This is a genomic window from Desulforhopalus glucosivorans, from assembly GCF_054397165.1.
Map to the genome: position 1 here is coordinate 5,504,385 of NZ_AP044854.1, position 57,671 is coordinate 5,562,055.

A 57,671-nucleotide genomic window follows, 5' to 3' on the forward strand; every position below is an offset into this window, starting at 1 on the left:
AGTTTTGTTATGTTTGAGAAGAAAAACTGTTGGTTCAGCGCATGGGTTGTTCTCATAAAAAACACTGAATCTGCCTTCTGTTACTTCTTCGTAGTTTTGTTGCCACAATTCAAGAAGAACATTTTTGTGGACTCGGAGGTCTGCTTTTTCAATTGAATAGGGCATACTTTTTGGATTTTATTTTTAGTTAAATTCTTAAATCACTACGAAGTAACTGAGTTATCAATCTGAAAATAACGAATTTTTTCGAAATCAAAATCCCTCCTGATTTCAAAAACTCCCAGGTTGTAATCCTCTGCATCTTGGAGGTAATCGGGATCTTTTGTAGGCAAATCATGACGATCTCTTTCGTTTAGCAGGTAAGAATATAAAACTGATTCGGTCGCTACCGGATCCTGACCCATGTAAATTGATTGGGGAAACTTTGAAGAGTCAAATGTCTTCCACTCTTTTTTAACCTTCATTCCTGGTTGATAATCGTATGCACCAAAGATTGAGTCTACGATATGTAATCTCGTTATTTTCTGTATGAGAGGATGTCTATTGAGATCTACTGTGCATTTGAAAACTTTATTGTCATGCATCATTACGGGGTAATGAGACAGGTTGCTGAAACGAACGGTGCCATAATGATTCTTCAGCAGACCAGACAATAAACCAAATTGATGGTATTTAAATACAGATAAGTTAATAAGATGATCCGCCTGGGTTAATACCTTTGGTAAATAGCAGGTCAACTGGTTTCCATTGTCGTCGACAACGTTTTCTCTCATCTCAATGGGGTAATTAAAGTCCGGTGCAGCAAGACCGATTCTCAGTTTATTTTTTACCTTGTCGACAAATGATGAACTTGGTTTTTCTACATAAATTACAGGAAATTCTATATATTTTCGTATTAAATTTTCTGGGATGGGGCGAGTCAGCTCATAGATGATAATATCATTGTATGGTACTTTTACATAGCTATGCAAGCTGTTAATTACACTGTTTATTATTTGGGGGGAGACGATAATGTCATTGAAAAAAGTCTCTTCGCTTTTGTCAGCAGGATTGAAATTAGTACGAAGAACTATTTTTTGTCCGATTCTGTAGCTGCTGAGTAGATTGTTCCAGGCTTCGTATATATTGTCGCTGCCTGTGAGTAAGCAGACTGCTCGTTCCATACAGTGTTCGACCTTTTCATTATCGATTATTTTAAAGTAGTTCCCCTCGGTTGATTGGCCATTAATCAGTTTTTTATCCCAAACTCTTACTACTGTAGGTTTCTCGGCCGAGCCTAGTTTTTGTAGCCCTTTATTCGTATTCTTTGTAACTACAGTCTTGTCTGCACTAGAGATGTTCGCTGAAAATGGAAGTTTCAGGAGTGACCAGAATACAGCAAAGAGGATAATAAGTTGTCTTCTTGTAAATTGTATCATTTTGGCAATTTGAGTAAAAAGTTATAGCCGTATTGCAACATGCCGAATAATTATTAGATCTATAATAGTTTACCCTTCCTCTGGCCAATGTTGGGGGAGTAATTCCATTACCTCTTGAACAAAATTAGCCAGCTTGTCCTTTGTAGAAGGAATTTCTTTTTTATTTGCAAGAGAATTTACCTGTATATATGCTCCGTCATTTCGGTTGTGTACAACTCTCCCTATAAAGCGCTGAAAATTTTGCTCCAGGCCGGTAGCGAGTATTTTGGTGCCAGCTGATTGGTACCAATGGAGCATAATGTTGTTTGTCTCACCTTTTCCGGCGACAACAAAATTGACATCGACACCAGCTGGTTTGTAACTGGGAAAAACCCGTACTGTTCCTGTATCTAAAATACCCCAACCTGCGCCGGGGAGGCATGCATAGGGATTGTGTCCAGTGCGTCCACCTTTTATGGTGCCATAATATCCAATGTACAGGCTTAACGGCGTTTCATCGCCAATTGTATAATGACGATAAATGTGCAGGTCAGCGTCAAGCGTATCGTAGACTGACTCTGAGAAACTGTCCTGCTCTCCCTGGTATCCCGCGATTTGCATGGGAAGATTTTCCAAGTTGGTCTTGAGTACAATTGGCTCTCCCCGGCGAGTAATTGTGAGTACAAGGGCTGCACAAAGAAACAGGAGAGTGGCTAGAATTATGAAATTTTTATTATTGGTCACGAGTGTATCTCTATGTAACTGATATATGTGTAATAATCTAATATGATTGTGAAATCCAGCAACCTGGAGTTGGCTTTTTGTTATTTCCCTATTCGTTTCAACTGTGCATAAAGAGCGAAAAGCATAATAAGGCCAAAGATAAAAACTGCAAAACCGGAAAAATCATGAAGAAAGCCACGGGCTACTTTATCGCCATAAAAATGAGCCAGAATTCCGGTGCCAGTTATGCGCAGAATGTTTGCAATGAACGCTATAGGGATCGCTGCGAGAACAATAACAACACGCCGCCAGGTAGCACCTGGTGTAATATGTGCAAAAATTGCGCTGAGCATGGTTAAAGACATAATTGATCTGATGCCGCTGCATGCCTCGGCGACTTCAAGTTGTGTATTTATAAAAAACAACATGTTGCCTTCGCGATATACTGGAATAGTGCAGTAACCGATTAGATTGGCAGATATCTTGGTGGCCAGCAGTTGGAGCGGAAATGATACCAGATTGAGTAATGTGTCGGGTATTGGGATCATGAAAAACAGGAACCCCAGGGGAAAGGCCAAAAGACGCAACATTTGAGGTCCCAGGCTACTCCATACGATAGCAATCAGAGAACTTACCATCATCAGACGGCAGAAGAAGGCGATGCCTCCAATAAAGCTGACAACATAAAAAATAAGACAAATAGCCAGAAGCCAAAGGCCTGCGTTAGAATCAGATATTGAAATACTTCGAATCTGTTCTCTTTTTTCCCAGAGGAAATAAAGAGATACCAGCGGCACCAAGAGCGCATGGGAATTATCACTATGGTTAAACCAGGTGTCAACCATATTCGGCACAATTGGAGAAAAAGCCCCTGCCCACAAAATCATTAAAATAATGAATTTGCCTCTATTTATTTTATTTGTATTCATATATTTCAAACGTAGTGATTGATAATCGTAGAACTCTAATCAGAAGTGGTTCATCTAACGTGGATGAACATAACTTGTATAATCGTATTTTATTTAGTTTTTTTTTACCAGCGTTTTCAATTTAACTGAGGGGCTTCCGTTTTTGAACTGACTGCTGGCTCATTGAGCAATCAATAGATCAAGTTGCAAACATTTAATAGAATAGTCAACGTTGCCAGGTGGCTGGAGTAACTCTGAAAGAGGACGACTCCCAAAGAGGTTGCGTTGTAGTTGGTGTATCAACGGTTTAACTGAATGGTCATTTTTATAGGTACGAATTAATGGTTGACTGTCTAATATATTCTACACTTTGTGATTTGCTTTTATAAATTCAGAGCAGCTTAAAAAAGAAATCTTCGATTGTGATGCTATAAAGTGTGTTAATTTTTTCTTTGTGTTGCTTAAGTTTATATAATGTCGAAACCGAAAAGCAGCTTTTGCACTCTTAACCCTTGGTTGACCTGGGTCGATCTCCCAAGGATGCATGTAGAATGTATAGCAACCATTCTCCTTTAAAATATGACTCACACCAGCACGGTGCAGATAGGATGGCAGTAACCTGAAGTATCCTCCCCCACCCCAAGGAATAATCTTACCCTTTAAAGTCAGATTACTTACAGGGATTTCGTAAAATGATGGTGAGACTTTGTGTATTGGTTGGTTCTGCTTTTCTGCATGCGGTAAAGTCAGAGTGCCGTATCGGCCATGCTTGTCATAAGAGTTGTAGCTTGAGTCATATGTATAGCCAACTTTCTGAACGATGGTGAGAGCTTCATCAGTTATTGAAAAACTCGGAGCTCTGTAGCCCAATACCTCTTGTCCTGTTATATCCTCCAAAAGTTTTTTACTCCGGTCTAAATCACTATACAATTCGTCAGCAGTTTGCTGGTAGCACAGTTTATGGTTATACCCGTGTGATGCAACCTCATGGCCTCGTTTTGTGATTTCTGAAACCAGATCGGGGTGTCGTTCTGCGACCCAGCCTAATATAAAAAATGTGGCTTCCACTTTTGTAGGTGCATCATCGAGAAGATCGAGCAATGTGAATGTATTCGAATTAACCCTCTGTTCAAGTGAAGGCCAGGAACTAAATGGAATATATTCTTTGAAGTTTTCGACTTGAAACCAGTCCTCTACGTCAAAGGTAAGTAAAATTTTTTGCATATCTGAATTTGAGCCACCAGCTTTTTGCTGCGATTACTAAAACCATTATGGTTGTATAAAAAAATTAGCAAAAGGATGTTATTTTTTCATCTTATTATCATATACATTAATCTACATAGAATATTGATCAAGCAGAAAAAATGTAAGCATAGCTTGGTAATTCGATTAAGAGTATGATACTTTTACTTTATTGTTTTTGTTGTAAAATAAATGATAATTAGAGAACGAGTTGTGTTGTGCATAAAACGTGCGGTCATCAACCTTATCATCTAACTCACTTACCGATTATGCCATATTTCATTAACAAACATTATCCATTACGAGACATCTTGTTTTTCCTTGGAGAAGGGACGATGATATTCTCTTCGTTTTTGTTTTCCTGTTTGATGTTTGTTGGCATAGATCAATTTTTATCTCTGATTGGACTGTATTGCATCCAAGCGATTCTGGTAACTGCTGTATTCCAGTTGTGTCTCTACTTTTTTGACATGTATGAAATGCGGCAGGATCTCAGTATGCCTGATATCGCTATTCGGTTGACGCAGGCATTTGGGGTTGGTTGTATTGTGCTTGGTATCTTGTATTATCTTCTACCACCAATGTTGATACATACCTATATTTTTTGGACGGGCTATGTACTTGTTAGTTTTTCGTTGCTGTTTTACAGGTATTTTTACCACCGAATTTTACGCAGAAGGATGTTTGTGCAGGATCTTGTGCTCATTGGTACAGGAGATCTGGCGGGTGAAATTGCAAAAGAGATTGAGGGTAGGCATAATTCTGTCTATCGAATAATAGCTTTTGTTGGTGATAGTTCTCCTATATATAACCCTTATAATGTTCCTGTTTTTAAGGATATTGAAGATGTTGAGAGCGTTTTGCCTTTAACAGAAATTCAGAGAATTGTTGTGGCGCCTGACGACAAAAGGGGGGGGACACCTATCCGCACTTTGTTGAAGTGCAAGTTAGCTGGCACGGTGGTAGAGCAGGGTGTAACCTTTTACGAGCGTATAACCGGTAAGATAATGGTAGAGAAGGTAAATCCCAGTTGGATTGTTTTTTCAGATGGTTTTACAGTCACTAGTCGGTGGCGTTATTTGGTAAAGCGATTAGTGGATGTAGTGTTTAGTGGAGGATTACTTTTTTTAAGTGCACCTGTAATGCTTGTCTCAGCATTTATTATCAAATTCGAAAGCCCGGGACCTGTATTTTATCTTCAAGAAAGGGTCGGTGAGGGGAATGTTCCTTTTAAGGTTATAAAATTTCGGTCAATGGGGTCAGGATGCTGAAAAAGATGGAGCTGTATGGGCACAAAAAAATGATAACAGGGTTACAAGATTTGGTGCTTTTATACGTAAAGTCCGTATAGATGAGTTACCTCAACTGTGGAATGTATTAAAGGGTGAGATGAGCCTTGTTGGGCCGAGACCTGAACGACAGGTGTTTGTAGAGCAGTTGGTGGAAGAAATCCCTTATTATGGTATTCGTCATGTGGTTAGGCCTGGAGTTACTGGCTGGGCTCAGGTGAGTTATCCTTATGGTGCGTCTAAAGAAGATGCGCTCAGGAAATTAGAGTATGATCTTTTCTACATTAAAAACAATTCGATTGCTTTGGATCTGTTGGTAATTTTCTATACCGTAAAGACCGTTTTGTTTGGCAAAGGGGGAAGGTGATGTATGAGCTCTGGGTGAATTAGTGCATCCTGTTCAGTTAAGAGCCAATACGGAGATTTACCAACGAAATAGCTCTTTTGAAGCACTGAGGGTCAGGTATACTCTATGCTCATCATAGTCGAGATCATTTTCTGACCGATAATCTGCGTATCGGTAAGATGCTGACACAGTATACCAGCGCAGGAAATTGTAACTGAGCGATAGCCCAGCATCGTATGTCTCCTCAGTATATTCTGTAATATCCTCTTCCGCTGTATCCTCACCCTCAAGGTCAAGTAAAACAGTTGTTGCTAAAGGCTCTTCGTTATCACTTCTTTCATAGGCTGTGGAGAAGAAGAGTGAGAGTCGCGGTGAAAACTGATAAGAGTAGCCAATTTCTGATCGCCATGTTTGACTTAAACCAGTTCTGTCTCCGTCAAAGTTGTTGAAATCATATTCGTACGAACTGTTCGCTGTCAGTGATGCATGTTGGTGGAAATTCCAAATCAAGCCTGCATATGCATTATAGCCGGTATTTGTTTCTCGTTCTTCGTAGGTCGCAAAGCTAGGGCCACCGGAGAGTGTCATTTGCAGAGCTCTGCTGAAGTCATGGCTCCAGCCCACAGTGATCTCGTGAATGGCAGCATCTTCTCTTAAGGGTGATTCATAATCTGTCGCGTCAAAGGAGTAGAAGCTAAAGAGGCGATCACGTGTCCGCCAGTCATAGTTGGCTCTAACAAGAAACTGATACTCTTCCAGGTCGTCGTTAAACTCCTCTTCACTCTGGTTAAAGACCGTTTGTTCTTCAAACTCTATTTCCGTTTCTTCATCACCTTCGACATCTTCATTAGACTCTTCAACTTCATTTTCAATCGGTACCTGAATGATTTCTGGTTGAATAAATGTGACTTCGGTAGGTTCATAGATTCCTTTGACATATCCCACTTGGGTTTCCATTTGCCAGGAACGGTTAAAACGATATGACAGTTGTCCTGTTGCTTCATGTCGGTCATAATCCTGATAGCCGTCATCGTCATCACTAATATTGCGGAGCACGCCAAATGTATAGCCCAAACCAATTACAGAGTCTTGTGCATAAATATAGTCGGTCCCAATATTCAAATCGTTACGCCAGTACTCACGTCGCTCATTCTGTTCTCTAGGAGATTGATTTGCTCCCTCTACCTGCTCGGCGCCGATTGTCTGTTCTACTTCGGTTTCGTCTGTGCCAGGTATGATTGCCGAACTACTTAAAGCTGCATCCTCAACTGTATCATCTCCGTAATAATAGTTGTCGCTCATATAGAAGCTTAAATTTCTGGTGAAACTTTTTTCGGCCAGCAGATTCAGGTCATGACCAATACTATCATTTTCCTCATATTCATCGTTAACGAAGAAAGGAAAGGTCGGAGCATAGGTGAACTCAAGTAGGTCGCTGATACCTCGGCTGGAAATTCGAATCCTGGGAGTTATAAACCATCGGCGTACATCTCCTTCATTTGTATCATTTGGGCCGAGATCATCTGTTACCACGTTTTCAACTACTGCAGGGCTAGAATCGTTGTTTTGGTCTGTTGGAGCGGTCACCACGGTTGCGATTTCGTTATCGCTATCATCATAGTCGCGTTCAGCAAAATCATACCCGGTTGAAATCTCGCCAATAATAATATTTTGACGGGAGTATGATGGACTAGTCAAACAGAGGATCGATAAAATTATGATAAATATTGCAGTATTGTTTGGATAGGCCATGGTTGTTCCCAGGGTGAAGTGGTATGAAGTTAAGCAAAACTGTGTTGTTACTAATCTACTATGATGATGTCATTTGACTTAACTAAAACATTTTTTTCAATGGATTTTCCAGAGATAAAATCATCGTAGTCAAAAACCAAGGTGTTCTTTTTAAAGAGTGATTTATTTTCTTCCTTGATCTCTTTACGAACCACGGTGATTTTTTTGCCCGCCCACTCTGTGAAGCCGCCTGCACGAGCAACTACTTGAACAAGGTTCATTGGGAAGTCGAGGAAAAAAATCCCTGGAGAATTTACTTCTCCCATCACTGTATAGCGTAAGCTATTGCTTCGTGCTAAGGTGGTTGTCACAATAGGATCTTCGTATATTGTTGCGTACAGCTTCTTGAGGTAGTTTGCGAGCTCAGTGAGTGTCAGGCCAACCACTTCAACATCACCTATGTGTTTTAGAGAGATTCGACCATCCATCATTACGCTGGTCCCTGAGCCGGCTGATCGGGGTACATCTGTTGCAGTATCAATACCTTCGGTGAATCCTCCGGCTGCAGACGGGGCAGACACAGACATGTCACCCTCTTCAAAAATACTGACTGTAAGGATATCCCCATGTCCGATGATATATTCATCTTCTGAGGGTAGCGAGTTCGATCGTTCACCAAATAGTTCTTTCAGAACTGATTTTTTCTGATCACTCGATATCGAGATGTCTGCTGTAGACTGGGCAGAAAAAGCGGGTGTTTGAGCAAAAAAGATACAGCAAGATAGAATTGATAGGAAGAGTAGTCTGATCATTAGCAATCCTCTCGGGTTATGTTGGCTACAATGGTTATCATGTAACATTGCAAAAATTAGTTTACATAAAATCATATTTCTAACGTTTTGTCACCGTTAGACCGTACACCAGATTCAAATTATAATGGATAAATGATATTTGAAACCTAACAAACGGTTAATTATTGCTTAAAATGTAAATATGTTCTTTATAATTGTAGTAGTTTAGTGGGGATAATCCATAATCTGCAATCGTTATCCGCCTAGTTCTATAGCCAAGATTACCATCTTGGGGTGCTGGGGTCAGAAGGTAACGGCTTCTTATTTTAAATGTTTTTCTGCTCATGGAGAGCGATATGGTCTTAATCAAAAAAACTTTCAATTTGTGCGGTCTATTATTTGTTTGCTGCCTGGTCGCATGCTCGGCACCTGAAAAAGATAAAGTGGAATATTATCAAAGTGCGATTGAATATATTCAGAATGATGATCGGCAAGCCGCAATCATTCAGTTACGAAATGCACTGCAGGTAGATGCCAAGTATGGAGATGCGCATTACCAGTTAGGTTTGCTCTACCTTGAAGAAAAAGAACCACGTAAAGCCTTTCAGTCGCTTCTTAGAGCTGCAGATTTGTTGCCGGAAAATCTTGATGCAAGCCTAAAGGTGGCAGAGTTTTATATGGTCACCAGGCAAACAGAAGAGGCCAGACAAAGAATAGAACATATTTTAGAGTTGGATCCTGAACACCTAGAGGCGTTAACATTGCTCGCAAATCTTGAGTTGGTGGAAGGGAACTACGAAGAGTCCATTGGTGCACTGGAGAAAATTGGTCCCAAAGTTGATACATCAGATACATTGCAAAATGTAAAAGGGCGAATATTTGCTGCTCAGGAGCAGTGGGAGGGTGCAGAAGATGCATTCAATAATGCCATTGCATTGAATAAAGAGAACCTGAGTAATTACAGGACGCTTTTATTGCTTTATCAAAAAACTCAGGATGAAGAGAAGGCTAAAGCACTGTTGAATAAAATGGTACATCAGTTCCCAGATGATCCTGTCGTCTACCAATTGCTTGCCAACTATTACCGCTCTGTTAATAACAAGGAATTGTTGTTGCAGCAGTTAGAGAAGCTTGTTGAAATAGCACCGGAGAATGCAGGCTTCAAGCTACAACTCTCTGAATTTTATAGAGAGAATAATCAGCAAGAGCAGGCAGAGTCGCTTCTCTCAGAGGCGAGAGCGGTTGATGGAGAGAATCCTGATCTTGCTGCGGCTTTAGCAACGCTCTTTTTTGATCAAAAAAGGTTTGAAGAATCAAAGATAATTTTGAATGAATTGGAGAAGACTCATCCTGGTCATGGTGGAGTAAAGCTTGTAAAAGCACGATTTTTGCTTAATGAGGCCAAGACGCGTGATGGTTTGAACTTGTTGCAAGAGCTTAATAAAGATTTTCCTGAGTGGGCGGAGCCATATTTTTATCTAAGCCTTGCTCATTTAGAGTTGCAGGAGGTCGATCTCGCTCAAAATGCTGTAGAGTTAGCAATTCAGAAATATGGACGGAACGCTAAATACCACACCCTGCTCGCGCAAATATTTCAAACGCAAGGATCTTTTGAAGATGCAATGAAGGAAGCTATTATTGCACTTCGTCTCAATCCCAAAAATATCAGGTCCGCTCTTATATTGAGTCGTGCGCTGATAGATCTCAAAAAATACGAACAGGCAATACAATTATTGGATAACATTAATAGCCAGGTTGCCGGAAATGTTGAAGTACTCGGTAATTTAGCTGTTGCTCATTTAGGTCAGAAAGAAGATGCAAAAGCAGAACGGTACCTTGTGGAACTTCTCGATTTACAACCAGGCAACACTCAAGCAGTCATGCTTCTTTTAAATGCTAAATTTAAAAATGAACTTAGTGGTGGTGAGGAGTTTGTAGGGCAACAAATTGAAGCTGCACCAGAAAACGAAAGGTTGTATCTGGTACTTGCTGAAATATTAATTAGGCAGGAAAAGTTTGATGAGGCTCTTCTGGTTTATACGAAGCTTCAAGAGCTGCAGCCTGGCGATGTTAAGGCGTATATGGCAGAAGCGCAGTTGTTACGCAAGCTCAGTAAAAATGATGAAGCAATGGCTCGCTATACTACTGTTCTCGAAAAGTGGCCAAATACAATAGCCGCGCATATGGGGAGTGCCGATCTGTTACAGCTAGAGGGAAAAAACGCAGAGGCCATGAATCATTACCGGAAGGTACTTAAACTGAAAGAAGATTTTTCTCCAGCTGCAAACAATCTTGCATGGTTGGTCGCATCAGATCCGGATGGTGACCTTGGAGAAGCACTAATGCTCGCAATGCGTGCTAAGCAGGTCAACCCGGATTCTCCAGCAATTGCCGACACACTTGGCTGGGTGCACCTTAAAAGAGAATCGTACTCCCTTGCAAAAACGCAATTTGAGTTTGCACTGGAAAAAGCACCAGATCATCCAACAATGAGGTATCACTTGGCGCTTGCACTGCGTGGGGGCGATCAACCTGAAACATCTGTAGAAGTGCTCGAGCGGCTACTTAGTGAAAATGTAGAGTTTCCTGAGCGAGAGGATGCTGAGAAATTGCTCAACGAGTTAAAGCAATAGAAAAATATAAGAGGGATGATTTTGATTGTGCTACGGATGGCCCACTGGGGCGCCGTAGCAATGAATAGATGCAATTAGAGATTAAGAATCATACTGGTAGTAATTGTATTTTTTTGAATAGGTTTTGTCAAAGATATTGCTTTTCTGAGCATTGTAGACCATGCCTAGTATTTTACTCTTTCCTATTGCGTCAATTGATTTCTGAATTTCACTTTTTTTAGACATCCCTTCTCTTACGACTAAGATGATCGCATCGACCAGCCCTGCAAGGTCTGCTGACTCGGCAGCAACCATCATGGGAGGGGAGTCCAGAATGATAATTCTGTCGTCGTATCTTTGAGATAACTCGTTTGAAAGCGCCTTCATCTTTGAGGAACTGAGCAGTTCAGAAGGGTTGAGAGGTGGTCTGCCGCTCGGAATTATCGATAGCTTGTCGATAGTTGTTTTCATTATAAGGCTTGGTAGTGGAGTGTTGTCTCGCAGGTGGTTAACCAGGCCTGATGTTGCAGAAATGCCAAGGAGGTTTGCAAGGGATGGTCTTCTCAGGTCGCAGTCAACAAGTAGTGAGTGTTGGTCGAGTCCTTGAGCTAGGGAAATCGCGAGATTGGCAGAGGTAAAACTTTTGCCCTCCTTGGGGACAGCAGAAGTGACCATTACCGTTTTAATGGGCCCTGTATGGTTTTGAGGATGTAATATTCTGGACCTTAAAACTTTAAAGATCTCGGGGATTGATGTGTCTTCATTAATAGCTTTGAAAAGGCGAGCGTTCCATGGACTGTTGGTTGGGGAATTGATTGTGTCAGCTGTCAGAGCTACGGGTTCAGGCACAATTTTTTCAATTTTTTCGGGCTTTAGCCATTCTTCTTCCCCCCCTTGAGTTTCTATCTCTGTGGTCTGCTGTTCTGCCTTTTCAAGCGCTGTGGAAAATTTCCCCATTACTGTATAACCTATGTAAATTTTTGTATTATTGAATTTATGCTCTCTAATAAGTTTCGCCACCAATCTTGAGGTGCAAATATATTGAGGGTTAGTACGATTGATACTATGCAGATTAGTATAAAAGCGCAGTAAGCTAAGGTTTTTGGGATTTTAATTTTCCCGTTAAACATTCGAGTGAAATAGTTTCTTTTTTGTAGGTCTGATGCTTGAAGCTTTTTCTCTTTATGCAGTTTAATTTCATTTATGGCATCTGCAACTGTGTTTTTATTAATAATTCGCAGGTCACCGCTAAAGCCTGAGATAAGTGCATGGTCACAAATGATGTTAATAAGTCGAGGGTTGCCTCTGCTTTCTTTATGAATCAATGCTACGGCTTCTGTGTTAAATAGTGCGCTGTTCACAGCCCCCGCTTTATTGAGTCGATAGGCGATGTATTGGGCAGTGTCACTCTCTGAAAGAGGTTCTAAATGGTGTCGTAAACCTATTCTCTGTCTGAGTGGAAGAAGAAGTGGGTCTGCAAGTTGGTCCTGCAATTCTGGTTGGCCAATGAGAAATATGCTAAGGGCGTTATCTTCCCCTGCATGGTTTGAGAGAAGGCGAATCTCCTCAAGCAATTCAATTGGAAACGCCTGAGCTTCATCAATTATCAGCAGTACTTTACCACCTTCTTTTGAGTAATCTTTAAGATATTTAGCAAAATCGAGAATAAATGTACCTTTGTTCTTTTTATACGGAATACCTAGACTTTTAGAAATAAACGAGAAGAACTCATGTTTACTGAGTTTTGGGTTATTGAGTACGCAGAGACGCACTTTATCCTTGAGCATTCCCAGGAGGGTGTTAAGGACAGTAGTTTTACCTGTACCAACACCTCCTGTTAGCAGCAAAAAACCTTTATTAGCGATAACACCATAACGAAGCGTTGCTAAAGCCTCTCTGTGTCCTTCGCTCAAATAGACTCTCCCACCAACTGGTGCGAGTTCAAATGGTTTATGTTTAAGGCCGTAATACTTACGATACATAGTTTATCGCCACAATTTGGTTTTGAAATGTTTGTGTCTTGTCGTGTCGTTTATCATTATCTCTATCTCGGCTGGAGCTTGTTTCTTGCTTAATTGACATTTTAATAAAGTGTTTAGCCTTGCAGAAGAAATTGGTACGGTCTAATTGCTTTTGACTACAGAATGATAAGGTCTCTTTGCCATAAATAAAGCATAGCAATGCAAAGAGATACTGCCCAGCTGAGTACAAACGCCGTTCCAAGAGATGTGATGATTCGACTTTTGGTTGTTTCACTCTTGAGTGGGATGTAGGGTACAGAGCAAATCACCTCGATGCCAAATGTTTTCTCGAGTAAATCAGGATCTCTGAAGGTTGTATTAAGAAATTCTAAGCCAACAATAATTCCTCCAGCAACACCTGCCCCACCAGCGAGAGCTATAGCAATCATCCTAATAAAATTAGGCCTAATGGGTTTGACAGGTGTTGTTGCTGTGTCGACAATTTTAAACTGACTGCCTTTCTGTTTTCTTTCAAGGTTTAAAGCTGATCCAGCCTGCAAGTCTTGAGAAACAAGGAAATCATAGTGTCTTCTTAACTCACCGTGCTCTCGTGTTAAGGCTGACCACTCCGCCTCGCGTATTGGTGTTGCTCCTACCCATTGTTCGTACTGTTTTATAGCTTTGTTTATTTCAACTCTCTCATTGTTTAATCTTTGTATACTGAGCCCTATACCTTTAATTTCATTTTCAAGATCGAACAGGGTTGCATCGAAATTCTGCCTGTTTTGTGGAGCGGGTGTGTCGGTGGCTGTTTCACTTAAAATGGGATTTGCTGTTTGTTTTTCAAGAACAGCAATTTTTCTTTTTAAGCTTTTGATTTTCGGGTGCTGGTCTGTATAGCGTTCCTGGAGTGTTTTGAGCGTGTTTTGCAGTCGTAGTAGGCTTGCCTGGGGTGTTTCGGCCTGCACTGGTCTATTATTACTAGGGGCAGGGTTGTTAATCATACCTGCTAAAACCTGTTTGCGTACTTCTATCTGGTCGCGTATAAGCACACGGGTACGTTCAAGTTCTTGTATGGATTCCTGTCTACCTTGGTACTGCTCTTGTAACGAGTTGAGACGTGCCATGTTTACCTGAAGTTGTTCAGACATTTCGTTGTAGTGCTGTAGTTTGTAATCCCGCATAATTGCTTCTTTCTTATCAAGGATCTCCTTAGCCATCTCAAGTTCGTCTTTGGTGTAAGCAGAAGTGTCAGCCGCTCTATCCTCTCTGTACTTTAGGTTTTCCTCGATAAATCCCGATGCTATACTGTTGGTGACTCTTGCTACTTTTGTGACATCAGTTGTTTCGTATGTAATGACAAAGGTGTCGCCTCTACGTGATGGAGTAATATTAATTTTTTTGCGCATGCTTACTACTACATCTTCCATGGGGAGGTTTTCCCTCATTCCAGAGTAGAGATCTTCATTTTTGATTATTTTTTCAAGGCTGGTCCTGCTGGTTACAATGTCTGTAAGCGTTGAGACAATATCCTGGAGTTGTTCCTGCTCGTCAGGGGACATACTGTTTGGGTTGATCCTCTGTTGTTGATAGCTAAGTAGTGCTGTTCCCTGGTAGACTTTAGGGACAGTGAGGTAGTATGGCAAGCCTACTGTTAGACCAATTAATATGCCAAAAGCAATTATTGCCTTCCTGCGTAATACAATGTCGACTATTTGTTTAACGTTGGCGACTTGAGGACTTGGGGTTTCCATTTACAGCTTTCACTCCAATTATTGGTATCTATACTTTAAAAGAATATGACCACTTTAACGAGGGTATGGTAGCTTGTGGACGATACTAAGCACTATATTGTGAAATCACTAGACTTTAATTGTCATTATAATAAATTAAACGTATAAATTATAGCAAAAAATATGCCTGGTGTATGATGCGAGTAGTATTGTATGAGCACTGTTAGAAGATCTTGATACTGTTGTTACTACAGATTGGCTGGATAAGTTTGGTTAATGCCATGCCGAATGTATTTAGTGTCTTAATCCTGAAAGCCTGTCGTAAAAAACAGGTAGCGTAGACTCCGAGAAAACTGGAGAACCTTTAACATTGCGATCTTAAAATTACTTCCAGATAAGTGAACGTACTGAGGTCTAGGTACTTATCCAGTTTGTCGGGGTTAGCCTATTTGATACAGTTTAATGTATAAGTAACCTGAGGTGTCCGTAATTGCGGAGCCTGAGTCGTAATGTTCGGGTATCCGGAATTTCCCTGGTTTCTTAGGAGAGTTGTTCGCTAAAATTATGTTTTTTATAATTTCACAGCTGGATCAGCATAACTGGTTACCAGTAAAAAATCATAGTTGCTTGCGTTTGATAAATGGTGGTTGTAAAGAGCTAGAAGATTATGATATTGTGCTAGGTTTTGTATAAGATACTCATTTGAGCCGCTTGCAAAAGTGTCTTTTCGCCCAATCTTTTCGTTTTGTTCAAAATTTTATCCTCGGAATATTAAAGATATACCTGTGGTAAAATTTTTCACATGCCTCAATCTTGAACGAAAATCCTATTTTTGCTAAAGGCTCATTTATTAACAATTTATGACTTTTGAGAGGGTTATGCCTAAAATCGAACAAAATCTTCCGTATTCAAGTCCAAATCTCAGGGTTTCTTTATGGTCGCGATGGTTTTCTAGTTTTTCTTTTTATTGTTCTCTCCTTTTCATTGTATTCAAAGCAAGTAGAACAGCAAAAATGGGAAGTTACGGTGATAAGGATTGGGTGAAGAGTAGCAATGAGGTTCTTAAAGCCCTCGAGGCAGTCGGTGTTTGCGTTGAAGTAACTGGGCTAGAAAATTTAAAAAATAATCAGGGGCCAGTTATAATAGTTGGCAACCATATGAGCATGATGGAGACACTGCTATTGCCTGGGTTTATCCAGCCTATAAAGCCAGTGACCTTTGTCGTAAAACAATCGCTGCTTGACTATCCTGTTTTTAAGTATGTCATGCGGTCAAGAAATCCTATTGCTCTTACTCGTACCAATCCTCGTCAAGATTTGAAAACTGTAATGACAGAAGGAGTTGAGCGCATCAAGAGATCAATTTCAATTATCGTTTTCCCTCAGACGACAAGATCACATGATTTTGATCCTTCTCAGATGAGTTCGATTGGTGTGAAGTTGGCAAAAAAAGCGAGTGTTGCTGTTGTTCCCCTCGCCTTAAAAACTGATTGTTGGGAGAATGGGAATAGGTTTAAGGACTTTGGGCGAATTAACACAATGAAAAAGGCATACTTTGCTTTTGGTGAGCCTTTGATCGTAGAAGGAAAGGGGGATGAAGAACAACAACAGATTAATGAGTTTATCAGTGGAAAACTCGTTGAATGGGCAGATTAGTTGACTTTGTTGTGAACAGACTGTGTGTTAACGTAAAGAATCCCTGTAAAGGGGCAACTGTCATCGATGAAAGATGTATCTTTACAGTTTCTTATGACAGATTTTTTGGAGTAAGGCACTAACCCCGATAAACGGGATAAGTACCTTGTGAATTACTCGAAACAATGAATTTACCTCAACTCAGTTTCTCGGAGTCTACGCTACCTGTTTTTTTGGACAGGTTTTCCTGGGTAAGGTACTAACACCCCACAAGGGGGGTATAAGCGCCTCGAAGGTCTCACTGCGTTCACTATCTGGTGGTAAGATTAAACTTAGGATTTCAAAAACAATTCCTGAGTAAGGTACTAAAGTGCTGTGTTTTCATCCTGAAGATTAAGATCTTCCTCTTGCTCATCATCAAGCTCATCGGAACTTGTCTCATCTTCGTCATCTTCTCCCTGCTCGTCGTCTTCAGAATCTTCTTCTTCAGCCTTGAGTTTGCTGTTTTGTTGGCGAACAGCTTTAGGGATTTTAGACTCGGGAAGAACGAGTTCTGTGATTTTTGCAACTTCGTCTTTTAAATCGGGGTCGCTAAGGCATATATCACACGTATCAATGTGTTGCTCAATGAAAGAAACCATACGCGCAGGGGCCATGGTTTCGTCTTTTACGTGAATATACCAGGATTTAATTTGTTTTATTAGTCTTTCGCACTGCATAGGTGGGTGGGAGGATTTCCTCAATTTGGGATAATAAAAATATTATTTAGTGATTCATCTCACTATTTGAATAAATCATACTAATATATTAAAAAGTTGTTTTCAAGGTCAACTCTTAATAGTATACTAAATTCTTTGTGCGTTAAGCAAGTGGAAGTGGATAGGGCACTGGTGGCTTTCCCGGACTTCAAATCCGGTGTAGCGGGTTAATAGCCCGTTAGGTGGGTTCGATTCCCATGCACTTCCGCCAACTTTAAAGGTCATGAAAGAAGTCTGTTAGTCCACTAATTTATGTTTTCTTGTCGTAATCTACGTTTTTTCAGTTGAACACAAATTCTCCTTTATGATGCATACCGGTATGCATGGATAATCTTATATTATAGTTTAATTATAATGACACAACAACGATATTTAGTTACAGGTGCGGCAGGTTTTGTAGGAAGTAATCTCGTTCGTGTATTGGTAGAACAGGGCGTCCTCGTAAGGGCCATGGTGCGTCCTGGTGGTCAGAAATTAGAAGGTGATCTCACTGGAGTTGAGGTTGTTGAAGCAGATTTCACGGATCCAAGTGTATACCCGGAAGTGTTACAAGGTATTAGTGGGGTATATCATATAGCTGCACTTTTTCGTCAACAGGGTTTTCCGGAAGAGGTTTTTCGCAGGATTAATGCAGAAGGAGTAAGGACTCTACTTGATGCTTGTGTTTCAGCAGGAATTAAACGTTTTATACATTGCTCAACCGTTGGAGTTCTAGGACATATTGAACATCCTCCGGCCGATGAAAACACTCCATATCAACCTGGAGACATGTATCAGCAGACTAAAATGGAAGGAGAGTTGATCGCTCTTGATTATTTTAAGTCTGGCAAGATCGGTGGCAATGTCATTCGTCCGGGTATGGTTTACGGGCCTGGAGATATGCGAACCTTAAAACTCTTTTCTATGATAGCAAAGGGAAGATTTTTCTATGTTGGTCAAGGAGAGGCGACAGTTCACTTTGTGGATGTTCGGGATTTGGCTCGGAGCTTTATCCTCGCTATGGAACATACAGATGTAAATGGTGAAGTGTTTATTATTGCAGGGGATACTGTGATGCCCCTTAAGGATCTGGCTCAAATGATTGCAGAGCGTTGTAATGTTCGAAAGCCCTGGATTAAGCTACCTGTAAAACCAATGCAGATGGCTGGAACATTGTGTGAGATGATTTGTTCGCCATTTGGAATAGAGCCTCCACTCTATAGGAGACGGGTCGACTTTTTTACAAAGGACCGTAGTTTTAACACTGATAAGGCAAAGAGACTTCTTGGTTTTGAGTCAAGACAGGGAGTTGGAGAAGAGCTGGATGATATAATAAAGTGGTACAGGACAAACAGTTACCTATAATAGTACGCTCTACCCTATATAAGAATTAAAAAGGCTGATAATCATTATAGTGATTATCGGCCTTTTTGAGTCTATGGGGTGGGTTACAAAGGCATACAATCGAAAGTTTCGATTATGTATTGTCTTTAATGAGTGGATGTCCCATTTCTTCGCGCTGTATTACATAGGCCTCAGCAACTTTTCGGGCAATATTTCTGATTCTTCCGATATATCGTGTGCGTTCGTTGACACTAATTGCTTTTCTTGCATCGAGGAGATTGAAAGTGTGTGAACACTTCAAGCAGTAGTCATATGCAGGTAAAATAAGATTTTTTGCCACAAGCTTTAAGGCCTCTTCTTCATAGCTATCAAAGAAGTAGAGAAGTTTCTCTACATTTGCTTCTTCGAAGTTAAATGTAGAAAATTCAACTTCGGCTTGATGGAATATTTCTCCGTAGGTGACTTCATTATTCCATTGTATATCGTAGACGCTTTCAACTCCCTGCAAATACATGGCAATTCGCTCAAGTCCATATGTTATCTCAACGGTAGTCGGATGGAGCTCTATGGATCCTGCATGTTGGAAATAGGTGAACTGGGTAATTTCCATGCCATCTAACCACACCTCCCAGCCAAGACCAGAGGCACCAAGGGTGGGTGATTCCCAGTCATCTTCCACAAAACGAATATCATGATCAAGCAGATCTAAACCAAATCGTTTTAAACTGCCTAAATAGAGTTCTTGAACATTAATAGGTGATGGTTTGAGAACGACTTGATACTGGTAGTAATGTTGGAGTCGGTTTGGATTGTCACCATATCTACCATCGGTTGGGCGTCTTGAGGGTTGCGGATATGCAGCTTTCCATGGTTCAGGGCCAAGCGCACGAAGTAGGGTTGCAGGGTGGAAAGTTCCAGCGCCGACTTCATTGTCATATGGTTGTTGAATAAGACAGCCCTGTTCAGCCCAATAATTACTGAGCTCTAAAATAATATCTTGAAAATTCATTGAATTTCCCCTCGTGTGGCGATGTTAAACAAGATGTAATTATACATCCTGTCCGGTAGAATAGTCTCTTAATCAATATATAAATATGGATTACTTATATAATTGCTATCTTGACTTTTGTCTATGGGCTCCTCATTATATCTGTTCATTTATAGCCCTCTTTAACTCCATCATCAAATTCATGTGAGTCCATTATGCAATCTCTCGAATCGTTAAACTCAGATAATGATATAGCTGAATTACTTGAAACAAGTAAATCAATAGCAATCGTTGGCTTGTCCCCAAAAGAACAGCGTCCAAGCAATATGGTTGGGCGCTATTTAATAGAGAGCGGCTATTCGATCTACCCGATTAATCCAGGGCAAGATGAGATTTTGGGTCTGACATGCTATAGTGATGTGCTCAAGGTTCCTGAAGCTATCGATATTGTAGATATATTCAGAAAATCTGAAGATGTTTTAGCTGTGGTCCAACAGGTTGTAAAGCTTAAAGTATTACCAAAAGCCATCTGGATGCAGCAGGGAATAATTAATAAAGACGCAGCTTCTCTTGCACGAGAACATGGTATATTGGTTGTAATGGATCGTTGTATTAAAATTGATCATAACCTTCTTCTGCGCGCGTAGTTCACCCCCTCTCTTTTTTCTTTGAAATAATAATGGAACCAAAGACTCTGTCTATCCGCGGTGCGCGGATGCATAATTTGAAAAATATTGATGTTGATTTACCCAGGAATCAGCTTGTCCTTTTTACTGGATTATCCGGGTCAGGTAAATCTACCTTAGCCTTTGATACTCTATATGCTGAGGGACAGCGTAGATATGTTGAATCACTTTCGACGTATGCCCGCCAATTTTTAGGCCAGATGGATAAACCGGATGTCGATGCGCTGGAAGGATTATCTCCTGCAGTTTCAATAGAACAAAAGACAACAAGTAAGAATCCGAGGTCGACTGTTGGAACTGTGACGGAGATCTATGACCACCTAAGATTGCTTTTTGCCAGATGTGGTCGTCCCTATTGTCATGAGTGTGGAAGTGAAATTCAAGCGCAATCAATTGAAGATATGGTTGATTCGCTTATGAAGCTTGAAGAGGGAACCAAGATAATATTATTGGCCCCTCTTGTGACCGAACGCAAAGGTCGCCATGAACAACTTCTGGGTAGAATCCGTAAAGAAGGTTTTGTAAGGGTAAGAATTGATGGAGAAATATTGCATGCTGATGATGTTGAAGCGCTCGAAAAAAATAAGAAGCATACCATAGAAGTTGTGGTTGATCGTCTGGTTATTAAAAAGGGTGGTAGAAGGCGATTGTCTGACTCAGTTACAACTGCTGTCAAACTAACTGAAGGCTTTCTACTTGTTCAATTTCCAGCTGATGATTCTGAACGACTTTTTAGTGAAATGGCAGCTTGCCATATTTGCGGAATTTCCCTTCCACCAATTTCAACACAGCTTTTTTCCTTTAATAATCCTCAAGGCGCTTGTGTTGAGTGTGGAGGGCTTGGGGTAAAACAATTTTTTGATTCTGGTCTTGTGGTTCCAGATGACACCAAGTCAATCCGAGAAGGAGCGATTGCTCCATGGGGCTGGAAAAAAGAAGAATCATACTATGGCCATATGCTTGAGTCAGTGGCCAAGCATTATAAAGTGTCTTTAGATACTTCTTTTGTGAAGTTGCCTGCTGATGTTCAGGAAATCTTTCTTTATGGCTCCGGACGTGAAGAAATTGAATTTAATTACCGGAAGGGTAGACGAGTAATGTCTGCTGTTAAATGCTTTGAGGGGGTGATTCCTCAACTGGATAGAAGGTATCATGAGACCCAGTCTTCAATGATTCGTGAAGAATTGAGTAAATACATGAATGAGCAAGTCTGTCCACTATGCTCAGGAGCCAGGTTAAAGCCAGAGGCCTTATCTGTTAAAACCGGTGAATGGTCAATTTATCAGCTTACATGTATGTCAATAAGTCGGCTTCTGGAAATTATTCCAGTATTACCGTTTACCAGTCGTGAACGTACTATTGGAGAGCCGATTTTAAAAGAAGTTGTTGATCGTTTATCATTTCTAGAAGACGTGGGGCTTGGTTATCTAAGTCTTGAGCGTCGCGCAGGTACTTTATCAGGTGGGGAGGCCCAGCGCATTCGATTGGCTTCTCAGATAGGGTCTCGTCTTGCTGGTGTACTATATATTCTTGATGAACCGTCAATTGGTCTCCATCAAAGGGATAATCAGAAGCTTATTAACACACTGCTCGAATTACGAGATCTGGGCAATAGTGTCATTGTTGTAGAGCATGATACTGATACAATTCTAGCTGCCGATTATCTGTTGGATATGGGACCGGGTGCGGGGATACATGGAGGGAATGTCGTTTATAGTGGTACTGTCGATGGTTTGCTTGAATGTGAAGACTCCTCAACAGGTGCGTATCTTTCTGGGCGAAAACTCATTGAAATCCCAGAAAAAAGACGTCGTGTATATAAAGGTGTAAAGCATAATATTAGATTGAAGAATTGTACGACCAATAATTTAAAATCTGTTGCTGTCTCATTTCCTCTTCATGCAATGACTTGTGTAACTGGAGTCTCCGGTTCAGGTAAGAGCTCACTGGTCATTGAGACCCTTTTTAAGCTTGCTAAAGCCGGGGTTAGGAACAGGCGTGATATTCACTCAGAAAATCAAACGAGCTTAGCCGGTTTAGATCAGATAGATAAAATTATAGATATTGATCAAAGCCCGATTGGTCGAACTCCACGATCTAATCCTGCTACATATACTGGTGTATTTGGACCAATACGGGATTTATTTGCTAAGCTGCCGGAATCACGATCCAGAGGATATAAGCCGGGGCGATTTAGCTTTAATGTTAAAGGGGGGCGGTGTGAAGCCTGTGAAGGTGAGGGCGTCAACAAAATAGCAATGCATTTCCTGCCGGATATTTATGTTGAATGTGAATCTTGCAAAGGCAGGAGATATAATAGTGAAACACTTGAGATAAGGTATAAGGATAAGAACATTCATGAGGTTCTAAAAATGACGGTGGAAGAGGCTCTGGATTTCTTTCAGAATGTTCCTCCTGTTAAGAACCGGTTGCAGACACTGTTTGATGTAGGGTTATCATATATTTCACTTGGACAATCTTCTGTGACACTTTCAGGTGGCGAAGCCCAGAGAATTAAGCTTGCTAAAGAATTGTCAGGAAGAAGTACTGGCAAATCGCTATATATTTTAGACGAACCTACGACTGGATTACATCCGGCAGATATACAACACTTGCTTAATGTCCTTAATCGGCTTGTTGATCAGAAAAACACGGTGGTCGTTATTGAGCATAATCTTGACGTAGTTAAAACCGCAGACTGGGTTATTGATATCGGTCCAGAAGGTGGTGATGGTGGAGGACAGGTTGTTGCTGTTGGGAGGCCAGAGGATATAGCCCAGAGCCAAGAATCGTATACGGGAAAATTTCTCAATGATATATTGAGTAATAATGTATCTGAACAACCTGAAAAACTTGTTTCTAGTAATTAATGACTGTCTAACCCGACTAGCGGAATATTTTTAGTATCGCTGGATAAGTACCTCGAAGGTCTCCCTGCGGTTGCTATCTGTGAATAATGTGATATCAGCAAGTTTTCCAACACTCAATTTCTTGTTTTTAATGACAGCTTTTCCTGAGTAAGGTACTACTAGGTTTTTTTAAATTTGTGCCCACTTACTTGTGGGTAAGTATTTATTAATACATTGATGTATTAATTTTATTCATTCTAATAGAGGTGTACTATGGCTGAAAATGAAGCTGCTGACGCTCCAAGACCTGAGTTTCGTATGCAGAAAATGTATATTAAGGATTTATCCTTTGAAAATCCTAACTCCCCAGAAGTTTTCACCACTATGAAGGGGGATCCGGCTGTTGAGGTAAATCTACAACTGAACAATAAGCAGATAGATGCTGATCATTGGGAAGTTGCTTTACAGATTACTGCAAAAGTATCCCAAAAAGATGACAGTAAAGTCCTGTTCATTCTAGAAATTGAACATGCGTCAGTTTTCATGCTCAAGAATATCCCAGAAGAGCATATGGCCATGTTACTCGGAGTTGATTGTCCTACGCTACTATTCCCATTTACAAGGCAAGTTGTGAGCCAGGTTTCAATCGATGGTGGTTTTGTTCCATTTTTAATGGAGCCAGTTAATTTTATGGCTCTTTTTCAAAATGCAAAAAAGAAAAAAGAAGAGAAAAACTAGAGTTGTATGAGCAGTAAAAACAAAAGTGGGGCGTAACATTAATTAATGTTACGCCCCACTTTTGTTTAAGTAAATAGAAGTAGACTTCTGCTATATACCGTAAGCTACGAAGTGGTCAACAAGTGTGGTCACACCTTTTTCGATCGCAAGGTTAAAGAGGGTGTCATATTGATTGTCAGCAAGAACGGACTCAGGAGACACTAATACTCTTACCCGGTTTGACCAGACAACATTACCAGTTGAAGCTTCCTGTACCCATACTCGCAGCTGTACAGCTGCTTGGTCAACTTTTCCACTTCTATGACTTACTTGTCCAACGCCATATCCTGCAGCACTCCACACAACAGCGTTAGAGGCTGCAGTGGACATACTAAATAATGAGTCACTTCCACTAAATGGAAAAGTTCCAGAGTTGTACCCGATCACACCACCAATGAGCGCACCAGTTAAGCCTTCGTTTCTAGCATCATACTCATCAGAGCTAGCAAAGCCGTTTATAATCCTGTTTGTTCCACCATTAATAAATGGGAGGATACCCTTCTTCCATGGTGCCCATGTCGCTTCATCTCTGGTTTTAAACTCAAGTATACGACCGCGAACGATGTAGTCGGCGTCAAAATGACGACCAATTTTAGCAACTTTCTTAGTTGTTAGACCGTGTGCTCCTGGTGAGTTTGTTGCACGCTGAACGGCTTCATTTTCTACCTGATCCTTATAACGAGTGATCTCATTGAGCATTGTTTCTGACCAGTCATTTGAAAGTTCATTTTCAAGGGATTGAGTGTCAGCCTTCTCATAGGAAGCTAATTGAATAATGTCTTCTGCTACAAGGTACTCAAAGACATCTTCCTGAACAGGTAATCCAAAACCATTTCTAATGAGTTTATCAGTCATGGTTTCAGTAATGACCATACTTCTTCTGTGGGCGGATTGCAGGTTACCCTGCGAGTAATCTGCAAAAGGAAGAATTACAATACTCTTGCCACTGCCTGGTGCGTTTGCAGCAGGGCCGTCAGTAATATTCAGCGTTTCGACCACAGTTTGCCCACATCCGGCCAAGCTTAGTGCTAAAATTCCGATGACCAAAGATTTCAGCCTCTTCATGTTTATCTCCCTGCTCAAAATTGTAATTTGCATAATATAAATGTTTTCAGAACCTTTTAATTCATTCCATCTTACTGATCATGGATTATTGAAGGCACTTCGCGTTAACCGAAATTAAATTATTCTTGGTCGTAAGAGGATGATCAATTCACGTTTAATATGTTCTTTTTCTTCATAACCGAAAAGATATTTGAGAATAGGAATATCACCCAATAAAGGGGCAAATTCACCACTTGAAGACTCAGTGTCGCTAATCAGTCCGCCGATAACAAGCATCTCTCCATCTTTAACTTTTACAGTAGTGGAAATCTCTCTGACCGCAATAATTGGTAAGCCTACTGACGCGCCATTTTCACCAACATCCAGATATTCTATTGGTTCTTCTAATACAGAAGTAATAGGGACCAAATTCATTATGATTTCGCTATCGCCAAGAACAGTTGCTGTGAGAGCCATACCAATACCGGAAAGAATTCTTTCAGTTTCAACAGTATATGTAATTACTCCATTGTCCGTGTCGACGTCAGACTCAATGGAATCAACATAGGTGACATTTCGTCCAACTGTAATGAGTGAAGGTTGCCCATTCATTACACTAAGCTTTGGGTTAGATAGTATTTTAGTATCACCCTGTGTTTTGAGAGCATTTAAAAATATATCAAATCCCACAGTGTCTAGAGCAATGTTAGATATAAATTGCCCTGGATTAATGGTTTTAAAATATGAAGTACCATCGTCTGAATATGTGTTTTTTCCAACTACATTGTCATTACTGTAGGTAAATGGATATATCTGGCCGTTATTTCCAAAAGCAACATCGCCACTGAGGTTAAAATTATTGAGTACCCTTGACCAATTAATTCCAATGCTCGAAGAATCGTTCATTTGAACTTCAATGATCTTAGCTTCGATTGAAATTTGTTTGTACAGGGATTTTTTTAATGTCGTAATGTATGAATCAATTTTTTCTAAAACCGGTCTAGGGGCGGTTACAGTGATAAGACCGACAGGTTTATCTATCATATAGTAACCTTGGCCTCCAGCATCATTGGTCGACCGGCCAGAAACTGATGCGCTATTGTCGGCCCCGTTCTCAGTGGCGGTACCGGTAGCTGCGGTAGTTGTGCCAGTAGTAAAATCACGGGCACCAGCTGAACCACCACCTGCATCAATTGCAACTTCGTTAGCCATATCGCGCTCACGGCGGTAGGACCAAATTTCCATTATACTCTCAATGTTTGTACGAATGTTCTCCCAGATATCAAATTCGTTATCTTCACTTGCAAGTTTGATTGTTCCATCAACGTTGTTAGACGTTTCGCTGTTACCAAGGACATTCCCACCGGTACTGGTTGTGTAGGTTTGTTTAGTAAAAGGCATTGCAATCTGAAATTGGCGTGTTTCTTTATATTTAATAATTATTGTGTTGCCTTTCATTTCATGAAAGTAGTCAACTTGTCGTAACAAATTGTCTAAGGCTTCAAAAAAGTCGTCGTTGGCGTTAATGTCTACGTCAACTAGGGCATTCTTATCTACATCACTAGCCCATGAAATGTTCATGCGTTTTAATGCTGCAAGTCGTTTAAGAATATCCCATAATGGCTGCGGGCCACGAGTAGAGGTAATTCTGGCACCAACTTTAATCTTACTTTCATCAGCAGTGGTAAGGTCCTCTTTTGCTTGTTCATTGACTACATAGCTAGCAGTCTGATATTTGACAGGCAACGTTGCTGGCTGAGTATTTTTAGGGACTATTTGTTCACTGGCAGCAGTTGAATCCTGCATATTAGGAATTTGACTGTCTACCTTAGGCGCATCATGAACGCATGAAGAGAGTGTCACCGAGAGTAGCAAGAGGCTACTGAGTAGAGTGATAGGTCGTATCGACTTCATAAAAACCTCTTGGACTGAAATTTTGGAATTTGTATCAATCTGCATAGTTATTAGTAAAGGTCTTTGGCGGACAATCGCCCTTCAATGTACTTTTTGAGATCCGGCTGTAATCGATAGCCAGAATTTAAAATAGCCTTATACTGTTTTGTAGCATCTTTTTTACGGTCAATTTTATCAAGGATCCTGGCTTTACTGACCATTGTATCCATGCTTTCACCATAAAAAGATTCATATTTATTGAGAAGGGTGATCGCTGAATCATTTAGACCGTTATTCTCAGTAAAAGCGGCATAACTCAGCAGTGCCTCTTTGTGGGGAGGATTATCACTAATGCTCTGAGAAAAATATTCTTTTGCGTCTGAAACCCTTTGCATATTTGCTGAACCAATAGCAGCATACAGAGCCGCAGTTGTATTGTTTGGATCAAGATCCAGAGACTTACGAGCAAAATGAATTGCTTTTGCGTTCATTCCCAAGTTAACAAGGTACAGAGAGGAAAGTCGGTTTGATATCTTGATATTGTCAGGCCATAATTCAAGTGCTTTGGAGTAAAGAAAGGCAGCATCCTCAAACTCTTCTTGGTTTTCGAGAGCCTGTGCTTTGACCATGAGATCCTTAGCTTTAACAACTTCTTGTGATTGATTTATGCTTTTTTCAATAATAAGAGCTTCCTGCTCAATAACTTCAACATCTGCTTCAAATGCGAGGTTATCTTCAGCTCGTGTAGGCCAAACAAAATCATTATTCGCTGGATAGATGACGACAGTGTTAAATCTCTCTTCTTTTTTAAGATCCATAAGATTGAGGATAATATCCAGTGCAAAATCCCATGGTACGTCAGTTAAGGCAAGAGTTAATAAACCATTAACTTCCTCATCAACAATAATGTTAAGATCGGTTATCTGTCTGAAAAGTCGAAATACATTGTGAATATCGATTTTATAAAAATCTACACTGATACGCTGCTTATTGTATCCTGAGAATGAAAATCCATCCGCTAGTTCAGTTGCTTTGCTTTGGGCAGCGTTGGCAATAATTTGATCAGGGTCTTGGGTCAGCAGTTTTTCTGAAGAACCAATGAGTTCATCTAGAGTACTATCACTTGTAGTTTCAGCACCTTCAGATACTGTTGACGCCTGTATTGATTGCACAGGCTCTATCACTTTATTGCCGGTTTCATTAACGACAACCTTCAATCCATTTTCAAATGGATTGACCGTATATGAAAACAATTGCTGGGTAGCAGAATCAAAAACAATACGCGCACCGTTGTTTCTTTTAGCAACGCGCACTTTATCGACACTTGAGCCGATTTTCTTTTCAGGAATAAGTTCATTAATTGCGACATCTTCTATGTCAATATACATACGCGGAGGTCTATTAGCACCGCTACCAATAGTGTCGACTGTGTAATTGTCGATCGGTCCATTGGAGATAATTGCTATTGTTGTACTGTTAGGAGTGCTTTCAATTTTGAAATCTGTAAGAGAGCGCAACTCTGTGCTGTTGGTAGTTGGTACCAGTGCTTTAGAGCTACCGGGGCTAACTGATAACTTTATATTATTATCACTTAAAGAGACATCATAATCATGGGTATCTGCAAGAGTGAAAATGAACCGTTTAATGGTTGGCATTTTATCACTCAAATCTTCGATTTCAAGTGAACTAAAGGTGTTACTTGGAACCTGCAGTTTCTCTGGAGTAATATCGTCCCCGAGTTTTGCACCTGCAATATCTATCACTACCCTGAAAGGAGCAAATCTTTCCGATACCGTATACGCTGGTTTACTATCACCAAAAACAGTATACTCCAGGCTATTTGATGTTAGAATTGAGTTGATGTCATTAATTTTGTACGTTACTTCGGCTGCCGATTTTGCAATATCTGTTTGAAATGTGAATAAGATGCAAAATGCGATGAAAACAGCTGGTTTTAGTTGTGCGAGCCATTTAAGCATTTTCTATTCTTCTCCCTCTTTCTTAAGTATCATCACAATTTCTGTAATGATTTTCTTACCTGCACGAGTTTCGGCAGTTTCTTCAATGAGCACACTATTGGGAGCTATGTCTTTAACAACCCCTCTGCGCCCAATTTTTATTCCTTCAGTGAGGACATACCCTTTGCCAGTGAAATCTTCCACCATAGCAATGTCCTCAGCACCACTTTTCATGAGTGCTACAAGAGTTAACTGACCAGGCTCAAATAATTGCATGCCTGATAGTGGCTCATTGTTTTCAATTACTTCGTTCATATCAGCATTGGACGTTGCAGCTTTTTCAGTCAGAAAAGGTACAAAGGGATCAGGACGATTTTCTAGTACGTATTCGAAATAAGCGTCAGCACTAGAATCGTTTTCACTCAACATCTCTTGTGTATTGGCCAGGGTTATTGATGGTACTATAATAGAGAGCGCACCATAAAATAGCATGGTGTTGACGCAAGATTTACTAAAGAGTCCTGGTCTTATGGTTGGTTTGATATGGCACATAATTGAACTCACGAAATTTATTTTTTAGGCTTTTTGGGTAGCTCGACATTAGTAAATCGATATGTGACCAGTTTGCAGTCAGATTTTAACAACATCTCCCCTCCCTCTTTTTTAGGGGATGTCATTTTAATATTAGTTACAGATACAATTCGCTCGAGTTTACTGACCTGATCAAAGAAAAAACCCATATTATGATACGGACCTCGGACATTGATCGAGACAGGTAGCTCAGCATAAAAGTCTTTAGGTACATCAGCAAGTGGTTTGAAGGTCAGAAAGTCAAGTCCCGCATTGCGGCCAAGTGCTGAGATATCTTTGAGGAGTTTTGGAATTTCTTTATCTTTTGGTAGGAGAACCGCAATTTCCTCAAACTTTACTCTTGCATCAGCAAGCTCTTTTTCAAATTGTTCTTTGTTGGCGGCTTTAGCCTTAGCCTCTTGGACCTGCTTTTTAAGCTCAATTGTTTGCTTGTCAAGTGATGTTATTTTATCGGCTTTTGGTTGGTAAAACAAAAAGTAAAACAACACAATTGGAAGCAATAAAATTACTGCGATTATTGCGACCTTGACGCGAGGAGCAAGGGGTATATACTTCTCGTTTATAAAGTTGGTTAAAGCGGCATTGCTCGTTTTCATACAGTCGTCTCAGAAATATTGCGAGCGTTATTGAGGCTCAGAATTCTCGGGTTCTGCTGGTGCGGGTTGAGCCACACTGCATGTGAGTTCAAAACTCTTCAGATTCCTTCCTGAAATGATTTTCAGTGATGAATTCGTAAGAGTTACACTGTTAACAAATGGTGAGGCTTTCAGACCGTCCATAAATTGTGCTACTGTCTGGTTATCAAGAGCAATTCCAGATAGGCTAAGTGTCGATTGTTGTTGGTGGAGTGAAGTGAGCCACATTCGCTGATTGTCAATTCTATTTGCAACCTCATCAACGACTCTGACAGTAAGAGATGAATCCGTCTTAAGCTGTTTTATGATATCTGTCTTGCGTTGGAACTCAACCTTTTCTTTTTTAAGATTCTCTATCTCGCGTAAAGTCTTGCTGTACGAATTTTTCTCGGCTGTAAGTGTCTTAATTTCAGTTTGCAAACTAGAAATCTTTTGAGCCTGTATAAATCCAACAGCTGCTAGCATTGCTAAAAGAAGGAGAAAAAAGAGAATAACACCAGTAAGCTGTTTTTTCGCTTTGGCCCTTCGTTTAAGTTGCCTTACGGGCAGCAGGTTAATTTTTAACATGTGTTTAAACCTTAACGATAAAAATTATATAGCTGAGGGCCTGAGGGCTATTCCTGTCGCAATGGCCATTTCAGGTCCAATGCTTTTGAGATAGTCAGGATCAATTTTTTTTGTATTTGAAGACATATGTGCAAATGGATTAAAAAGCTCAATTTCCAATTCGGTTTCTTGAGCAAGAAAATCCGCAAGGCCAGCTACTTTAGCGCCACCACCACTTAGAATGAGTTTTGTTAGTGGTTGGTCAGGGTGGTTGGAATGATACAAGTCGATTGCTTTTTTGATTTCTAGAATCCATTGAGTGCATGTGGCCGAAAAAATATCTTCTATCTCCTCACGTTTATCACCTGCTGGTAAGGACCCAAGTTTAAGCTGCTCAGCTTCTTCGAATTCAATATCAAAAACGTTTTGTATCTGTTCTGTGAGTTGTCTGCTACCTACAATGATGTCTCTTGCTACAACAGAAATACCTTGGGATAGTATGTTGATATTCATTTTAGAAGCACCAATATCAACGAGAGCAATGTTGTTGTTTTTTTCGTAGTTGTATTCGTAGACATTTTCTAATGCAAATCCATCAACATCCACGACGACTGCGGTCAGGTTGAGACTTTCAAGCATTTGAAGATAGTCATCTACGATATCTTTTTTAGCAGCAACCAGCATTACGTCGGTTTTACTGTTTTCGTTTTCAGCAGTCTTAAGGTCGTGAAAATCCAGATAAACGTCATCAATGTCAAATGGGATATACTGTTCAGCCTCAGACATGATATGTTCTTCAAGCTCTGCCTCTTCCATAACAGCCAAATTGACTTTTTTTACAATGACAGAATAGCCTGAGATGGAAAAACCAACTTTTTTGTTTCGAATTTTGAGGTTCTTGAAAATGTCAGAAATGATTTCGCCTACGAGCTCAGGATCATTCAGCGTGCCGTCATCAACGGCTCCTTCCGGAAGGACGTTACTTCCCAAGGCTAAAATTGCATAGCCATCGGATGTCCGTTTTAGTTGGCAGACTTTAACTGCGTGGGAACCAATATCAATGCCAACTACTAATTCGTTTTGAGATGTAAACGGCAAGTTCATGTTTGTTGTATTGAAAAAGTTGATATTACCTAAAGGGTGTTATTTGAAAGGGTAAATAAACACCTGATTTTTCATGTACATACAGCTATTAGTGCATAAATATATTTCTTTGTCAAGAAAAACAATGCTGATAAATAATGAATAATGCTTATTAAACATACGGTTTGGAGGTATTTTCATATTTCCTGCACTTTTTGTTTTCCACAACATATTGATGCTAGGATGTGGAGATGCACTTTATGGGGTATTGGCTTTAAAATTTAAATTGCTGTAAAGGAAGTCGCTTGTAATTGGTATGTAATTCTAGTAGTTTTTGGCAAGTCTTCGGTTGTGTAAAATAAATAATTATCCCGGTGAGGTTAACATTGACTAATATAGGTAAGAGCAAATCGGTTTTTAGAGAATATTTTGAGGCGATTTGCATCGCTATTCTTCTTGCATTGTTTATAAGAACATTTATCGTTCAGGCATTTAAAATACCTTCTGGTTCAATGCTACCAACCTTGCTTATTGGTGACCATCTTTTGGTTAATAAATTCATCTACGGCATTCGTGTTCCATTCAGTGGAAAGATATTAGTGCCTATAGTAGATCCTTCAAAAGGAGATGTCGTTGTCTTCAAGTTTCCCAAAGATAAATCAGTCGACTATATAAAACGTGTTGTTGGTACGCCCGGAGATACTGTTGAGATAAAAAATAAGAAGGTCTTTGTCAATGGAATCGCTGCAGTTGATCCCCATGCCCATGTAAGTTCTCCTGCAGTACTCGATGCTGATGCAAGCCCGAGGGACAACTTTGGTCCGGTATTGGTGCCTGAAGATCGAATTTTTGTGATGGGAGATAACCGGGATAACAGTTACGATAGCAGATTTTGGGGTTTTGTTGATCAAAAAGATATCCTGGGTAAAGCCTTCATACTGTACTGGTCTTGGGATATTGATAAATCTCTGTTCTCGGTAGAGCGGTTTAAATCCATACGTTGGGGCCGAGTCGCCAATTTGATAGATTGATGTAAAGAGATATCGGTTAGCATCAGACTGCCTCTTTACATAATAAGGGGCAGTTTACCAACAACATCTATAGATTTTAGACTAACCTCAGCCTGATAGGCTAGTAGCAATACACCCTGCTCTGAAGCTTCTTTTAGAGTCTTCGCATAAATTTTATCAATATGGCTTGCGGGACTGAAGCTGTCAACGTCCATCCTCTGCACTAAAAAAAAGATACAACTTCTGTGACCTTCCCGGGATAATCGTATAAGTTCGTTGAGATGTTTTGTCCCCCTTGTTGTTACAGCATCTGGGAACATGGCACATCTATCTTCAGCCAGTGAACAGTTCTTCACCTCTATGTATATTTCTGAACTCTCTGAAATTAAATGTAAATCTAATCTGGTGTGATCTGATGTTTTCACTTCTCTTTTGATTTTGCTTACATTTTCAAATTCATGAATTGAACCGTTTGAAATCGCCTCTGCCACAAGTGCATTGGTTCTCGCTGTGTTTACACCAATCCATGTGGAATTTTCATAAACCATCTCCAAGGTGTGCGGATACTTGCGTTTTGGGTTGTCAGATATTGAAAGGGCTACAGGGCTGCCTGGAGTTGAACATGAGAGCATCGTACCTGTATTTGGGCAATGAACTGTCAGGACCTCCCCAGAGTCAAGTTCTATGTCTGCGAGAAAACGTTTGTATCGCTTGATAAGGCGGCCTGTGATGAGTGGTGATTCGAATTTCATAAGTTCAGTAAATTGGTATCTTTGTTTAAAAAATGTTACTGTTGCATATCAATAAAGTTAATGATAAATAGCGATAACAAATTTATTAATGTGTCAGGACATAAACGTATCTTGTGTCTAATCTTAGGCATAAGAATGATATAAGCTCAGTATTCCAGTCTAATTGGAAAGGAGAGGCATTGCTATGAAATTAGGGATTAATGGTCTTGGAAGAATAGGTAAGCTATCGTTGTGGCAGCAGGTTTCCAGGAAGCACTTTTCTGGTATAGTTGCAAACATCGGCCGCGATGTTGGATCGAGTTTGGAAGATCTTGCAGCCACACTTGAGCGCGATTCAACCTATGGGCGTCTTGGAACATATCTTTATGGTCACCAGTGTCCTCGTGTGATTGAGGAGTTGAATGAGGCTGATGGGACGATGGTTGTGAATGGTATTCCGGTCAAAATTCTGCGCAGTGCTCGCAACCCTAAGGATATTGCCTGGCAGGAAAATGACGTTAAGCTGGTGGTTGATACAACCGGCGTCTTTACGGATCCTACCACCGATCCGGATGCAAGTCGTGGTGCACTTCGCGGACATATGCAGGCTGGCGCCGAAAAGGTAATTCTCTCAGCACCCTTCAAAATTAAATCGAAGGGGTTGGATATGCCTGAAGATGCCGTTACTACAGTGATGGGCATCAATGAAGAGGTTTATGAATCTGGGCAGCACTCTCTTATCTCGGCGGCTTCCTGTACGACGACATGTTTATCATATATGATAAAGCCGCTCATGGAAAAGATCGGTGCTGATAAAATCCTCAGTGCTTCCATGGTAACTGTACACGCAGCAACCGGTAGTCAGCAGGTTTTAGATCGCTTGCCGGGAGCTGGTGCGACAGACCTGCGTAAAAATCGTTCAATTTTAAATAATATAATTTTAACCACAACCGGGGCTGCAAAAGCTCTGTCTCTTGTTATTCCTGAAATGGCTTCAATTGGGTTTATGGCAGAGTCCGTTCGTATTCCTACTTCTACTGGTTCACTTATTATTCTTGTTTTGAATCTACAGGATGATTTCGATCAGCCAATTAAAAGAAATGATATAAATTCTATATACGAAGAATATTCAAAGATTAATCCCTATCTGCTCTATTCAAACCAGCAGAATGTCTCATCGGACATAATAGGAATGCCTGCTGCTGCTGCTGCCATTGAGGGTACAGAGACCCACACGAGAACAGCGAATATCCAGGTTGACCTTGCCAAGGTAAAAGCTGAAAGTCTAGCGAAGGGCGCTGACTCAATTTTAAATGTTCCTGTGACTCAGGCTGTGGTCTATGGCTGGTATGATAACGAGCTTGGTAGTTATACTAATATGTTGAGTGACTTAGTGGTCCATGTGAGCGAGGAAATGATTTAATATGTAGTGAATTCACTAGAAGCCGCTGCTTACCGGAAAACTTCATTTATCTGTTGTTTGTAATAAATGCATCTGGTGAAGAACGTAATTCGCCTTGTTACTTGGTTATGCGGGGTCAATCTCTTGTTTTATATCCGAACAATGCTCGATACAGATCTTGCTGAAGTTGTCTGTATCGAGCAGCAAAATAAATCCCCTTGGTCTCCCAAAGCTCTTGCAGATGAGTTGAGGCAAGAGAGGGGAGTTGTCTTAGTTGCTGAACTTGATAATACGCCTGCTAACAGGCCGTGTGTGGTTGGTTGGTGTGCCAGTAGATATTTAGCGCCTGAGGCTGAGTTGTTGAAAATAGCTGTGAGTGTAGAGTTGCGAAAGCACGGTGTTGCGTCCTCTCTACTCAGTTGTCTATGTAATCTTCTCTCTGAGAAAGGAGTAGAGACTCTCTTTCTTGAAGTACGTTCTCAAAATCAAAGTGCTCTGAGTTTCTATAAAAAAACGGGATTCTTACAGACTGGTGAAAGAATTGGATACTATTCAGACCCTGTTGATGTGGCCCTTCTCTTTCAGAAAATATTGTAGTGCATTTTGATAAATATCTTTGCTTAATGATAATAAATACTTACTTGTGATTGCACTACATTAGGGCAATTATGAATTTTAAAATGGTTGCATAGGCGAGGGTAATGCAACATTATGTCATGAGATTGTATAATATTCATGTACTGCCTATTGCAGATAGCGGTATGTGAAGTGCTGATATGGTCTTAAGGTGTTGTTGCTAAATGGTATTGGCGAGATTTTCTTCAATAAACCGCTGTTTTGGAACTGGCTCGGTGTACCATCAGACGATGGCTTAAGAAATAGTTGAACAAATATATGAAAAAACTGTTGCCGAGAAAATTCGAATATTGTAAGGTGCCTCGGTCGCACCAATCAACGCTGATGCATTGATGGCCTAGCCTCAAGTTATCTGAGGATTGGTAGGCGGAGCGTTCACTTGATGCTGAATCGTTTGAACGCATTATTAATTTTGAATAATTTAACTTTGTTTACGTATGGATACTTTATTAACAATTGTACACGTTATCGTCTGCCTTTTCCTGGTTGGCATTGTTTTGCTGCAACATGGGAAGGGTGCTGATATTGGTGCTACTTTTGGTGGATCCAGCCAGTCTCTTTTTGGGACAGAAGGGCCGTTGCCACTGTTAAATAAAATTACTACAGCTGCTGCGATCATTTTTATGTTGACTTCTGTTACGTTAGCGTATATTTCATCTCAGTCAAGTAAGTCTTCAGTGATGAGCGGGGTGACTGTCAGTCAACCTGCAGTTGAGGAAGCAGCACCTATAGCCAAAGAAGATATGGTTATGGAACCGGTTGCTGAAGAAAAGAGCGAAGAAAAAGCAGCAGAGTAATAAAATATATATAGAAATGTGTGCCGAAGTGGTGAAATTGGTAGACGCGCACGCTTGAGGGGCGTGTGGGGCAACCCGTGCCGGTTCGACTCCGGCCTTCGGCACCATATTTTTTCTAAAGACTTCCACCAAAGTCTTTTAAACCCGCAACTGAAAACAGTTTGCGGGTTTTTTCTTGTCTTTTGTATTCCTGTAAATTCTCTAAACTTCAGTAGAATCTAGAAATCAATGTGTGTACTCGTGAGTGTATTGTAGTTTCTAGACGAACAGAAGTTCTTGAAATACACGCGAGGTAGGTGAGGTGATCGAAGTTCTCTGCTGATAGGGTACTTGTGTTTGCAAGCGCTTGCATTGATGTCTTTTTAACCCGCATTCTAAATAGATTGCGGGTTTTCTAATCTTTTACGCAGCTAGTGAAGTCTAAGTTGTCAAGAGTTCGGTCTCATTCATTAAAGTCCTTTCTTATATTGCACTGACAAGCATTTTAGTGGCAACAACGTACAAGAGAATTGAGAATATTTTTTTTAGACGATCAACAGGTAGGCTATGGGCGAGCTTTACACCTAGAGGTGCTGTTAAAACACTTATGGCGGCAATTCCTATGAGAGCAGGGAGATATACATAGCCAAGTGAGTAGGGAGGGAGGTCAGTTACATTCCAGCCGTTTACGATATACCCAACAGTTCCGGCTAAAGCGATGGGAAGACCGATGGCAGCAGAAGTACCAATGGCGTGATGAGCGTTTATGTTACACCAGAGCATGAAGGGGACTGAGAGTGTGCCTCCCCCAATGCCTACAAGACTTGATACAATACCGATAATATTTCCGGTTGCAAACATACCAGCTAAACCTGGAATTTCTCTTCCAGGTTTGGGTTTTTTGCCAAGCAGCATCTGCGTTGCCACAAAATAGAGAAAGATCACAAAAAAAATCTTTAGAAAGTCTGTGGACATACGAGACGCAATAAATGAACCGAAGAAAGTACCAGTAAGTATCCCAATCACGATTTTTTTAACGACATCCCAGTGAACGGCACCTCTTTTATGATGTGCACGGAAACTTGAGACAGAGGTAAACATAATACTGGCAAGAGATGTCGCAAGAGCCATATGCATGGTGATTTCACTTGGTATGCTCTGTAGAGAAAAGACATAAACCAGTACTGGGACGATTACAAGTCCACCTCCAATACCAAATAGTCCTGCCAGGATTCCAACGACCGCACCGGCAGCACCGTAAGTTAACAATGTAGTTATCATGAGTTTGTACCTATTTTTCAGGGAATTAATATATAGATTGTACTCGCGAGGCCTCAAAGAGTGGATGCTGATTACCCCAATGTCATTATGAAGGGATCTATTATGAGTGACGTAGGTATACCAAAGGAACTTTCTTCATCAAGGATTTTCTTATGAAATGTTCTGTTTTTTAATGGTATTAGTCTTGAGTATTAATTTGCAGGAGAATGGCTGGTCCAGTGTTACAATATACATGGTCAGACGATAACGGGTGTTTTGTCAACAAAATGTCAAAGAATAGATGATCGTCTAATAGGCTGTAATCTCATCGTAAAATGTTCTGCTGGAGTGTGCTTGGTTATATAAAAAGTTCACAAAACTGGATTTATTCAAAAATGATTGATAATATCAGGGTGTTGAGAAAATCTTTTGGTAGTAACGCTTAGTACGATAGGTAAGATCATTGAGGGTGTAATCATCCACGTCGTACTTTGCCCTGTTAATGGGATTGAGAAATTGCGTGTTGGAAAACTTGCTGATACCGCACTATTTTCAGATAGCGACCGCAGGGAGACCTTCGGGGTACTTGTCCAGCGATACTCAAAAAAATTCGGCTTGTCGGGTTAGATACACTATGTTTCATTCTTTTATTGGCCTAAAAAATGTAACGCACATTTGCAGACTACCTACAAATCGATACATCACGATCAGTTTTACTCTAGTCGTGTTGTTATTATCAGGATGCATGCAAAAGGTGACGGTTACTTATGTGCCCCAGCAGGAAAGTCCAGAGCAGGTCAAGAAGATATCTCTATCTGAAACCTGTAGGAAAATTGTTTTCAATAGTGCTCAAGATACTCTCAGTGTAGGGAATCAAGAGCTCAATGATTACTTTAAGAGGTGGCGAGGTGTGCGGTATAGGTATGGAGGGTACAGTACCAGGGGAGTGGATTGTTCTGGCCTGACCCAAAGGGCTTATAAAGAACTCTATGGTGTCGAGCTTCCAAGAACTGTTGTCGAGCAGTCTAAAACAGGTGAGAAAATTGATAAAAAATCTCTTCGTCCAGGTGACTTAGTTTTCTTTAAAACTGGTCTGTATTCCCGACATGTTGGCATTTACCTTGGCGAAAATTGTTTCATTCATGCTTCACGGTCCAAAGGCGTCATTCAGTCAAACCTCAATAATTCTTATTGGCGCAAGAAGTATTGGCAGGCCAAGAGGTATCATCTCGCAAAATCATAAGTGATTCTGACCTGAATCCATTGATCAAATCCCTCCTGTCTTTCAGAGATTTTGTGGAAGAAGCAAGTAGTAGTAGAAGGGCACATCGCGGATACAGTGTAGATACAAAATCATCTTTAGGCAGCCTTGGAAAATTGGTTCTTTGCCCAACTTCATCGTTGCATTCAAAATTATATCCTTGGAATATCAGTTGTATGCCTGTGGTAAAATTCTTCACGCGTCTCGAATTTGAACCTATCACCAATTTTTCAAGGTACCCTGTGGCTTAACCTTTTGTCCTAAAGGATGGCGATGTTCCCCTATATACCCTGTTGTTTTATAACTGTTATACTTTTTCTCACGAGTCTCGTTCCGTGTAGCGCTACTGGTACTACGGTTGAAAAAGAAAAACTCCCTCTCTATGAGTACGGAGTCGTTGGTCTTGCAGCGCAGCTCCCTCACTACCGTGGTTCAGATGAATATTCGAGTTACGCTTTTCCTTTACCCTATTTTATCTATCGCGGGGAAAAGATAAAGGCTAATCGGGATGGTCTACGAGGAATATTTTGGAGGAATGCTCATTTTCAGACAGATATTTCGATTTCTGGTAATCCTCCTGTAACTGATGATAATGACGCCAGAGAAGGAATGGGTGAGCTGGATGGCCTTGTTGAAATTGGTCCTGCTCTTCGGTTTTATTTTTATGACTATGGCGAGCGGGAGTCATTTTTTCTCCAGTGGAATATACGGGCGGGATTTTCTTTCGGTTTTGATGGTGGCCTTGATGTGTCATATCAGGGACTGATTTCAGATTTCTCCCTTGTGTACAGGAATGCATCTCTTTTTCGTGATCAAAATGTTCGTATCCATATGAAGACCGGTCCGCAGTTTAGTGACAGCGAGTTGCATAGCTACTTTTATGAAGTTTCAGAACAATACGTCACAGATAGGAGGGAGCAGTATACAGCCGAAGCAGGATATGGTGGCTGGCAGGTTTCCGGCGGTATTGTAAAAGAACTCACCCCTAAGTTCTGGCTGAGTTTCTATGGTAGATACATCAATTCTTCCGGAGCAGCATTTGAGGACAGTCCACTGGTTGAGACAACCGACAACTATGTTGTCGGTACAATGCTGTTGTGGAAGTTTGGAGAATCAGAAACATTGGAGCAATAGAGGGAGTACAATGCACTAAGCTCACAATATTTTTTCACCCACCTTTTTACTATCGTCGATGATCAGGTAGAGACAGGGGACGAGAGCCAGGGTGATGACTGTCGCAAACAGGATTCCAAAGCCCAGTGAAATGGCCATGGGAATCATAAATCTTGCTTGTCTGGATGTCTCAAAGATCATTGGGGCCAGACCACCAAAGGTCGTGAGTGTTGTGAGCAGTACGGGCCTAAAGCGTCTGAGACCTGCACGCTGTATTGCTTCAAGTGAGTTACAGCCCTTGAGCTTTTGTTTATTGGCGTAATCCACCAATACCAGAGAATCATTTACCACCACCCCTGACAGGGCAACGATGCCCATCATACTCATGATGCTCAGATGATAGTCCATCAACATATGGCCAAAGACGGCTCCGATCATTCCAAATGGAATAGCAACCATAACGATGACAGGTTGAATATAGCTTTTAAATGGGATGGCGAGGAGAAAGTAGATACCGCCAAGGGCGAAAAGAAAGCCGTACAACAGATTGCCAAAGCTCTCTTTCCGGTCGGCCTGACGACCACTGTAACCGTAGGTAAGGCCTGGAAACTGATTTGCAAGCTCTGGGAGAACTTTTTCATTGAGTTCAGCGGTGATCACAGGAGAATCTCCAATGGGGGAGACATTTGCTGAAACCGTGGTTGTTCGCCTGCCGTCCTTTCTTGATATGGAGGTGAATGCCCTGCTTTTTTCAATGGTGGTTACTTCACTCAGAGGAACGTAGGTGCCAGCTGGGGCCTGTATAAGGAAATTCTCCATGTTAAATTCATTGCTTCTCTCTACCTGAGGAAGTCTGACCCGAACAGTCACCTCGTTGTTCCCGCGCTGCTGTCTTAGGGCAATCGCACCCTGGAAACCGTTGCGTATCTGCCGGCCTATCTCACTGGAGGTCAATCCAAGGCTCTCTCCCCATCCATTTACCTTGTAGTTGAACTGTATTTTTCCTATAGCATATCCGCTATCCACGTCCTTTATCGATGAAAATTCTTCGAGTCGGTTGGCAAAGGCTACACTTGCTTCGTCGAGAACCCGGGTATCCCTGTGCCTCAATTCTACGGCAATGGACGCGCCCCCACCAGGGCCTCCTCTATCTGATTCAAAACGAAGTGTTGTAACACCAACCAGTGGACCTGTTGCCTTTCTCCACTCCTGAGTTGTTTCTCCTGTGGTAATGGGGCGGGAAGCTGGTGGATGCAGATAGGCATTAACCTCTACCTGGTTGTCATCGATCATGGCGAAAACACCCTCGAGAAGAGTATCGTCATCGTAGGATGCCACAACTTTATCAAGGCCAGTTAATAGCGAGTCCCGCACTCTAATCATTTCAGATGCAGGGCTGCCGTAGGGCAGGGTTGCGGTTACAACCGCGCGGTCAGACTCAACTCTTGGGGAGAGGATCATGCGTATTCTGCCACTCTTAACATAGGCGGCTGTCACCACAAGAACCGCAATAAGAAAGATAACGGTAAAATATCGTATACTGAGGACTTTGTCTAAAAGAGGACCGTATACATTATTAATAAACCGAAGCAGGAGACGGGCAAATTTTTGTTGAAACCTGTAGATGGAGCCTGCAATGGTTCCCTTACCATTCTCACGGCTATGGGCGAGGTGAGCAGGCAGAATAAAGAGTGATTCAAACCAGGATATAAGAAAGACTACAATCACCACAAAGGGAATGACCCGCCACACCTTCCCCATAACGCCTGGCACAAAGGCCATGGGTAAAAAGGCGATGATGTTGGTGAGAATGCTAAAGGTAATAGGTGTGGCGACATCCTTTGCGCCGGCAATGGCGGCGTCAAAATAGTTGAGACCCCGCTGGCGGTATTCGTATATATTTTCGCCTGCGATAATGGCGTCGTCCACCACGATTCCAAGTGATATAATAAAGGCAAACATGGAGATCATGTTGATAGAGACGTCAAAAAATGGCAAAAACAGCAGGCCCCCAAGAAAGGAGATAGGGATTCCCATAGTGACCCAGAAGGCAAGGCGCATTTCAAGAAAAATTCCAAGCAGAAGAAGCACAAGTGCAAGTCCCACAAAGGCATTTTTTAAGAGAAGCTCCAACCGCTGTTTATAAATATTTGACCTGTCACTGGTGATGTCCCAATGTATTTCCGGCGGCAGTGAGTCCTGAATTGTTCCCATGGCCTCATGGGTTGCTTCAGACACTCCAATTGGTGTTTCCTTGCCAATTCTGTATACGTAGAGCTGAATTGAGGGCTGGTTGTTGTAGGTTCCAAATCTTGCAGTATCCTCAAAACCATCGGTCACCGTTGCAATATCCTCCAGGTAAATCTGTGTGCCCTCACTGCTCGATATGATGGGGATGCGCGCAAATTCTTTTGCCCACTCGCTTTTATTGGTAACCCTAAGGAGAATCTCACCACTGCTGGTCTCAAGTTTTCCACCGGGTATCTCGACGGAGTTACTGGCTATACTTTTAGCAATATCGTCAATGGACAGGTTGTACTTTCTGAGAACACCTTTGGAGACAGCAACCTCAATTTCATAATCCCTTGCACCCCGTAGATCAATCTGGCTGATACCAGGCTGTTGAAGCAGTTGGTCACGGACGGATTCTGCCGTACTCCTGAGATTTCTTTCGTCCACATCACCGTAGATGTTGAGACGCAAAACCTGTCGTTTTATTGCAGAAATGGAGATAACAGGTTCCTCTGCATCGAGGGGGAAGGTTGAGATGCGGTCAACCTCCTGTTTAATGTCCTGGAGTACCTTTTGCGAGTCTGCACCATCAAGGAGCTCAGCTCTGACAGATGCAGAACCTTCTCCTGCGGTGGCGGTTATTTCTTTTACTCCCTCGGTACCCTGGATGGCTTCTTCAATGGCAAGGACTATGCCCCGTTCGACTTCTTCAGGGCTTGCTCCGGGGTAAGAGACAGAGATGTTGATGTTGTCGAGCTCAAAGGCAGGAAACACCTCGCGGGTTATCTTAGAACTCATGAAGATCCCGCCCACCATTAGGACGATCATCAACAAATTTGGGGTGACCCGGTTATGGATCATCCAGCTGACGGGCCCAAGGCTGTGATTATTTGAATCAGAACTCACTGTTGTGCTCCCTTATGTTTGGGAGATTTGATTTGTTCTAAGACTTGTAGCTGAGTTCCTTGGCTGGGACTGGATATTTGAGAGGTTATGAGACGAGCCTGTGTTCCAAGGGATGTAGATGTGTAGATATGTGTCTTTGTTCTTGCAAGCACATCTACTGTTCTAATTTCTAGAGTGTTGTCTTTTGCAAGGAGCCATACCGTATTGTTCTCATGGAAATAGTTGCGATCAATGGTAAAAACCTGTTTGAGTTCTTGTCCGGCAAAAGTAACCTGGACAAAGGAGCCGAGAAATAATTGTGGTTTTGCCTTGTTAGATGGCATGAGGCTGAGTGGGTCATTCACTGCAACATAGATTACCGCCATTCGTCCCTCTGTTTCAAGGTCAGCCGCAAGGCGAATAACATTGCCCTGTCGATAGAGGTTCTTGCCACTTTTTTCCTGAAGGTATATACGTGCAACTGAGCCAGGTTCTCCAGCTTTTGCAGGGATTGTGAGCCACCTAAGCTGTTGCACTGGAAGACTCACCTTGACCCAGAATTGATCTGTTCCAACGAGTTGCCCTACAGGACTGTTTGAGCTGACACGGGAGCCAAGATCGATATTCTTTGACAGGATTACTCCATTAAAGGGGGCAGTAAATCTGGTTCGTTGCAGATCGATTCTGGCTCTTTTCAGTTGTGCTTCGACTGCTGCAACTGCTGCCTTTGCAATACCAAGTTGAGGTTTACGTAGCATGAGGTCTTTTTCGGTGTCACTGACCTTTTGACCCAGTATTTCAAACTCCTTAATTGCAATACGTTGGTTTCCCATTTCCAGGTTAAGGTCACTGACAGCTTTGGCCAGATCGCTTTTGAGCTGCAGAATGGTTATCTCGTAGTCAGTGGGATCGATACTAAAGAGTTCTTCGCCCTGGGTGATTTGTCCACCTGGTACCATTTCAGGGCTTATGCTGATTATCTCGCCATTTACCCGAGGAATGAGACCTATCTCCTGGGCGCTTGTAACGGTACCCATGGCATCAAACTCATATGATATGTCCTGGGCTTGTAAAGAGGTGACTGTCACAAGCGGTGGCTTAGGCGAGCGGGCACGGGGCTTCGCCTTAGGTGAGTTGTTGACATAATGTGAGGCGAGGGCTACAGCGCCTCCTAGTATGATAATGGATAAAAAGAGTTGAATTACACCCTTTACTACATGGGGTTTAGAGCTTTTTGTTTCAGAACTCTGTGTTTTTTCGGGGCTCATTGCAATCCGCCTTTGTTCGTGTCTTGTGTTGTCGGTTCCTGATCAATTGGTCCGCTCAGGGCCCGATATAGGGAGACTCTGTTGCTGAGAAGTGCAAGTCTGCTGCTCACAATATCCCGTTGCAGGTTCTGGCTGGATATGAGCGCAAGAAGTACCCTCTGGTAATCTTCAACTCCCTGCCTGTAACGATTCCCAACATGCTCTACTGTCTCAGTTGCAAGTTGCAGCTGTATGGTTTCACTTTTGAGGGACTGAAGTAATTCCTGCTCGCGAACAAGACTGTTTTCGATCTCTCCGATGGCCTCTAAGATGTTCTGGCTATAACTGTTAAGCTGTTCCCTTGCAACTGACTCTGTTCTGTCTACTTCAGCTCTGAGGTAACCGCCATCTATGATGGGGCCAAAGAGGTTTGCCGCAAGGGTTGAATACCAGTCCGAGAAAAGATCACTCACCCTGTCTCCTGAGGTCGTGAGGCTCGCAGACAAACTTAAGCGGGGAAAACGATTTGCAACTGCAGCGGCACTCCTCTTATCTGCTGCCTGTAGTCTCATAAAACTGCTGCTCACATCCGGCCGTCTTGTTATCAGTAGCAGCGGGATTCCAGTCCGGGGAAGTGCGGGCAATTCGGGAAGGACCGCAACTATATTCTGGAAAGATTTTTCAGGGGGCTTGCCTATGAGAATTGCTAGTTGATACTCGAGAATACGCTTGTTGGCACTGAGCTTTGCAAGGGCTCCTCTATTACTCTCCACCAGCTGACGTTGCTGGAGTACATCAGAAATATCGGTTTTACCTGAGCGAAATTGAGTGGTAATAACCTCAAGGACCTTCTCATTGGTCTCTTTTTGTTGTTGCAGTAGTTCGAGCTGTTGCCCCGCCTCTGATATCTGGAACCAGGTAAGGGTTACTTCAGCGGCTAGGGTGATTTGTGCGGTCGAAAAATCTGCTCTGGTGGCTTCAAGGTCATAAAGAGAAGCATCTTCGATGTTTCTCAGTCGTCCCCACAGGTCAATTTCGTATGATGCAGCAAGGTCAAAGGAAAATGTATCACTATTGTCACTTGATTGATAGTTACGTGTGCTGGAAGCTGAACCGTCACTATCAAGGGAGGGAATAAGAGCTGCTCCTGACTGTCTGGCCACTGCCTGTGCCTGTATTATTCGCTCCCGTGCAGCAAGAAGGCTGAAGTTGCTCGATAAGGCAGTTTCAACATAGTGGTTAAGAGTTGTGTCATTAAAGGTGAGCCACCAGCGGATGTCAACGGGGCTCTGGCCCGATATTGAAAATGTATCAGGCAGCAGGATAGGGTCAATACTCCGTTTTGCAAGAGGAATACAGGCCTGTGAACTGAGTAGTAGGCAGAGTACACAGATAAGCGTAGATGTATAGGAGCAGGACTGCGTTTTCAGTTTTTGTACAAACTGCATCTATTGAACCTCTTGTTGGTAAATTTCCAGGTTGAAATGGTAAGAAAACAACATTTTAAAGCCGATATTTCAACGTAGAACAGTGGTATAAACAGCTTCTGTTATACATCTTTTCAAAAGAGGTTCAACGGTTTTTACTCGTCTTTTTCTATTTCTCGGACGACGACGTTGCCGCCAAGTGGGGGTTGCACACATCGGGATCGATAGAGCATCTCCATCTGGGAAAAACCCTCTTCAATTTTCTGCTCATCTTCAAGTTCAGTTTCATCAGATTTGAAATTGTCATCGGTTTTCATTATGAGTGGTCCTTATATGCGTAAAGTTGTTGTCGTAAGCTACAAACTGTTACTGAAGAAGGTACGAACTCGCGGATCAGGAATCAACTATTTTCTTGGTTTACAGGTTAAGTTTTCAACCAATCGTAACTCGCAGAGTTGTGGATAAAACTGCTATATTACTTCTTTCCAAGACGTTCCTTGTAGATTTCAGTTAAAATAATGAATTGCTCAGCATCACCACCTTTATCCGGGTGGAGAGCCATTGCTTTTTTTCTATAGAGACGATTGAGATCCTCTTTTGTCATGGTGTTTAATGCGGTGCTTGAGACTCCAAAGATCTCCTCAATTATTTCCGGACTTGTGGGAGTTTTTCTCTCAGGCCATTTGAAGTGTCGATGACTGCCCATAAAGGCACGAGAAAAGTCCCGCTGAAATGAAGGCTGGTGGGGTACATAGTCAAAAAACATCCAGAGATAGTGGGTAAGGTGTCTGTGAAGAAAATTGCCTGGAGTCATCCCCTGCCAGAATGACAGGTCACGATGCAGTCGGCAGATGGCTGTCGTAAACTGTTCTTCCACTTCACGCCTTGCAAGAGCTTCCGGGAGCCACGGGGCAAAAGACTCTTTAAAATCTTTTTGTAGATTAAATATGGCATAGATGTATTGGAAATAGGTCCCAGGCTCAAGTACCTTCTCCTCTGAAAGGAAGTAATACTCCCGTTCATCACGGCTCTGGCCTAAAAGAGGGCGGCAGCATTTTTCGTGGAGTTTTGTAAGCCGGCTTTGGTCCACCGCCCCATAGCGTAGATAGTAGAGTCTTCTTCTGTCAAAGAGGTGGACTTCTTTGTTTATAGCCTCTCTTTCTTCATCACTGAGGCGTCCTCTGTATTGAGCAGTCCGGCCCTTGAAGGTAAGCAGATTTTCCTGAACATCTCTTGGAAAAAAATCAAAAAGAAGTTGTTCAAGCTGTGGCTCAGGGTCCTTGTGGATTGCAGAATGCAGGGCTTGGAGTAGCTCTTCCTTAAAAATGATGACATGATCGTAGGCAATGCTGAAATAATGTGAGGGCTGTTTACCAAGATCAAACAAAATCCTGTGGGCGAAATTCCCCTCATCAGTCTGATACGACTGGCGGATTTGGAAATAGAGGTGTGAACCCTGTTGTAGTTTGGCGAGATACATGTAATGTAAATGTCATTATATTAGTAGTGGGTCTTGCCTTTTGTCCAATTGTTTGACAATATCACCAGTTTTTACGATAATATCAGATTAACCTTAAGGTATCGGGTCCTGAGATCATATCTAAATTTTATCAAACTCTATTCATTTTATTCTCATTTTCATAAAAATATGAAGTTTCTTCCATCCCAGCTCCTCTATTTCTTTCAGAATAAGACAACGCGGAAAAACCTTGTTTTACTAACCAAATTTTTAGGGTTTATTCTTCTGATTATCTGTCTTTACTCTGTGTTGTTCCATATTCTTATGCTCTACGAGGGACGGGAATTTAGCTGGGTCACAGGTTTGTATTGGACGCTCACAGTTATGTCTACCCTGGGTTTTGGTGACATCACCTTTCACACGGACCTTGGCCTGCTTTTCACCCTTGCAGTACTAGCTTCAGGGATTGTGCTGTTGCTTATTATGCTTCCCTTTACCTTTATTCAGTTCTTTTACGCCCCCTGGCTGGAAGCCCAGTCGAAGATAAAGACACCAAGAGATCTCCCAAAAGGGACAAGAGACCATGTTATCATTACAAATGTTGATCCCATAACAGAAAAACTCGTGGCAAAACTCAATCGTAGAGGTTTTGAGTATGTTCTTGTGGTCGCTGAGCTGCAAAAAGCTTCGGAACTCCACGATGCCGGATATAATGTGGTGGTGGGTGAACCTGATGATCCTGAAACCTATCATAGACTGCAGGTAAAAAATGCAGCCCTTGTGGTTGCTACCAATGATGATCTCATTAATACCTCTGTTGCTTTTACCATTCGTGAAATAACGGAATCCGTTCCAATTGTGACCAGTGCCAATCACCAAAACTCTATGGATATCCTGAATTTTCCAGGCAATACCCATGTGTTTCAGTTTGCAAAAATTCTTGGACAGGAGCTGGGGAAGCGTACCCTTGGAGTCGGACGGCCTGTTAACATTGTCAGCCGTTTTGATAACCTGAATATTGCAGAGATCTCAGCTGGTCAGACGACCCTCTCAGGCCAGAGTCTTCTCGATCTTGAGATGCGCGCCAAGACTGGGGCTACTGTTGTTGGTATCTGGGAAAAGGGGCGTTTTGAGATCCCCACAAGAGATACGGTTATTTCTTCGAGGTCCCTGCTTTTACTTGCAGGAACCACAGGGCAGCTTGATAAATTTGAAGAGCTCTATGCTGTTCCGTATAAGGCAATATCTGAGGATTCTCCTGTTCTTATTCTTGGGGGTGGTCGGGTTGGTCTTGCAGCTGCTGAGACCTTGGGTGCAAGCGGTATCAGTCACCACATTGTAGAGAAACGTCCAACTCTTACTGCAGGTAAAGGCGACAAGTTTATTCAAGGTGATGCCGCTGATATCAAGGTTCTTGAAAAGGCGGGTGTTATGGGAGCGAGAACTGTAATTATCACAACCCATAATGATGCCATGAATATTTATCTGGCATTTTACTGTCGTCAGTTACGGCCGGATATTCAAATTATCAGTAGAGCCACCAATGAACGAAGTGTTTCAAAGCTCCACATGGCAGGAGCGGATCTTGTTATGTCATTTGCCTCAATGGGGGCAAACAGCATTGTAAATATTTTAAAACCTGATGAAATCTCAATGTTCACTGAAGGCTTGAATATATTTAGCTGCCCTATGCCCCGTAGACTTGTTGGACAAAATCTTATTGAAAGTAATATTCGTCAGACCACTGGCTGTTCCGTTATTGCCCTGAGGACGGTGAAGGGGTTGGTGGTGGGGCCTGATCCTTCTATTCCGCTTCGAACTGAAGATGAGATAATTCTGATTGGTTCAACAGAATCAGAAAAGCAATTTATTGAACTGTATTAGTACCTTACTCAAGAAAAACTGTCATTTGAAAACAGGTGGCGTAGACTCCGGGAAAAGTGGAGAACCTTTTAAGATTGCGAACTTAAAACTATTTCCAGATAAGTCAGCGTAGTGAGACCTTCGAGGTACTTATGCCGTTTATCGGGGTTAGTGCTAGTGTGGCTACCATTGTTAATGAGAAAAGAGACTGAATGTGCTTGACCGTTATGCGATAAAGATATTGAAACAACCTCTGTTTCTCTGCGCTTCTCTACTGAAATCACTTGGGGCGAGGCCGGATCAGGTGACAGTTGTTTCCTTTTTAATCGGGATTCTTGTACTGCCTGCCCTGTATTTTCAGTGTTATGGCTGTGCTCTTGTTTGTATTATAGCAAACCGGGTAGGAGACGGGATAGATGGCGCCTTGGCCCGCATGACACAGGTCAGTGACGGTGGCGGTTTCTTGGATATTGTTCTCGATTTTATTTTTTATGCCAGTGTAGTGCTCGGTTTCGCCCTGGCAAACCCTGAACAAAACGGGCTTGCGGCAGCTCTGCTTCTCTTTTCATTTGTGGGGACCGGGTCGAGTTTTCTGGCCTTTGCGATAATGGCAGAAAGGCGAAGAATCGAGAGCATTACCTACGCCCATAAAGGTATTTATTATCTTGAAGGACTTGCAGAGGCAACAGAAACCATCACCTGTTTTGTTCTGTTTTGCCTGTTTCCTGATTATTTCCCTGTCATTGCCTGCTTCTTTGCAGCCCTGTGTCTCGTTACCACCACGACAAGGGTTGTGGGAGGGTACTTGAGTTTGAAGTAAGGCATGCTATGTTCTTTACTATGGTTTTACGTTTGGTTTTAAGATTGGTTTTTCGGAGTAAGGCATGAGATGATGAAAGATGATACAAGTAAATTTGACCAGTTTATGGTCGTTAAAGGTGACGTTGAAACGGATGCTCCCCTCCTGATAGAAGGAGAGTTACGCGGATCTTTTAAGGGACGAGAACTCATCGTTGGGGAACCTGGCCGTATCGTTGGAGAGGTCAAAGGAGAACGCATTGTCTGTTCAGGTCACATTGAAGGAAATGTAACAACGGGCTCCCTTGCGCTCAAAAAGGGCGGGTGTCAGGTTGGTACAGTGGTGACAGGTAAACTCGAGGTGGAGTCAGGGGCCGTGATTGACTGTGTTTTGCATAGCGGTAACGCTGGAAAGGCCGTTGCTCAACCTTTGGAAATTACAGTTGTTAAGGATACGCAGGTAGATCTTTCAAGGTATCTCAATACATTCTCAGAATCAGATAGACCCTGTTGTATTGAAGTTCCCTGGTCTGAGAGGTTGGAGTTGTACAATCATGTCCTTGATCTCCTGGCCAAAGAAAAGCCACTGATTAAAATTGTTGGAGACAATGGTAGTGGAAAATCAGTATTTGCCAGCAAACTGCTGGCAGAGGCACTGGAACATTATGAACTACTTGAATTAAAAGAGAAGGTAGGTTCAGTCACAACGCTTTTAAAAGAGGTGGCACAAAGCCTTGGTCTTGTGCCGAGTGCTGAACTCACAGGGCAGAGTGAGCTGCTGGCACACATACGAAAAGAACTTTCGCGGCGTGGCGGTGCAGGTGAGAAGGTTGTTCTTGTGATTGATGATGCTGAGACGATGTTTCAGGCGACCATGGAGGGTGTGATTCGTCTATTAAGCGGGGCCTCGGGGGAAGAAGTTGTGAGTGCGGATGAGTATTTACAGATTGTTCTTCTTGGCAAGCCTGAAGTGAAGTCAAACATGGTCGCAACAATACTCGAATATTTTGAGGATGAAACCAATTGTCAGCTCAGTCTTGATCCCTTGTCTATGAAAGATACTGCTGACTATTTACGTCTTGGTTTGCAACTTGCCTCGAAAGGGGAAGATGGTGCGGGGATGTCTCTGCTTCCAAACGAAACGATTAAAGAGGTGCATCTATGCAGTAATGGTTCTATTTCCCAAATTAATTATTTGATGGATCAAGCGCTTAAGAAGGCTCATGTACTCGGTGAACAGTATATTTCTCCAACGCTCATAAAAAACCTGTCTAAGTAGCAGTTTATTAATACCTGATTCCCTTTGTGGGGTGAATATATGAATCCGGTTTGGCAAATGCCAAACCGGATTTTTTTATTTAATAGAGACTACGTTTTATGTCGTGGCGTGTTTTGCTTTCCGTCTCTTGAAAAAATCTGAATGATATCTCCAAATTAAACTGCTCATTTCATTTAAAAATAAAAAACACATAACGAAAATTGATATATAAATACGTAAAGCGTAGAAAAATCATGTTGAAATTATTGTATTCGGAATATATCATAGAGAATGTTGATGTGTGTCTTTCTCGTGCTGAGAGGGGAATCAATTTTGCTTAACCTGTGAGGGGAGTCGTTGTGGAGCTTGATGAAATAAATTTGGCAATCATTAATCATCTTCGGGATGGAAGAATGCCCTATAAAAAAATTGCGGATTCTCTTGGCTTATCTGAAGGAACAATTCGAGCAAGAGTGAAGCGGTTAAAAGAAGAAGGTGTTCTAGATATCACTGCGCTCATCGACCCGGATGCAATGCCGGATCAATCCATTGTCATGGTTGGAGTTAATCTAAAAGATATGGATCTGGTGAAAAAAGGTGAAGAATTCAGCAAGCTCCGTGGGGTGATTTCGGTCTGTGTTGTAACAGGTCGGTTTGATCTGATTCTCACGGTCCTTTTGACAAAGGATTTCAATATGGTCAAGTTTTATACAGAGGAAGTCGCCAAGCTTGAAAATGTCCGCGGGGTTGAGACCTTTGTTGTTTATAAAAGCTTTAATTTAAAGGTCCCTCTACCGGTTATTTGATATTGAGTGTGCATTATTCTACGCGATATAAACGGTCTTTCTAAATGGAGTAATTAATGGAAACGACAAAAAAAACAGTGTTGCATGACTTTCACAGTCAAGCGGGTGCCAATATGGCTCTTTTTGGCAATTATGATATGCCACTCTGGTATAGCACCGGAACGAAGGCAGAGCATCTTACAGTAATTGAAACAGCGGGGATCTTTGATACCAGCCATATGGCTGTGGTCACAGTGAAGGGGAGTGGAGCGAGAAATGTTCTTCAGTACTGCCTCACCAAAGATATGGATAGCTGTATCGGGTTGAAAAAGACACCACTTGTCCCTGGTCGTTGTGTTTACGGCCTGTTTTTAGATGATGGTGGCTTGGTGATTGATGATGCCATTGTCTATAGTCTGGCAGACGAATCGTACATGGTTGTGGTTAATGCTGGTATGGGTGCTGACATTGCCAAACACTTGTCGGGGCAAGGTAAGAATGAAGACGTACAGGTTGAGGACTTAACAGACAAGGTCGGCAAGATGGATATCCAGGGGCCGGACTCAGCGAGGGTGCTCGGGAAAATTATCAAAGACCCGGAGCAACTTTTTGAAAAGATGATGTACTTCTCTTTTAAGGGTGGCTTTGGTTCGTGCGCTGGTACTACAGCGGTACAGCTGCTCGATGGTACTGACATCATGGTTTCACGTACGGGCTATACAGGGGAGTTCGGTTTTGAACTGTTCTGTGACGTGGTCCATCTTACTTCCCTCTGGAACCAGGTTCTTGAGGCGGGGCAGACACATTCTGTCATACCTTGCGGGCTTGCGGCACGGGATTCCCTCCGGGCGGGTGCTGTGCTGCCATTATCCCATCAGGATATTGGCCCATGGCCATTTGCCAACACCCCCTGGTCGTTTGCCATTGCAGAAAAAGATGGTAGCGGAAATTTTACCAAAAAATTCCATGGGGCTGAAGCGTTGGTTGCAAACCGTTGGAATAAACATACCCTTGCCTTTGCCGGTTTTGATCCAAGAAAGATTGGGGCAGATGAGGCAAACTACGTCACAGATGTTGATGGTAACAACATTGGAAAAATCCTCACCTGCACAACTGATATGGCGATAGGTAGGGTTGATGGTGAAATTCAATCCATAGCTGGAAAGACCGGGGCTAAACTCAAGGGACTGTGTTGTGGGTTTGTCCTCTTAGATAAAGAGATGCAAGTGGGAGATGTTGTTCTTCTCACTGACGGTAAAAGAAAGATCAAAGTTGAAATCAGGGCGGATATTCGTCCACAACGAACTGCCAGAAGTGCCATAAGCACTATGGTGGATTAACTTAATGTAAAGAGGTGGGTTGTGAAGGAACTCAGTGAACTGATTTTTGTTGATGGGCTACGTTATACAGAAGACCATGAGTGGGTAAGTGGTGAGGGTGATACCCTTAAGGTAGGAATCACGGATTATGCCCAGGACCAGATGGGGGATATCGTTTTTGTTGAAGCCCCTGAAGTTGGTGATGAGTTGAGTAAGGGCGATGAGTTTGGAACCATTGAGTCTGTAAAAGCCGTATCCGAGTTATATCTGCCCATTGGTGGTGAGGTTGTTGCGGTGAATGAGGATCTCGATGATGGACCCGAGCTTGTAAATGAAGACCCGTATAAGAATTGGCTTATTGAAATCAAACCATCCGATCCAAGTGAGCTAGAGGGTTTGTTAACCCTGGACGCCTACAAGGAGCTACTGAAAGGATAATATCATGCGATACTTGCCTCACACAAGCGATGAAATAGATGCAATGTTAAAGGTTGTCGGGCGCGACCGTCTGGATGAACTCTTCTGTTCGGTTCCTGACGGTTGCCGGTACGATGGAGTGATGGATTTACCTGAGCCCATGAGTGAATGGGAGCTGACCGATCATGCAAGCGAGTTAGCTGAGGCAATGAAAATCAATCATAAGCATAAGGTCTTAATTGGGGCCGGGAGCTATCATCACCATATACCGGCGACAATCCCGGCTCTCATCAGTAGATCAGAGTTTTTAACAGCCTATACACCGTATCAACCGGAGATAGCCCAGGGAACTCTTCAGGGACTCTTTGAATATCAGACTCTTACCGCAAGACTCTTGGGGATGGATGTTGCCAATGCTTCAATCTATGATGGTGCGTCGGCACTTGCAGAAGCACTTCTTATGGGTATTCGTATAGGCAAGAAAAAAAAGAAGGTGGCAATATCAAAAGCAGTGCATCCACATTACCGTGAGGTGGCAAAGACGTATTTGCATCCGACAGAGTATGAACTGATTGAACTACCCTACGGCCCAGATGGAAGAACAAATTTGAGTGGTTTGGCAGAAATTGAAGGCTTGGCAGCAGTTGCCATCCAGTCACCAAACTTTTTTGGGGTGGTTGAAGATCTTGAAAAGCTTGGGGAGGATATCCACGCTGCAGGTGCTCTATTTATCTCAAGTTTTACAGAGCCACTTGCCTATGGTCTCTATAAAAATCCGGGTGAATGTGGTGCTGATATTGTTTGTGGTGAAGGACAGAGTTTTGGTATGCCACGTTCCTTTGGTGGAGCAGGTCTTGGTATGTTTGCCTGTAAAGATAAGTTTACCAGAAATATGCCGGGTCGCTTAGTCGGTGAAACCACCGATGTGGATGGTAAGCGTGGCTTTGTGCTCACACTGTCCACCCGTGAACAGCATATTCGAAGGGAAAAGGCTACTTCAAACATCTGTTCTAACCAAGGTGTCTGCACGCTTATTGCTACCATGTATATGTCATCCCTTGGTGGAACCGGATTGCGCAGTTTGTCAAAGCTTAATTTTGATAAGACGGAATACTTCAAGTCGGCAGTGACAGCAAAGGGTGCTTCAATAGTCTTTGATTCGCCAGGTTTTAACGAAGTTGTGGTCGAGTTTTCCAGCGATTTTAAGCCGGTGTTTGATAGTCTTGTTGAGAAGGGCATTGTGGCAGGGCTTGAACTGGGAAAATATTATCCGGAGCTTGAGGGTAAGTATCTGTTCTGTGTGACAGAGACGATATCAAAAGATGTGATAGATGCAGTTGTTGCGGAGGTGAAATAATGGCCAGTAATCCAGGTACAACCGGACTGATAATGGAGGAACCTCTCCTGTGGGAAAAAGGGAAAAAAGGGCGTTCTGGCATGAGTGTTCCTGTCTCAGATGTTCCTGCTGCAACACCTGAAGCGACGCTTCTGGGAGCGGGACCCGATTTTCCTGATCTCAGTGAAGTGGATGTCGTACGGCACTACACCAGACTCTCCCAATGGAACTTTGGTGTGGATACAGGTATGTATCCCTTAGGGTCCTGCACCATGAAGTATAACCCAAAGATAAATGAGAAATTTGCAGCAACTGCTGAACTGGCGGCGGCCCACCCTATGCTTGCTGATGAATATGTTCAGGGAAACCTGAAGATAATGTATGAGTTGCAGAACTATCTTGGGGCTTTGACTGGTCTTCCTGGAGTTACCTTACAACCGGCAGCAGGTGCCCATGGAGAGCTTACTGGTATGCTCATCTTTGCAGCCTACCATGAAAGTAAAAAATCCAGGAGAACCAAGATCCTTATTCCGGATACTGCCCATGGGACTAACCCTGCGAGTGCTGCTCTTTGTGGCTATAAGCCGGTACCGCTCCCATCCGGACCAAATGGTATCTTGCAGGTTCAGTCTGTAATTGATGCCATGGATGAAGAAACCGCAGGCATCATGATTACCAATCCCAACACTCTGGGACTGTTTGAGACTAACATTCGTGAGATAGCGGATGCGGTTCACGCAAAAGGTGGACTTGTCTATGGTGACGGGGCCAACATGAATGCTGTCATGGGAGTTATTGATGCCAGAAAATGTGGTGTCGATGTCATGCATTTAAATGTGCACAAAACCTTGTCCACTCCCCACGGTGGTGGTGGTCCTGGTGCTGGACCTGTCTGTGTGACCAAGGAGCTGGAAAAATATTTGCCCGTGCCCCGTGCTGTAAAAGTTGGTGATAGTTACGCTTTGGAATATGACTATCCCGATTCTGTTGGCAAGGTGCATGGTTTTCATGGGAACTTTTCTGTACTGTTGCGTACCTATAGTTATATGCGAACCATGGGAGCTGAAAATCTGAAACAGGCCAGCCATTTAGCAGTGCTTAATGCTGCATATATAAAAGAACAGCTAAAGGGAACCCTTAAGCTTGCCTATAACAGACCATGTATGCATGAGGCGGTTTTTTCAGATGAGTGGCAGCAGGAAGATAAAATTACCACCCTTGATATTGCAAAGCGTCTCATCGACCACGGCTATCATCCACCAACCATCTACTTTCCCCTTGTGGTTCATGGAGCAATTATGATTGAACCAACGGAGACTGAGTGTAAGGAAGATATTGATAAGTTTATAGCTGCGGTGAAGGCTGTTGTGGCTGAGGCTAAGACTGATCCTGAACGTCTTAGACAGGCTCCTGTCAATGCTAAGCTGAGAAGGCTTGACGAAACTGCTGCGGCCAGGAGGCCGTGTCTTTGTGGCTGAGACTTCCCATGCAGCATATCTGCTTGATTTAGGTCTCAGTGATTATGCTGAGACCTATCAGCTCCAGCAGGATCTGGTCGCCCAACGGAAAAACGGGGAACTTGCTTCTGACCTCTTTTTAGTGACTGAGCATCCAGCCACCTTTACTCTTGGTAGACGTGGGGGCCGTGAGAACTTAATGGTTTCAGAGGCCTACCTTAAAGAGAATAATATCCCACTTGTCCATATTGAGCGGGGTGGTGATATTACTTTTCATGGAGAGGGGCAGCTGGTTGTCTATCCGATATTTGATCTACGTACATCTCGGATAAAAGTTGCTGATTATGTGGCCCTCCTTGAAGAGGTGATGCTGCAGTTAGCTGCAAAATACAAGGTTATTGCGGGGCGTGATAGTCGTAATAACGGTATTTGGGTGGGAGATAAGAAGCTTGGCAGTGTAGGGATTGCTATTCGCCATGGAATTTCTTTTCACGGGCTCGCTCTTAATGTAAATGTCTCACTGGAACCCTTTTCCTGGGTAAATCCATGTGGGCTTACGGGAGTTGCAATGACAACTCTTGCTACAGAGAGAGGATGTGATATCTTAGTTTCAAGCCTAAAACAGGATTTATCCAGGATCCTGGCATTAGTATTTAAACGTACAATATCTGTTGTTTCGGAGGTACCTCTCAGTGTCACAGTGCAACAATAAAATTCGTGTTGGTAAACCGAAGTGGTTACGTCGTACCCTGCCCACAGGCCCAGAGTATGAAAAAATCCGAAACCTGTTGAATAATCATTCCCTTACTACAGTCTGTCAGGAAGCGAAGTGCCCCAATCAGTTTGAATGTTATGGGGAAGGCACCGCTACCTTTATGATTCTTGGGGAAAAGTGCACGAGAAACTGCAGGTTCTGTGCAGTTGGACATCCTCCTGAATCTCTTCCGGATCCAGAGGAGCCTGAAAGGGTGGCAGAAGCTGTAGCTCTATTGGAGCTTCGTTATGCCGTGGTTACTTCGGTGACAAGGGATGATCTTGCTGATGGCGGGGCGGCTCTTTTTGCAGAGACAATTAAGGCTATTAAAAAGGCACGTCCAGAGACCCTGGTAGAAGTACTTATTCCCGATCTGCAAGGCAATTGGGAAGCACTGGAAACAATTCTTCAGGCTGGGCCTGATGTTCTCAATCATAATGTTGAAACCATTAGCCGTCTCTACCCCGAAGTGCGTCCTCAGGCAATTTATGGCCGGTCTCTTGAATTACTTCAAAAAGTAAAAGAGCTGCAGCCTCAGTTGGTGACCAAGTCAGGCCTGATGGTAGGACTCGGTGAGACTCTTGATGAGCTGTCTGTCACCTGGAGAGATATTCTAAGGTCCGGTACTGATATTTTAACAATTGGTCAATATTTGCAACCCAGTGCGGCTCATCTGGAGGTGCAGCGCTTTATTCCCCCTGAGGAATTTGAAGAATATGCAAAGATGGCTTTAGAAGATGGCTTTGC

General features: G+C 42.2%; 50 protein-coding genes, 2 tRNA genes and 1 pseudogene (2 of these 53 cut by a window edge). 27 read left to right on the forward strand and 26 right to left on the reverse strand.

What is annotated here, in order from left to right:
• From ACX6CI_RS23415 to ACX6CI_RS23435, 5 genes are all read right to left on the reverse strand, one after another.
• Positions 1-165 carry the 5' end (the start) of a GNAT family N-acetyltransferase gene (locus ACX6CI_RS23415; RefSeq protein ID WP_458776065.1) on the reverse strand. 879 nt of this gene lie to the left of the window's left edge, so only the first 165 of its 1,044 coding nucleotides appear in the window; it begins with the start codon at positions 163-165; its stop codon lies beyond the left edge, outside the window.
• Between the two features lie 38 nt (positions 166-203).
• A complete protein-coding gene (locus ACX6CI_RS23420) occupies positions 204-1,418 on the reverse strand; it encodes a DUF362 domain-containing protein (RefSeq protein ID WP_458776066.1) in 1,215 nt (404 codons plus the stop codon).
• Between the two features lie 69 nt (positions 1,419-1,487).
• Entirely contained in the window at positions 1,488-2,141 is a 654-nt protein-coding gene (locus tag ACX6CI_RS23425; protein ID WP_458776067.1) for an exosortase C-terminal domain/associated protein EpsI, read from the reverse strand.
• A gap of 80 nt (positions 2,142-2,221) precedes the next feature.
• Positions 2,222-3,049, reverse strand: coding sequence for an exosortase A (gene xrtA, locus ACX6CI_RS23430; RefSeq protein WP_458776068.1), 828 nt, complete (start codon positions 3,047-3,049; stop codon positions 2,222-2,224).
• A 342-nt stretch (positions 3,050-3,391) separates the two neighbouring features.
• Positions 3,392-4,252, reverse strand: coding sequence for an XrtA system polysaccharide deacetylase (locus tag ACX6CI_RS23435; RefSeq protein ID WP_458776069.1), 861 nt, complete (start codon positions 4,250-4,252; stop codon positions 3,392-3,394).
• A gap of 488 nt (positions 4,253-4,740) precedes the next feature.
• On the opposite strand from ACX6CI_RS23435, the gene ACX6CI_RS23440 reads away from it, so the two are divergent.
• Together ACX6CI_RS23440 and ACX6CI_RS23445 are read left to right on the forward strand one after the other, a co-directional pair.
• A complete protein-coding gene (locus ACX6CI_RS23440) occupies positions 4,741-5,541 on the forward strand; it encodes a sugar transferase (RefSeq protein WP_458778511.1) in 801 nt (266 codons plus the stop codon).
• Between the two features lie 49 nt (positions 5,542-5,590).
• Positions 5,591-5,926 (forward strand): annotated as a pseudogene (locus ACX6CI_RS23445) (sugar transferase); the annotation flags it as partial.
• A gap of 57 nt (positions 5,927-5,983) precedes the next feature.
• On the opposite strand, the gene ACX6CI_RS23450 reads toward ACX6CI_RS23445, so the two are convergent.
• Positions 5,984-7,657 (reverse strand): hypothetical protein, encoded by a 1,674-nt coding sequence (locus tag ACX6CI_RS23450; RefSeq protein WP_458776070.1) that lies wholly within the window; start codon positions 7,655-7,657, stop codon positions 5,984-5,986.
• Between the two features lie 50 nt (positions 7,658-7,707).
• Positions 7,708-8,448, reverse strand: a complete 741-nt coding sequence (locus ACX6CI_RS23455) for a polysaccharide biosynthesis/export family protein (protein WP_458776071.1) — start codon at positions 8,446-8,448, stop codon at positions 7,708-7,710.
• Positions 8,449-8,783: 335 nt separating this feature from the next.
• Between ACX6CI_RS23455 and ACX6CI_RS23460 the strand changes: the two genes are divergently transcribed.
• Positions 8,784-11,060: a tetratricopeptide repeat protein gene (locus ACX6CI_RS23460; RefSeq protein ID WP_458776072.1), complete on the forward strand. Its 2,277-nt coding sequence runs from the start codon at positions 8,784-8,786 to the stop codon at positions 11,058-11,060.
• Positions 11,061-11,141: 81 nt separating this feature from the next.
• On the opposite strand, the gene ACX6CI_RS23465 is transcribed toward ACX6CI_RS23460, so the two are convergent.
• From ACX6CI_RS23465 to ACX6CI_RS23475, 3 genes are all read right to left on the reverse strand, one after another.
• Positions 11,142-11,996 carry a polysaccharide biosynthesis tyrosine autokinase gene (locus ACX6CI_RS23465; protein ID WP_458776073.1) on the reverse strand — a complete coding sequence of 285 codons (855 nt, stop codon included), beginning with the start codon at positions 11,994-11,996 and terminating at the stop codon, positions 11,142-11,144.
• An 11-nt stretch (positions 11,997-12,007) separates the two neighbouring features.
• On the reverse strand, positions 12,008-13,021 hold the full coding sequence (locus ACX6CI_RS23470; protein ID WP_458776074.1) for an ExeA family protein: 1,014 nt from the start codon (positions 13,019-13,021) through the stop codon (positions 12,008-12,010).
• A 155-nt stretch (positions 13,022-13,176) separates the two neighbouring features.
• Complete coding sequence (locus ACX6CI_RS23475; RefSeq protein WP_458776075.1) at positions 13,177-14,754, reverse strand: GumC family protein; 1,578 nt, start codon at positions 14,752-14,754, stop codon at positions 13,177-13,179.
• An 857-nt stretch (positions 14,755-15,611) separates the two neighbouring features.
• Between ACX6CI_RS23475 and ACX6CI_RS23480 the strand changes: the two genes are divergently transcribed.
• Positions 15,612-16,388, forward strand: a complete 777-nt coding sequence (locus ACX6CI_RS23480; RefSeq protein ID WP_458776076.1) for a lysophospholipid acyltransferase family protein — start codon at positions 15,612-15,614, stop codon at positions 16,386-16,388.
• A 344-nt stretch (positions 16,389-16,732) separates the two neighbouring features.
• On the opposite strand, the gene ACX6CI_RS23485 is transcribed toward ACX6CI_RS23480, so the two are convergent.
• Entirely contained in the window at positions 16,733-17,023 is a 291-nt protein-coding gene (locus tag ACX6CI_RS23485) for a hypothetical protein (RefSeq protein WP_458776077.1), read from the reverse strand.
• A gap of 215 nt (positions 17,024-17,238) precedes the next feature.
• Between ACX6CI_RS23485 and ACX6CI_RS23490 the strand changes: the two genes are divergently transcribed.
• A tRNA-Sec gene (locus tag ACX6CI_RS23490) sits at positions 17,239-17,336 on the forward strand.
• A gap of 143 nt (positions 17,337-17,479) precedes the next feature.
• Positions 17,480-18,469, forward strand: a complete 990-nt coding sequence (locus ACX6CI_RS23495) for an NAD-dependent epimerase/dehydratase family protein (RefSeq protein WP_458776078.1) — start codon at positions 17,480-17,482, stop codon at positions 18,467-18,469.
• Positions 18,470-18,581: 112 nt separating this feature from the next.
• On the opposite strand, the gene glyQ is transcribed toward ACX6CI_RS23495, so the two are convergent.
• On the reverse strand, positions 18,582-19,457 hold the full coding sequence (gene glyQ / locus ACX6CI_RS23500) for a glycine--tRNA ligase subunit alpha (RefSeq protein WP_458776079.1): 876 nt from the start codon (positions 19,455-19,457) through the stop codon (positions 18,582-18,584).
• A gap of 194 nt (positions 19,458-19,651) precedes the next feature.
• Between glyQ and ACX6CI_RS23505 the strand changes: the two genes are divergently transcribed.
• From ACX6CI_RS23505 to secB, 3 genes are all read left to right on the forward strand, one after another.
• A complete protein-coding gene (locus ACX6CI_RS23505) occupies positions 19,652-20,083 on the forward strand; it encodes a CoA-binding protein (RefSeq protein ID WP_458776080.1) in 432 nt (143 codons plus the stop codon).
• Between the two features lie 32 nt (positions 20,084-20,115).
• On the forward strand, positions 20,116-22,992 hold the full coding sequence (gene uvrA, locus ACX6CI_RS23510) for an excinuclease ABC subunit UvrA (RefSeq protein WP_458776081.1): 2,877 nt from the start codon (positions 20,116-20,118) through the stop codon (positions 22,990-22,992).
• 252 nt (positions 22,993-23,244) lie between these two features.
• Positions 23,245-23,709, forward strand: a complete 465-nt coding sequence (secB, locus tag ACX6CI_RS23515; RefSeq protein WP_458776082.1) for a protein-export chaperone SecB — start codon at positions 23,245-23,247, stop codon at positions 23,707-23,709.
• A gap of 90 nt (positions 23,710-23,799) precedes the next feature.
• Here secB and ACX6CI_RS23520 read toward each other — a convergent pair whose 3' ends face one another.
• From ACX6CI_RS23520 to pilM, 7 genes are all read right to left on the reverse strand, one after another.
• Entirely contained in the window at positions 23,800-24,813 is a 1,014-nt protein-coding gene (locus tag ACX6CI_RS23520; RefSeq protein WP_458776083.1) for a hypothetical protein, read from the reverse strand.
• A gap of 114 nt (positions 24,814-24,927) precedes the next feature.
• On the reverse strand, positions 24,928-26,706 hold the full coding sequence (mshL, locus tag ACX6CI_RS23525) for a pilus (MSHA type) biogenesis protein MshL (protein WP_458776084.1): 1,779 nt from the start codon (positions 26,704-26,706) through the stop codon (positions 24,928-24,930).
• Between the two features lie 50 nt (positions 26,707-26,756).
• Positions 26,757-28,448 (reverse strand): hypothetical protein, encoded by a 1,692-nt coding sequence (locus tag ACX6CI_RS23530; RefSeq protein WP_458776085.1) that lies wholly within the window; start codon positions 28,446-28,448, stop codon positions 26,757-26,759.
• Positions 28,449-28,667: 219 nt separating this feature from the next.
• On the reverse strand, positions 28,668-29,195 hold the full coding sequence (locus tag ACX6CI_RS23535; protein ID WP_458776086.1) for a pilus assembly protein PilP: 528 nt from the start codon (positions 29,193-29,195) through the stop codon (positions 28,668-28,670).
• Between the two features lie 17 nt (positions 29,196-29,212).
• The gene (locus ACX6CI_RS23540; RefSeq protein ID WP_458776087.1) at positions 29,213-29,830 is read right to left on the reverse strand and encodes a type IV pilus inner membrane component PilO; all 618 of its coding nucleotides are present in this window, start codon (positions 29,828-29,830) and stop codon (positions 29,213-29,215) included.
• 27 nt (positions 29,831-29,857) lie between these two features.
• Complete coding sequence (locus ACX6CI_RS23545; RefSeq protein ID WP_458776088.1) at positions 29,858-30,436, reverse strand: PilN domain-containing protein; 579 nt, start codon at positions 30,434-30,436, stop codon at positions 29,858-29,860.
• 24 nt (positions 30,437-30,460) lie between these two features.
• A complete protein-coding gene (pilM, locus tag ACX6CI_RS23550) occupies positions 30,461-31,519 on the reverse strand; it encodes a type IV pilus assembly protein PilM (protein WP_458776089.1) in 1,059 nt (352 codons plus the stop codon).
• A 365-nt stretch (positions 31,520-31,884) separates the two neighbouring features.
• Here pilM and lepB point away from each other — a divergent pair, with 365 nt between their 5' ends.
• Positions 31,885-32,529 carry a signal peptidase I gene (lepB, locus tag ACX6CI_RS23555; protein WP_458776090.1) on the forward strand — a complete coding sequence of 215 codons (645 nt, stop codon included), beginning with the start codon at positions 31,885-31,887 and terminating at the stop codon, positions 32,527-32,529.
• 35 nt (positions 32,530-32,564) lie between these two features.
• On the opposite strand, the gene sfsA is transcribed toward lepB, so the two are convergent.
• Positions 32,565-33,260 carry a DNA/RNA nuclease SfsA gene (gene sfsA, locus ACX6CI_RS23560; protein ID WP_458776091.1) on the reverse strand — a complete coding sequence of 232 codons (696 nt, stop codon included), beginning with the start codon at positions 33,258-33,260 and terminating at the stop codon, positions 32,565-32,567.
• Positions 33,261-33,444: 184 nt separating this feature from the next.
• Between sfsA and ACX6CI_RS23565 the strand changes: the two genes are divergently transcribed.
• The 4 genes from ACX6CI_RS23565 to ACX6CI_RS23580 all read left to right on the forward strand — a co-directional run bounded on the left by ACX6CI_RS23565 (position 33,445) and on the right by ACX6CI_RS23580 (position 36,181).
• Positions 33,445-34,662, forward strand: coding sequence for a type I glyceraldehyde-3-phosphate dehydrogenase (locus tag ACX6CI_RS23565; RefSeq protein ID WP_458776092.1), 1,218 nt, complete (start codon positions 33,445-33,447; stop codon positions 34,660-34,662).
• A gap of 123 nt (positions 34,663-34,785) precedes the next feature.
• Complete coding sequence (gene rimI, locus ACX6CI_RS23570; protein ID WP_458776093.1) at positions 34,786-35,238, forward strand: ribosomal protein S18-alanine N-acetyltransferase; 453 nt, start codon at positions 34,786-34,788, stop codon at positions 35,236-35,238.
• A 476-nt stretch (positions 35,239-35,714) separates the two neighbouring features.
• Entirely contained in the window at positions 35,715-36,074 is a 360-nt protein-coding gene (gene secG, locus ACX6CI_RS23575) for a preprotein translocase subunit SecG (protein ID WP_458776094.1), read from the forward strand.
• A 22-nt stretch (positions 36,075-36,096) separates the two neighbouring features.
• Positions 36,097-36,181: transfer RNA gene (locus tag ACX6CI_RS23580), tRNA-Leu, on the forward strand.
• Positions 36,182-36,536: 355 nt separating this feature from the next.
• Here ACX6CI_RS23580 and ACX6CI_RS23585 read toward each other — a convergent pair.
• Entirely contained in the window at positions 36,537-37,334 is a 798-nt protein-coding gene (locus ACX6CI_RS23585) for a sulfite exporter TauE/SafE family protein (protein WP_458776095.1), read from the reverse strand.
• A gap of 408 nt (positions 37,335-37,742) precedes the next feature.
• Between ACX6CI_RS23585 and ACX6CI_RS23590 the strand changes: the two genes are divergently transcribed.
• The 3 genes from ACX6CI_RS23590 to ACX6CI_RS23600 all read left to right on the forward strand — a co-directional run bounded on the left by ACX6CI_RS23590 (position 37,743) and on the right by ACX6CI_RS23600 (position 39,708).
• The gene (locus ACX6CI_RS23590) at positions 37,743-37,940 is read left to right on the forward strand and encodes a hypothetical protein (protein WP_458776096.1); all 198 of its coding nucleotides are present in this window, start codon (positions 37,743-37,745) and stop codon (positions 37,938-37,940) included.
• A 118-nt stretch (positions 37,941-38,058) separates the two neighbouring features.
• Positions 38,059-38,556, forward strand: a complete 498-nt coding sequence (locus ACX6CI_RS23595; protein WP_458776097.1) for an NlpC/P60 family protein — start codon at positions 38,059-38,061, stop codon at positions 38,554-38,556.
• Between the two features lie 291 nt (positions 38,557-38,847).
• The gene (locus tag ACX6CI_RS23600) at positions 38,848-39,708 is read left to right on the forward strand and encodes a MipA/OmpV family protein (protein WP_458776098.1); all 861 of its coding nucleotides are present in this window, start codon (positions 38,848-38,850) and stop codon (positions 39,706-39,708) included.
• A 21-nt stretch (positions 39,709-39,729) separates the two neighbouring features.
• Here the strand turns inward: ACX6CI_RS23600 and ACX6CI_RS23605 are convergent, their stop codons facing one another.
• The 5 genes from ACX6CI_RS23605 to ACX6CI_RS23625 all read right to left on the reverse strand — a co-directional run bounded on the left by ACX6CI_RS23605 (position 39,730) and on the right by ACX6CI_RS23625 (position 46,958).
• The gene (locus tag ACX6CI_RS23605) at positions 39,730-42,825 is read right to left on the reverse strand and encodes an efflux RND transporter permease subunit (protein ID WP_458776099.1); all 3,096 of its coding nucleotides are present in this window, start codon (positions 42,823-42,825) and stop codon (positions 39,730-39,732) included.
• On the reverse strand, positions 42,822-44,072 hold the full coding sequence (locus ACX6CI_RS23610) for an efflux RND transporter periplasmic adaptor subunit (protein ID WP_458776100.1): 1,251 nt from the start codon (positions 44,070-44,072) through the stop codon (positions 42,822-42,824). The genes ACX6CI_RS23605 and ACX6CI_RS23610 overlap by 4 nt, the downstream gene beginning before the upstream one ends.
• Entirely contained in the window at positions 44,069-45,499 is a 1,431-nt protein-coding gene (locus ACX6CI_RS23615; RefSeq protein WP_458776101.1) for an efflux transporter outer membrane subunit, read from the reverse strand. Before ACX6CI_RS23615 ends, ACX6CI_RS23610 begins: the two co-directional genes overlap by 4 nt.
• Before the next feature lie 134 nt (positions 45,500-45,633).
• On the reverse strand, positions 45,634-45,795 hold the full coding sequence (locus tag ACX6CI_RS23620) for a hypothetical protein (RefSeq protein WP_458776102.1): 162 nt from the start codon (positions 45,793-45,795) through the stop codon (positions 45,634-45,636).
• Positions 45,796-45,953: 158 nt separating this feature from the next.
• On the reverse strand, positions 45,954-46,958 hold the full coding sequence (locus tag ACX6CI_RS23625; protein WP_458776103.1) for a J domain-containing protein: 1,005 nt from the start codon (positions 46,956-46,958) through the stop codon (positions 45,954-45,956).
• A gap of 168 nt (positions 46,959-47,126) precedes the next feature.
• Here ACX6CI_RS23625 and ACX6CI_RS23630 point away from each other — a divergent pair, with 168 nt between their 5' ends.
• From ACX6CI_RS23630 to lipA, 10 genes are all read left to right on the forward strand, one after another.
• On the forward strand, positions 47,127-48,821 hold the full coding sequence (locus tag ACX6CI_RS23630; protein WP_458776104.1) for a potassium channel family protein: 1,695 nt from the start codon (positions 47,127-47,129) through the stop codon (positions 48,819-48,821).
• Between the two features lie 193 nt (positions 48,822-49,014).
• A complete protein-coding gene (locus ACX6CI_RS23635; RefSeq protein ID WP_458776105.1) occupies positions 49,015-49,620 on the forward strand; it encodes a CDP-alcohol phosphatidyltransferase family protein in 606 nt (201 codons plus the stop codon).
• A 69-nt stretch (positions 49,621-49,689) separates the two neighbouring features.
• Entirely contained in the window at positions 49,690-50,877 is a 1,188-nt protein-coding gene (locus ACX6CI_RS23640) for a polymer-forming cytoskeletal protein (RefSeq protein ID WP_458776106.1), read from the forward strand.
• A gap of 338 nt (positions 50,878-51,215) precedes the next feature.
• Positions 51,216-51,662, forward strand: coding sequence for an Lrp/AsnC family transcriptional regulator (locus ACX6CI_RS23645; RefSeq protein WP_458776107.1), 447 nt, complete (start codon positions 51,216-51,218; stop codon positions 51,660-51,662).
• Between the two features lie 56 nt (positions 51,663-51,718).
• Positions 51,719-52,981 (forward strand): aminomethyltransferase family protein, encoded by a 1,263-nt coding sequence (locus tag ACX6CI_RS23650; RefSeq protein WP_458776108.1) that lies wholly within the window; start codon positions 51,719-51,721, stop codon positions 52,979-52,981.
• A gap of 21 nt (positions 52,982-53,002) precedes the next feature.
• A complete protein-coding gene (gene gcvH, locus ACX6CI_RS23655) occupies positions 53,003-53,398 on the forward strand; it encodes a glycine cleavage system protein GcvH (protein ID WP_458776109.1) in 396 nt (131 codons plus the stop codon).
• 4 nt (positions 53,399-53,402) lie between these two features.
• Positions 53,403-54,734 (forward strand): aminomethyl-transferring glycine dehydrogenase subunit GcvPA, encoded by a 1,332-nt coding sequence (gene gcvPA, locus ACX6CI_RS23660; protein WP_458776110.1) that lies wholly within the window; start codon positions 53,403-53,405, stop codon positions 54,732-54,734.
• Entirely contained in the window at positions 54,734-56,191 is a 1,458-nt protein-coding gene (gene gcvPB / locus ACX6CI_RS23665; RefSeq protein WP_458776111.1) for an aminomethyl-transferring glycine dehydrogenase subunit GcvPB, read from the forward strand. The genes gcvPA and gcvPB overlap by 1 nt, the downstream gene beginning before the upstream one ends.
• Complete coding sequence (gene lipB / locus ACX6CI_RS23670; protein ID WP_458776112.1) at positions 56,184-56,882, forward strand: lipoyl(octanoyl) transferase LipB; 699 nt, start codon at positions 56,184-56,186, stop codon at positions 56,880-56,882. Before gcvPB ends, lipB begins: the two co-directional genes overlap by 8 nt.
• Positions 56,863-57,671 carry the 5' portion of a lipoyl synthase gene (gene lipA / locus ACX6CI_RS23675; protein WP_458776113.1) on the forward strand. 94 nt of this gene lie beyond the right edge of the window, so the window shows 809 of its 903 coding nt (coding positions 1-809); its start codon is at positions 56,863-56,865; its stop codon lies off the right edge, out of view. The genes lipB and lipA overlap by 20 nt, the downstream gene beginning before the upstream one ends.

Excerpts from the sequence above, each read along its gene's own strand:
- ACX6CI_RS23465 (WP_458776073.1), bottom strand. The coding sequence starts at position 11,996 with ATGGGGAAATTTTCCACAGCGCTTGAAAAGGCAGAACAGCAGACCACA.
- glyQ (WP_458776079.1), bottom strand. The coding sequence starts at position 19,457 with ATGAATTTTCAAGATATTATTTTAGAGCTCAGTAATTATTGGGCTGAA.
- ACX6CI_RS23420 (WP_458776066.1), bottom strand. The coding sequence starts at position 1,418 with ATGATACAATTTACAAGAAGACAACTTATTATCCTCTTTGCTGTATTC.
- gcvPA (WP_458776110.1), top strand. The coding sequence starts at position 53,403 with ATGCGATACTTGCCTCACACAAGCGATGAAATAGATGCAATGTTAAAG.
- ACX6CI_RS23460 (WP_458776072.1), top strand. The coding sequence starts at position 8,784 with ATGGTCTTAATCAAAAAAACTTTCAATTTGTGCGGTCTATTATTTGTT.
- ACX6CI_RS23610 (WP_458776100.1), bottom strand. The coding sequence starts at position 44,072 with ATGAGCCCCGAAAAAACACAGAGTTCTGAAACAAAAAGCTCTAAACCC.
- ACX6CI_RS23495 (WP_458776078.1), top strand. The coding sequence starts at position 17,480 with ATGACACAACAACGATATTTAGTTACAGGTGCGGCAGGTTTTGTAGGA.
- ACX6CI_RS23630 (WP_458776104.1), top strand. The coding sequence starts at position 47,127 with ATGAAGTTTCTTCCATCCCAGCTCCTCTATTTCTTTCAGAATAAGACA.
- mshL (WP_458776084.1), bottom strand. The coding sequence starts at position 26,706 with ATGAAGTCGATACGACCTATCACTCTACTCAGTAGCCTCTTGCTACTC.
- pilM (WP_458776089.1), bottom strand. The coding sequence starts at position 31,519 with ATGAACTTGCCGTTTACATCTCAAAACGAATTAGTAGTTGGCATTGAT.
- ACX6CI_RS23440 (WP_458778511.1), top strand. The coding sequence starts at position 4,741 with ATGTATGAAATGCGGCAGGATCTCAGTATGCCTGATATCGCTATTCGG.
- ACX6CI_RS23600 (WP_458776098.1), top strand. The coding sequence starts at position 38,848 with ATGTTCCCCTATATACCCTGTTGTTTTATAACTGTTATACTTTTTCTC.
- ACX6CI_RS23505 (WP_458776080.1), top strand. The coding sequence starts at position 19,652 with ATGCAATCTCTCGAATCGTTAAACTCAGATAATGATATAGCTGAATTA.
- ACX6CI_RS23640 (WP_458776106.1), top strand. The coding sequence starts at position 49,690 with ATGATGAAAGATGATACAAGTAAATTTGACCAGTTTATGGTCGTTAAA.
- gcvPB (WP_458776111.1), top strand. The coding sequence starts at position 54,734 with ATGGCCAGTAATCCAGGTACAACCGGACTGATAATGGAGGAACCTCTC.
- ACX6CI_RS23595 (WP_458776097.1), top strand. The coding sequence starts at position 38,059 with ATGCAAAAGGTGACGGTTACTTATGTGCCCCAGCAGGAAAGTCCAGAG.
- uvrA (WP_458776081.1), top strand. The coding sequence starts at position 20,116 with ATGGAACCAAAGACTCTGTCTATCCGCGGTGCGCGGATGCATAATTTG.
- xrtA (WP_458776068.1), bottom strand. The coding sequence starts at position 3,049 with ATGAATACAAATAAAATAAATAGAGGCAAATTCATTATTTTAATGATT.
- ACX6CI_RS23475 (WP_458776075.1), bottom strand. The coding sequence starts at position 14,754 with ATGGAAACCCCAAGTCCTCAAGTCGCCAACGTTAAACAAATAGTCGAC.
- ACX6CI_RS23455 (WP_458776071.1), bottom strand. The coding sequence starts at position 8,448 with ATGATCAGACTACTCTTCCTATCAATTCTATCTTGCTGTATCTTTTTT.
- secB (WP_458776082.1), top strand. The coding sequence starts at position 23,245 with ATGGCTGAAAATGAAGCTGCTGACGCTCCAAGACCTGAGTTTCGTATG.
- ACX6CI_RS23545 (WP_458776088.1), bottom strand. The coding sequence starts at position 30,436 with ATGTTAAAAATTAACCTGCTGCCCGTAAGGCAACTTAAACGAAGGGCC.
- secG (WP_458776094.1), top strand. The coding sequence starts at position 35,715 with ATGGATACTTTATTAACAATTGTACACGTTATCGTCTGCCTTTTCCTG.
- ACX6CI_RS23435 (WP_458776069.1), bottom strand. The coding sequence starts at position 4,252 with ATGCAAAAAATTTTACTTACCTTTGACGTAGAGGACTGGTTTCAAGTC.
- ACX6CI_RS23485 (WP_458776077.1), bottom strand. The coding sequence starts at position 17,023 with ATGGCCCCTGCGCGTATGGTTTCTTTCATTGAGCAACACATTGATACG.
- ACX6CI_RS23565 (WP_458776092.1), top strand. The coding sequence starts at position 33,445 with ATGAAATTAGGGATTAATGGTCTTGGAAGAATAGGTAAGCTATCGTTG.
- ACX6CI_RS23470 (WP_458776074.1), bottom strand. The coding sequence starts at position 13,021 with ATGTATCGTAAGTATTACGGCCTTAAACATAAACCATTTGAACTCGCA.
- ACX6CI_RS23615 (WP_458776101.1), bottom strand. The coding sequence starts at position 45,499 with ATGCAGTTTGTACAAAAACTGAAAACGCAGTCCTGCTCCTATACATCT.
- ACX6CI_RS23520 (WP_458776083.1), bottom strand. The coding sequence starts at position 24,813 with ATGAAGAGGCTGAAATCTTTGGTCATCGGAATTTTAGCACTAAGCTTG.
- ACX6CI_RS23585 (WP_458776095.1), bottom strand. The coding sequence starts at position 37,334 with ATGATAACTACATTGTTAACTTACGGTGCTGCCGGTGCGGTCGTTGGA.
- ACX6CI_RS23625 (WP_458776103.1), bottom strand. The coding sequence starts at position 46,958 with ATGTATCTCGCCAAACTACAACAGGGTTCACACCTCTATTTCCAAATC.
- ACX6CI_RS23620 (WP_458776102.1), bottom strand. The coding sequence starts at position 45,795 with ATGAAAACCGATGACAATTTCAAATCTGATGAAACTGAACTTGAAGAT.
- ACX6CI_RS23450 (WP_458776070.1), bottom strand. The coding sequence starts at position 7,657 with ATGGCCTATCCAAACAATACTGCAATATTTATCATAATTTTATCGATC.
- ACX6CI_RS23540 (WP_458776087.1), bottom strand. The coding sequence starts at position 29,830 with ATGAAAACGAGCAATGCCGCTTTAACCAACTTTATAAACGAGAAGTAT.
- ACX6CI_RS23480 (WP_458776076.1), top strand. The coding sequence starts at position 15,612 with ATGCCTAAAATCGAACAAAATCTTCCGTATTCAAGTCCAAATCTCAGG.
- ACX6CI_RS23535 (WP_458776086.1), bottom strand. The coding sequence starts at position 29,195 with ATGTGCCATATCAAACCAACCATAAGACCAGGACTCTTTAGTAAATCT.
- sfsA (WP_458776091.1), bottom strand. The coding sequence starts at position 33,260 with ATGAAATTCGAATCACCACTCATCACAGGCCGCCTTATCAAGCGATAC.
- ACX6CI_RS23650 (WP_458776108.1), top strand. The coding sequence starts at position 51,719 with ATGGAAACGACAAAAAAAACAGTGTTGCATGACTTTCACAGTCAAGCG.